Consider the following 57,671-nt stretch of genomic DNA (forward strand, 5'->3'; position numbering starts at 1 on the left):
CCAGTTGACGAACTTCCCAACTTGCTCGATCCAATGCAAGTTGCCCTCCTTGATAACCGACGACAATACGAGCAGGAATCCCCACATAACGCATCAACATGGCAAAACTCGACGCATAATGCTCACAAAAACCCTGTCGAGATTGAAATAAGAATTCATCAATACGATTTCCACCTAATAAACCTGGCGTTAAGGTATATGCAAAATTATTCCTCTTATACCACTGCAAAATATTATGCACGTATCGATCAGGTCGTTGCCCGCTTTTTTGAAACATATCTAAAGCAAATTGACGTGATTTTTTATCGAGTTGCTCTGGAATTTGGGTATTTATTTTTTCCAAAAATTCGGGGTTGGATGCTCCCTGTCCTTGAAGCTGTGCATCACCCAACCAATGCAAAGTAATAGGTTGATTTCGTGTTATGGAACGGATCGGACTAATACCCCAATCCTGCTTTAATTGGTATTGAGGGTCTTTTGGAATGGATTTTTCCAGTCCCATTATCCACATGACGCGCGAATCTGCAGCTAAGTATTGATAATCAAAACCCTGCTTTGTTTTTCTCGAAATCGTATTAGTAAAGACGGGTTGTTGATTCACAAAACTACTGGTCCATGTTCTGCCATCATATTGGTCCAGAACCATTGCCCGCCAATACAGTTCATTACGGGCGGGCAGCTTATTCATATTGCCAATAATGCGAAAAGCCAAACTGCTTGATTGTGATAATTCAGCAATATCACCGGGTGACATGCTGTCACTCATCCCCGTGACACTTTTTTGTTCTGGAATTGGAATATGCCAAAGTGGCGGTAAACGCGGGAAAAAGATAAACAGCAAGATAAAAAAAGGCAAAGCCAAAATCAGAAATTTACCGACATGCTTGGCATCTGTTTTTAATGCCGATGATTGATTTTGTGCCTGTTTAAATTCACTGGTTTGTAAACGATAAAGCCCGATCAGGCAACTAAATAAACATAATACAATGACAATCGCCATCCAGATGGATTGGCTATATAAAAATGAACTCGCCCCGACAAACAAAGCAAAATTAAACAGGATAATCACATCTCGTTTATTCTTGGTTTCTAAAGCCTTGGCAAATAAAAAAGTGGATAGAACAGCAACCCCGGCTTCTATCCCAATAAAACTGTTATAACTAAAATAGATTGTCACTAATGCCAAAATTGTCAGTGCAAATGTCCAAATTTTGGATACTGCTTTTGCCTCATCTTTAAAGCTAAAAAACAAACACAGAAGAATCAAGGCAAAAATTGCACTTAACAGAACAGGATTAAAAAATACTTGCGCAATCAGTAATAATAACAAGGTGATTAAAATCGAGGTTCTAACGTCAGCATGAATCATAATTTAAGCCTGCGCCAAAAGTTTTTTTGCCTGAAGCAACTGCTTTGCCCCCACGCCTATGGTTAATTCAGCCTGAGGTAAAACTACAGCATAGTTACATTGCAGTTGCTCACATTGTTCAATCAACCCCATCATTAAACTCAGTTTTTCTTCATGCTCGGCACTTGGCATATTTGCATAATGGATTTCCACACTAGGTTGATCATTATGCTGCTCAAAGACCTTGATATATAAACCTTGCCCGCGTGCAGCCTGCTTCCAGGATATGGCTTGCAAGCTATCCCCCAATTTGAAATTACGCAGTTCACGAAACTCATCCATATCAGGTTCAAAACTTTGCTGATGCTGTTTATTTTCCGCATTATAAAATGCCGCTTTGGGTGCAACCCATGAATATTCTTTTAAATAAAAATAAGTCCAGGCACGAACCAGTCCAAACGGATATACCGCATAAATCTGCACAGTTGGATAATGAAACTTGCCACGTGTATCGGTAAAAAAAGACAGGGTAATTTTTTGCTTGAGTTCAGCAATCGAGACTTTTTCTAAATGCTGATCGGTTTTAATCCATAAATAACGCAACTGTTTTTGTGGCTGCTGAAAATGGATTTGCAAATCAAGATGATCCCCCACTTGCCCGATCTCGTTCACTGAGATTTCAATACTTAGCTCATGTAATTGTTTAAAGGTTAAATAAAAGCTGATACATAAAATCGCACTGATGAGAAAGCAAAAACCCAAAATCAGGTTATTGGCATAATTGATCCCGGCAATAAACGTAATCAGGATCAATACCACATACAGATAGCCCTGTTGATAGATAAAAATCAGAATGTCTTTTTGCGAGAGCTGTTTGATTTTTTCAAATTGAAAGCGTTTCGCTAACCATTTTTGCCAAGGCTTGCTCAATTTGATCTTCCTTTAGCTAATCTTCACTTGCTGCATCAACTGTAAGGTTTCTGCTTCACTCAATCCAATCCGATGCGAAACCACGGCAACAAACACAGCTTGAACATCATCCGGAGTTACATAGCTGCGCTGCTCAATAAAGGCATGCGCTTGTGCTGCTTTTTTCAAAGCCAATAGACCGCGAGTGGATAAACCATGCCGACTTTTACGGGTCTCGGTAGCCAAATCCAGTAGATAGTCCAACACGACATCGGCAATATGAATCTGGGTTACGCTTTGCTGAATGTCTAAAATTTCTTGCTCGTTAAAAACGTGCTCTAGCATTGCAATTAAGGCATAACGGGAGTTTTGTTGTAATAACAGTTTTTCTGCTGATCGTGAGGGATAGCCGAGTGACAAGCGCATCAGAAACCGATCAAGTTGTGATTCCGGCAAACTATAAGTGCCACTTTGAAACAGCGGGTTCTGCGTCGCAATCACCCAAAAAGGTTGCGGTAATTCATAACGAACTCCATCTACCGTCACCAAGCCTTCTTCCATCGCTTCCAGCAACGCACTCTGGGTTTTGGGGCTACAGCGGTTAATTTCATCTGCTAGTAATATTTGGGTAAAGATTGGACCTTGCTTGAATTCAAACTGATGTTCTTTTTGGTTAAACATATTCACGCCAATCACATCACTGGCGAGCATGTCATTGGTAAACTGAATACGCTGAAACTTCAGCCCTGCAATATGGGATAAGGCACTAGATAAAGTTGTTTTACCGAGTCCTGGCAAATCTTCAAACAACACATGGCCACCAGCTAATAAACTACTTAAAGCCAGTTTGGTCTGATTTTCTTTATCTAAAATGATGCTATTGATTTGATTTAAGAATGCTTGAATTTTGGCAGCATACGATTCAACCCGATCATTCAGTTGTTGTTGCTCATGTGTGAGTTCTTGTTTTTGAACCTTATTTGTACCCCAAATCACAGCTTATTTCCCAATAAAAAACGGTGCATGATTAACATACACCGTTTTTTTATTTTTCCAAACAAATCAAAAGATTTCTGACAAATACCTGCCTAGATTAACAAGGGCATTTTTTCATTCCACCGCCCGCGCTTGGATAACGTACATCCACGCAATGACGGTAAAATGTTTTGGCATCCATTGCGACCAAGTCCGGATGATTCTTTCGCATATGCTCCAGATAAGTCTGATAATCCGGCACACCGACCATCAGGCGAAAGCTTTGCTGTAGACGTTGCCAAATGATCTGAATGGTTTTAATCCCGTTCAACATCAAAAACTTCTTCGGCTGTGCCAACACAGTAAATTTAATGATCTTACCCAAGGCCAGTTTTTGGCGAATTTGATCTTTTAGACTCATTTCGCCTCTCCCGCCACTTCATTTGGACTAATCTCATCACTATAAATAGCTTCTGACTCATGCACACTTGGATTAGGATCTGCCAATGCACGGCGAATCACACCAATGGCAGCAAACACCATCACAATCGCCACAATCATAAAGAAACCGCACAGTACTGCATTAATCTGATTAGAGAATACAATTGTTTGCATTTCAGCGATGTCTTTGGCTGGTTTTAAAATTTCATTACGCGCAATTGCATCAGAGAATCGGTTGGCTTGTGCCAGGAAACCAATTTTTGGATTTTCATGGAAGATTTTTTGCCAACCTGCCGTCATACAGGTAATAAACAAGAAAATGGTTGGAAAAATAGTAATCCAAACATATTTCTCTTTCTTCATTTTGAACAAGATGACAGTACCCAAAATCAGTGCCATTGCAGCCAGCATTTGGTTACCAATACCAAATAAAGGCCACAAGCTATTGATACCGCCAAGTGGGTCAATCACACCTTGATAAACAAAGAAACCCCAACCTGCAACAGCCACGGCGGTTCCCACCAGATTACCAAAGAAATTGTGCGATTGTTTCAACGCAGGAATCACGATACCGACAGTATCCTGAACCATGAAACGGCAAGCACGTGTACCGGCATCTACCGCAGTTAAAATGAATAATGCTTCAAACAGAATTGCGAAGTGATACCAGAACGCCATCATGGAACGGTTGTTAAAAATTTCGGTAATAATGTGTGCCATACCAATCGCAAATGTTGGCGCACCACCAGTACGCGAAAGAATCGAGCTTTCACCGACTTCCTGAGCCAGTAAAGTCAATGCTTCAGGAGTCACCACAAAGCCTAAAGTACGCACCGCTTCAGCAGCACTTTCAACCGTAGTACCTAATACGGCAGCAGGTGCATTAATTGCGAAATAGACGCCTGGCTCAAGAATGGTGGCACAAATCATCGCCATGACAGCAACGAAAGATTCCATCAACATACCACCGTAACCAATTACACGAATATCGACTTCATTTTCAATTAGTTTCGGTGTCGTTCCTGAAGAAACCAGAGCGTGGAAACCTGAAATCGCACCGCAGGCAATGGTAATGAACAAGAATGGGAACATAGAACCTGCAAATACAGGACCTGTACCATCAATGAAATGCGTTACAGCAGGCATTTTCATTTCAGGTAATGCCACCATAATTCCGACTGCAAGACCGGCAATCACGCCAATTTTCAAGAAAGTAGAAAGGTAGTCACGTGGTGCAAGCAGCAACCAAACCGGCAAAACTGAAGCAACAAAACCGTAAGTGATTAAACACCAAGTCAGTTGAGTACCGGAAAGTGTAAAGATCGGTCCCCAATAAGGATCAGCTGCAACATTTCCACCATAAACAATCGCCAGCATCATCAGCACAAAACCAATGATTGAAACCTCGGCAATTTTCCCTGGACGGAGATAACGCATATATACGCCCATGAACAATGCAATTGGAATGGTTGCAGCAATACTGAACACGCCCCATGGACTGTTGGTTAAGGCTTTTACCACCACCAAAGCAAGCACTGCAAGGATAATGATCATGACGCCTAATGCACCCAGCATCACAATCACACCCGCAAAGGAACCCAGCTCCTGCTTCGCCATTTCACCGAGTGAACGACCATCACGACGGGTAGAAATAAACAGCACCAAGAAGTCCTGAACAGCACCCGCGAGAACCACACCCACCAACAACCAGATGGTGCCAGGTAAATAACCCATCTGCGCTGCAAGAATAGGACCGACTAATGGTCCAGCACCTGCAATGGCTGCAAAGTGGTGACCAAACAGGACATACTTATTGGTTGGAACATAATCCAGACCATCGGCTAGGCGATGTGCTGGTGTTAAGCGTCTGGCATTGAGTTCAAAAACTTTATTGGCAATAAATAAACTGTAGAAGCGATAAGCGATGCTATATACACAGATGGCTGCCAGGACAAGCCAGACTGCATTAACATGCTCACCTCTGCTGATTGCAAGTATCCCGAATGACACTGCACCTAAAATCGCGACCAAAAGCCACACTATTTTTGAAGTTATGGTTAACTTCGGTTGAATCGTTTCCATGTAAATCCCTCATATCTAATGCATAAATCAGCGATCATTTTTTATTGTTCGGTATACAGCTGTTTCTTCCTTTGCGACTCTACTCCTCATGACTTACTTTTCATCTAAGACTTTGGCATAAAAAAAGGGATGATTTAAATCATCCCTTTCGATAATAGTCTATTTTTAAACCATTATGCACGTTCTAAATAGTCACCAGTACGGGTATCTACACGAACGCTCTCATCTTGCTGTACGAATAATGGTACACGTACTACAGCACCAGTTTCGAGTTTCGCAGGTTTACCGCCACCACCAGAAGTATCACCACGTACGCCTGGATCAGTTTCAACGATTTTCAACACAACGAAGTTTGGTGCACTTACTGACAATGGAACACCATTGAAAAGCATAATTGTACATTTTTCGTTTGAATCGTCTTTCAACCATTTGGCAGCATCGCCCATCGCAGTTTTGTCAGCTGTGATTTGTTCGAAGCTTACTGGATCCATAAAGTTCCAAAGTTCGCCATCGTTATAAAGGTAATCCATTTCAACTTCAACAATGTCAGCACCTTCCAGTGTTTCATTGGATTTGAATGTTTTTTCTAAAACTTTACCAGTTTTAAGATTACGCAATTTTACGCGGTTGAATGCTTGACCTTTACCAGGTTTCACATATTCATTTTCCATGATTGAACATGGGTTACCATCAAGCATAACCTTTAGGCCTTGCTTAAAGTCATTTGTAGAATAATTGGCCATGAAAGGCTCACTCCAAACTTACTAACTTAAATCTATTAATGCTAGACTAGCATTATTTTTTACATGTGGCATGATAAACTATTTATATCAAGAGCAAAACTGGAAATCTCAACTCAGTGACCTGATTACGGATCCATTAGAGCTTCTAGAGACGCTTCAGCTCTCGCCTGATCAATTATTATCAGGGGCAATCCTGGCTTCTGAACAGTTTAAATTGCGTGTTCCGCGTGCATTCGTCGGAAAAATGAACGTTGCTGATCCTCTGGATCCCCTTCTATTACAAGTTTTACCGCATCATTTAGAACTTGAAGATCATCCCGGGTTTGTGACAGACCCTTTGGGTGAAGAACAAGCCAATCAACAACCCGGTGTACTCCATAAATACAAATCACGCTTTTTACTCACCTTAACCGGTGCTTGTGCAGTGCATTGTCGTTACTGTTTTCGTCGTCATTTTCCTTATCAGGAAAACCTGCCAAAAAACGAAGACTGGCTCAATATTAAAAACTATATCGAAAGCCAACCCGATATTAACGAGGTGATTTTTAGTGGTGGAGACCCGCTTACGCTATCCAATCGAAAATTAAAGCTTTGGATCGATCGCTTGGAATCGCTACCACAAATTAAATTTTTGAGAATTCATTCACGGGTTCCTATCGTAATCCCCAACCGTGTCGATGAAGAGCTGGTTTCTCTATTAAAAAACAGTAGGCTACGAATTATTCTAGTGGTACACTCAAATCACGCGGCTGAGCTTGATGATTTTACTTGCGCTAAACTTTCACTCTTGGTTCAACAACAAATCACCGTGCTCAATCAGGCAGTTTTATTAAATGGGGTCAATAACTCTGCGCAGGTTTTAGTGGATTTAAGTTACCGCTTGTTTGATGCAGGCGTGATGCCATACTATTTACATGTGTTAGATAAAGTAAAAGGTGCGCATCATTTTGACTTAAGTCCTCAGCAAATTAATCTTATATATAAAGATGTTTTAGAGAACCTTCCTGGATATTTGGTTCCTAAACTCGTTAGGGAAATAGCGGGTGAAAAAAATAAAACACCGCTTTTTGGGGTTTCAACTTTTTGAGTTAAATAATAACGATGCTTATGAGTACTTCAGATATCTTCCAAACGCCAACAGAATTAAAGTTGGAACAACTGAGCTTTTGTCCATCTAATGCAAAAGGGCTACAAGAATGGGTATCTAATTTATCCATTCTGCAACTCGGAAATTCTTCAAAAGAACTTTTCAATGCGTTACTGGAAATATCAGAACTTAAATGCCCAGAAATGCTGCGTTTTGATTTAATTCAAATCTTGCACCCAACGATTGATAATGTATTGATCAGCCTGGAAAAACATTTTTTCAATCAAGGTTTGATCACAAACGATCGTAGTGATCAAATTATTGAATTGGCTATGCTTTTGCGTAGCCATTTCGCCAAAATTTATATTGATATTTCAAAACGTTGTAACACCCAATTAAGTCTGCAAAAGTTTTCTATCTTTGCCTTTAATCAAAAGAAAAGTTTACAGACTGCCCGAATTGTTGCGACTTATTACGCATTACAGCAACTGGCATTACTACTGTACCAACAACATTTGTTGTATAGTACACCGTTATTTGGTCAATGGCTGGTCGCACATCAATTGCTCGAATGTGCGATTAATAATAATTTTTATCAAACCAATATCAATCAAATTTTAGATACGCAGCATCAATTACAAACGATTGCGCACGCTTATTCACAGCTTATTTTATTGGATATTTTCAATACGCATCAAATTCGCCCATCAGAAATGCAAGGCTTATATTTATGTAGTTTTGACTGGGCAAAACTGGTTCACATTTTACCGAAAGAAACCACGCTTTCTCGCTATATTGTAGATACCAATAAAGATCATCCACCGGTTTTCAACACCAATCAAGCGAGTCTTTACAAGCCGACCATTTATATTTCAACACAACATTTATTGGATCATCTGTCTGAGACCCAAACTAAAAAGGCGGGTTATTTATCACGTAATGAAAAGCTATTCCTGACGCCGGCATTACACTTTCATATCCATAACCTACTTACAACTAATATTGAACGTCGCCATGAGCGCTACGAATATTCAGCGCAATTGCAGATCTGTTTTAGCCTTTCTGTGGCGCACTTTTACCTCTCTAAAGGTAAAAACTTTCAAGAGACTTTGGATTTAGAAAATAATTATCAGTTCCAAAATGAAAGTAGCTTTATCAACTCCATGAATTCCAATATTCCTGCTGAAACCAATACAGCTAAAGTTCTGGATCGTGAAGCAAAACAAATCTATCCAGCTGATGTGCTGGATATCAGTGTCAATGGTTACCGAATTAAGTGGACCGGTACTACACCTTCAAATTTAAAAACCGGAGAATTTATTTTAATTCAGGAAAATACCAACAGCCCTTGGCGTGGCGGTGTGGTTCGCTGGATTAAACAGTCGACAGAAAAAAGTCTGGAACTTGGGCTTGAAGTATTAGCTCAAGACTTATTCCCCTGCTCAGTCATGGTGAAAACTGAGCGTAATAGCAGTAACTACCAACCTGCTCTTATCGTTCAAACCTCTCAACTCGATAATGTTTCGACCAGTTTAATTGTATCGGGCTCACACATATTTAGAGAAAAACAAACCATTCATTTGCGATTAGGAAAAGAAGAACTAAAAATTTACCTGACCAAAGCACAGCTTATTACTCAAAGTTTTATTCGTTTTGAATTTGAATTACTGAATGATCAGCAAGAAATCCTGATCACAAACTTCATCAACAAACAAATGAATGAAATCAAGAATCACGATTTATGGGAAGCATTGAAGTGAGAAATCCATTATTGTCTAAAAAGTTAAAACGTACCGAAACACGTTTACTCATTATCGATGATAATCAAATACGTTTTAACCAAATTCGTGATCTTTTAACGTCGAGTGAACATATTGTACAGGCAACATTGCTGGATGATTTACAAACTTTTGAAAAACAATTACATCAAAATTGGGATCTGGTCATTTTTGGCCGTGCCTATGACTTAAAATACGAACAAGCCTTAAGTTTAATCCAATTATCAAAACAACCGAACTTGCCGGTTATCCTTCTAAAACCAGAGGATTATCAGGCAGAGCAATATGCGGGTTATATTCATAAAGGCATTTACGACATTTTAAATCTGGATTATCCAGATCGTTTTTATCTTGGCTTACTTCGTGCACTTTCATTCAGTCGTTTAATGCTTACTCAACAACATTTAATGGAGGAATTAGAGTCTGCACAGACCCATGCACAATCTTTAGTACATGATAGCAACAAGGCGGTTGCGCTTATTCAAGAAGGCATTCATATTCAGGCCAATCCTGAGTATTTACAACTCTTTGGGATTAAAAATGAGGAAGACATTGTCGGTCTTCCTTTGCTTGATCTGTTACAACCGAAAGATTTGAACGACTTCAAGTTACGCTTTAAAAAAATTACTCAAGGTCAGTTTGATTTAGGTCGATTAGAAATCGCCACGTTAAATGATCATGTTTCTATTCCGAATCCGCTTAAAATCGAATTTTTACCTGCTACGGATGAAGATGCATTACAAATTACCATCGATATCGAAACTTCAGAAGCGAGCAATGTAGCATCTGGAACAGCTGATAAAAATGTGCAGAAACCAAATACCTATCAGTTAATTAACCGAACTATTACTAAACAGCCTTCTGATATTAATGCACTTGTACTCTTCTCTTTAGCCTCTTGTCCTGAAGCTATTTTTGAAGGTAATTGGGTCACTTCAAAAAACTATTTCAGTCAAATAAAAGAGTTTTTAAAAGAACAAACCCATGCTCCATTATTTAAAGTGTCACCAGGTATTTTAGCCGGTTTATTCCAGGCAGAATCTAAAGCAAAATTAGAATCCAAGCTTATTGGTTTAAGCTCATTAACCAAGCCACAATTATTGACAGTCAATCAATCTAGTTACCCGCTTAATTTAAAAATTGGTTATGTGATATTAGATAGTGAAATTCGTGATGAAAGTCATTTTGAAAAATTTATTAATTCTGCTTACAACACCACTTTACCACAAAATGAGTCGACTCCAGAGCTTAAGTTAGAAACGCATTTAGATATTCCAACTATGGAAATTCAGCGTACAGAAACGAAGCCATTAATTTCTTCACCTGAATCTTCATTAATTAAAGCTTTAGAAAAAAGCTTAGAGCGTGGAGAAATTCATCTTAAATATCAACAACTCTATGACAAACAAGATAGTAACTTATACACTTATGAAGTGACCAGTGGTTTCATTTTTGAAAACGCCTGGAAAGACTTATCAGGTTTAAGAGAGCTAAAAGAAGATCCGGAATTATCGATTAAACTAGATCGCTGGATATTAGTTGAATCATGCAAGCAATTGCATAATTTTATTACCCAATATCCTGAAGCAAAATTGATTGTAAATTTGAATAAAGAAGTGTTATTTCACGATCGAACTTTCCCTGAATTTATTTCCAAACTGATTACGATTGTACGCAGTAAATTAAGCCATCCGCTGATTTTACAATTTTCAGAAGAAGATCTAACTCAGAATCTTTCAGATGCGCAAAAATATATAGCGCAGCTACACCAGTTTGGTGCCAAAATAGCATTACGAGACTTTGGTAATACTATTTATAGTGAATCTGCTTTACGTCAACTGGATATCAACTGCTTAACATTACACCGCACACTGACTGAAATGTTAAATACAGAGCAATCTACTGAGGAATTACAGGAAAAAATCAAAACTTTCCAAGAAATTAAACCTGTTGAAATCATGCTGCGTGAATTAAATGATATGACGCTTTTCGCCAATGCCTGGAATGTTGATGCACGCTTTATTCAAGGGGATTATTTCCAGAAAAAACTGGATCACCTGATTGATGTACAAGACCAATAAGTCTTGTGCACATTTTCTTGCTGCGAAATACATAAATTTCAGGAATAAAAAAAACGGGCATATTGCCCGTTTTTTTTAATTTGACGGTATTAGTCAGGACGTTTGATAGAACGTGACATACCAGCAAAACGTTGTTTGAACTTGTCAATACGACCACCTTGGTCAACATTCTTCTGTTTACCAGTATAGAATGGATGGCAAGCTGAACATACGTCAAGGTAAAGAGTTTCTTTACCAATCGCTGAACGAGTTTCGATTACGTTACCACATGAACAAGTAGCAACTAATGTTTCATATTTTGGGTGAATATCGGCGCGCATCGTCGATTACTCCTAAGTTAAGAAAGGCTTATGCTGTCATCGCAATTGATCACTCTCATGGTTCATGAGGAAAAAAGCTTCTTCAAAAAAAGCGAGACCAACACCATAACAGACCATTCTTTTGGCCCACCGAGACGGATACCGCCAGAGCTAAGCACAACAAGTGGGCGTAATTATACGGCAAAAAATATCAGATAGCGAATTATTCTTTTAACTCATCTACAGCTTTAAATTCATCCAAATTGTGCTTCGACCAATAATTGGCAATTACCCCACAGACCATCAACTGAATCTGATGAAAGATCATAATCGGTAAAACAATCATCCCTAAAGGCTGTCCGATAAATAAGATTTGTGCCATCGGGATACCACTGGCTAAAGTTTTTTTAGAACTGCAAAAAAACATTGCAATTTGATCTTCCCGATTAAACCCCATCCATTTTGGAATATATAAAGCCAACAGCATGATAATAGTTAAAAACACTGAACAAGCCAGAGTCAAAATCAATAGTGTTTCCCAACTCACTACGTCCCACAATCCAGCAACGACTGCCCCGCTAAAAGCACCATAGACCACCATCAAAATAGTGCCCTGATCGAATGCTTTGACGATCTCCGGTAATTTCAACATATACGGATAAACATAAGGACGTAATATTTGCCCCAATATAAAGGGTACCAGCAACAATAATGTAATTTGAAGAATCGAAGATGTTGGGTCAAAGCCATGTTGTGACTGACCTAAAATAAAGAAACTGACCAATACTGGGGTAATAAACATCCCGATAATATTGGAAAATGAAGCACTACATACTGCACTGGCCACATTGCCTTTGGCAACCGACGTAAAAGCAATTGAAGACTGCACGGTTGATGGCAAGAAGCACATGAACAAAAAGCCCCAGTACAACTCCTGCCCCAAAACAGGCAATAAAAGCGGCTTCGCCAACAGCCCTAATAGTGGAAAGAGTGCAAATGTAAAAGCAAATACCACCACATGGAATTTCCAGTGCATGATGCCTTGAACGACCGCTTCTCTGGACAGTTTTGCCCCATGCAAAAAGAATAAAATCGCAATTGCGCCAGAAGTAATCACCCCAAAGATATTTGCAGCAAGACCTGATACTGGAACTATTGTTGCCAAGATCACCATGACAATCAGCAAAATGGTAAAGCGGTCCAATGCCAATAATTTTAACATTGCTACTTCCTGTAATAATTGAAAAAATAAAAAAGCCCAATAAGTGAATTTACCTACCGGTAAAGTTTCATCTTACTGGGCTAAATAAATAAAGCCAGTTTTTCAACTCAATGTTGACTATTTAGTTTATCTATATCACTTTATGATTAGACTTTTTTCATAAACCCTTTTATTTCTCTCATAGGAAGAAAAATAAACAGGATGTCAACACTTATGAAAAGTCTATTAGTTATTACGGGCATCTTTATCTTGCTGAATCAGCTCGATTTTATAACCGTCCGGATCTTCAACAAAAGCGATCACGGTGACGCCGCCTTTCATAGGACCCGCTTCACGGACGACATTACCACCACGCGCTTTAATTTCTTCACACGCTTTATAGGCATCATCTACCGCAATCGCAATATGACCGTAGGCATTGCCCAGTTCATAACTTTCAGTATCCCAGTTATGGGTGAGTTCCAACACAGTATGATTTTCTTCATCACCATAGCCCACAAAGGCTAAAGTGAAACGACCTTCTTCATAATCACGTTTACGAAGCAAAGTCATACCGAGTACTTCAGTATAGAATTTTAAAGATTGTTCTAAATTACCTACACGTAACATGGTATGCAGCATGCGCATATTATTCATCCTTATTAACTATTTATATGTTGATGTTCACGTAATAACTTCGCCACCCACACCACTAAAATTAGAATAGGAATACCAATCAGTGTGGTCATGAGAAAGAAGTTCGGATAACCAATATTACTTACTATAGTACCTGAATAACCGCCTAAAATCTTAGGGGTTAAAGTCATCAGTGAGCTAAAAATCGCGTATTGTACTGCGGTAAATGATACACTGGTCAAGCTCGACAAAAATGCAATAAATGCAGCACCTGCAAGCCCTGATGCCAGGTTGTCAACGATAATGGCAAAATATAACCAAAGTGAACTATAAGGTTTAATCACCTTGCCTGTAATTTCAACTTCGTCAGTGGATTGGGCATTTACGACGGGTAAAGGCTGAACATCAACTTCTAAATCTTTGGCGGTGCTCAAATTCATATTGGTCGTATAGCGATGCTGGGTCGTGGACAAGACTTGATTATTTTCAATCACTCCAGCAACGAGCTGTTTAGAAGCTGAATTGATCAAAACCTCAGCCGGAATTGCCGCACTAAATACGCCTGTTTTATCCAGATTTGCATCAAAAGCTTGACCATCTAAACTTAAGACAATTTTTTGAGATTCAGATAAAGGTTGCCCAAAATACTGTCCACGAATCACCAAACTATTATTTTTCTCATATAAAGCAATGCTATTGTCACTGGTCACAGGCAATATCTGCATGCTAGATTGTTTTGCATCCTGCTTTAAATACGGCAATGTCATGACTGCAATATTTTGCGAACTGTCCTTATATTGGGTAGCAACTTGCAGTTCATCCGCTTGTGCCAATACCTGACTCGGTACTTTGAGTTTCCAGTATCCCACTTCATCGGACTGCACTTTATAATTCTGCTGTCCAACCGTGACATTGACATCATTGATTTGTTGTCCTGATTTTACCAGACCGATAAAAATTAGATTGGTCGAGCTTGCCAACACTGCACCAACAAACATCAACTTCATAATGTTCATGCGCTGTGCCAGCAAACCACCTAAGAAACCACCAACCAGACTGAAAATCACTCCATAAATTTTAACTGCTTCAGCAATTTGCTCTTTGGTGAAATTCAGGTCTTGATAAAATACATTGGAGATTACGCCGGCAATAATGTCGGAAATACGGTAAAAACCAATCAACAGCAACAACACCAATGCCAGTTTTACGCCATAACGTTTAAAGAAATCTGCAATCGGATTGACCCAGGTTTCAAATGCCATTTTCTTGTTGACAGCACCCATTTTCACCAGCAATGAACCCACCAATAACGCAACAGCAGCAGAACCAATAAAACGCAGGGCTTCAAAACAAAACAGCAGGAAAGAATCGGAAATTTCAAATTGTGATTTAATGGCTTCAGTTAAAGTACCAGAGAAAATATAGCTGAGCACAAAACTGATTACGGCCACAAAAAATACCGCCACCAAACGGTAGTAATCGGTACGTTTATAATCTTTATAGACCCGATTCACTTGTGGTTCACGAATCACCAATGTGGTGATAATGCCCACCAGCATCACCGCAGCCATAGCCAAATAGGTAATCTTCCAGGCACTATAAATATAGTTACCTTTCGCAGTACCTAATGATGCAGCCAAAAATAATGCACCAGCACCTGCTACAATCATCCCGATGCGATAACCGGCATTGTAGGTCGAAGCCAGCACCGTCTGCATTTGCGTTTCAGCCAGTTCAATACGGTAAGCATCAATGACAATATCTTGAGTCGCTGCAGAAAAGCCAAGCAACACTGCCCCCACCGCCATCTGGTACAAATAACTTTGTCCGAGTGCCGGATTTGAAAATGCCATAATACAAATGGCACAGATAATCAGTACTTGCGCAATCAGCAACCACGCCCTACGCCGACCGAGTATTTTCGTCAGTACCGGAACAGGTAATTCATCGATTAACGGTGCCCAAACAAACTTGAAGGAATAGCCAAGTGCTGCCCAGCTAAAAAAAGTCACCGCACTTTTATCAATTCCAGCCTCTCCGAGCCATAAAGACAGGCTTGAAAAAATCAGTAATATTGGAATACCTGCGGAGAAACCCAAAAACAGCATAATAAGGGCACGGCGATCAAGAAAGGCGGTAAAGGCCGATTTCCATCCAGTAGATTGTGTGGTCATTAATTTATTATGTTCTGCAAAAACTCAATGTCGCTATTCAAACGCGTAATGCGATAGGTTTCAACAATATTTACGAAATCATTATTTTATTTTATCGATTAAACTGTCATGTCTGCTTGAATTTTTCAAGCAAACCTGTATACCTTTAAATCTCTATCGCAATATTTCGTTTTGGATTTTACAGTGACCCAAAGACTCGAGCAAATGAACTCTTCTTTATCTGCCAATATTATCAGCAACATTGAACAACCGAGCCAAAACATTTTAACTTCAGCATTTGAACAACCAGAAATACAAAGCACTTTAGAAAAAACCAAACTGAAATCTGAACAACTGACGCATATTCCTAATTACGATAAAATTCCTGCATCAACGCGTCGCCTGAAACCCCTGAATAATTTTCTGGGGCAAGATCGCGCACGTGCCTCTGTAGAAGCAGGTATTGCTCTACCTTATTCAGGCTATAACATTTTTGCTGTGGGTACGGCGGGCCTCGGCAAACGCACCATGATTAAGCGTTTATTGCAACAACACGCCAAAACCATGCCGACACCAAACGACTGGGTCTACGTCAATAATTTCAAATTACCGCGTCAACCGATTGCGTTAGAGCTTCCTTCCGGTCAAGCAGCGAAATTTCAAACGCTGTTGCATCAGACCTGGCAAACCATCTTAAAGCAATTAGAACGCCGTTTTACCGCAGAAATTTATCATAACCGTATTGAGCTGATTCGCCAGCAAATTGGGGATGAGCAACAACAAGCGCTGATTGAACTCACCAAAGAAGGTGAAGCGCTGGATCTGAAACTGATTACGCGTCATGAAGAACACTGTTTTGTACCTGTACATTTCATTGATGATTCCCCTCACGAAATGACGCCAGAGGAAATTAATGCGCTAAACAGTAAAGAACGTGCTGAAATTTCAACCAATATGCGTTACATGGACAAAAAACTGGAACGCTTAGGCCTGCATTTGGGCGATTTAGAAGATGATGCACGCGACAAAGTACAAAGCTTGAATCGTGATATTGCAAAACAAGTGGTCATGCCGCGTATCGAGCAAATCCTGAATAAATTTGGTGAAGTAGAAGGCTTAAAAGACTATCTCAAATATTATGCCGAAGACATTATTAACAATGTCGAAATTGTACTTGAGCAAGAAGAAGATGACTTTAGGCCTGGGCTATTTAGCCGTGTGCCGGCACGTTATCAAGCCAATATCATTGTTTCATACAAGCCAAATTCTGGTGCACCGGTGATTTTTGAAGATTTCCCAACGCATTACAATTTATTGGGTCACGTTGAACAACTTACTCAAAATGGCACCATTACCACAGACTTCACCCTGATTCGCCCAGGCACGCTACATAAAGCCAATGGCGGCTTTTTAATGCTCGAAGCGGAGCAACTGCTTGAACAGCCTTATGCATGGCAAGGTTTAAAACGTGCCTTAAAATCAGGACAGCTAAAACTATCTTCGCTGGAACATATGCTGACTTTAACCGGCAGTATTTCGATTGAACCGCAATCTATTCCATTGAATTTAAAAGTTGTTTTACTTGCAGAACCTGAAGTTTATTATGAAATTCTAGAAGTCGAACCAGAACTGGGCAGTGTCTTTAAAATTCGTGCTGACTTTACCGATACATTACAACGTAATGACAGCAATGAGCAGGCATATATGCAGCTGATTGCCGATTATGTGCAAGCAGACAAATTACTCCCTTTTGACCGTTCTGCTTTAGCTGCCTTGCTGACAGATTCAAGTCGTCAGGCAGAAGACCAAAGTTCATTGTCATTACATGCTTTGACTTTGGGTGATTTGATTCGCGAAGCACATCACCATGCGGAAAAATCGGGTGACAAAATCGTTAGCGATAAACATATCAATACAGCGCTCGATCATCGTAAGTACCGCCTCGGTTATTTACGTGAATTATACTGGGAAGATTTGTCTCGTGGAACACAGCTCATTGAGACAAAAGGACATCGTTTAGGACAGATTAATGCCCTCTCTGTGATTCAGTATGCAGATGTTGAATTTGGTTTACCTTCGCGCTTAACCGCTTCGGTTTATCAAGGTGGTGGCGATATTCTGGATATTGAACGCAGTGTGGAACTCGGTGGCTCCCTACATGCCAAAGGCGTATTATTGATGTCGAGTTTCCTCAAAGCGCACTTTGGTCGTGAACAGATTCTACATTTCTCTGCTGCCCTTGCCTTTGAACAAAGCTATGGTCAGGTAGATGGTGACAGTGCAACCGTGGCTGAACTTTCTGCACTCTTATCAGCCATTAGCCAACTGCCAATTGACCAATCCTGGGCAATCACCGGTTCAATGAATCAGCTCGGTCAGGTCCAACCCATTGGCGGTGTAAATGCAAAAATTGAAGGCTTCTTCGATGCTTGTAAATTACAAGGCTTAACAGGAAAACAAGGTGTGATTATTCCACGCCAAAATATGCAACATTTAATGTTGCGACACGATGTCATTGAAGCGGTTGAAAAAGGTCAATTCCATATTCATGCCATTCAGACCATTGATCAAGCTTTAGAAATTCTCATGGCTCGCCCTGTCGGCACCCTAAACAAAAAAGGTCGCTATAGCAAAAATTCAATTTATGCTGCTGTTATGGAGCAACTTGAATATTGGCAGGCCATTGAAGATGGTGAAGCGTTTGAGGAAGAGACCAAGAAAAAGAAAAAAAAGAAGAAAGCCAAGAAAAAGCTGAAAGAGGAAGCAGAAAAACAACCGCTTCCGGCTGATGGGGTTGAACCTAAAAACACCAGCAAGGATAAGTCAGAAGCAGAGTAATCTGCTTCTTTAAAAAGCACCATTAAACCAACTCATTAAAAAAGCGCCACCAGGCGCTTTTTTAATCACTTTACAACTGAATTAAGCTTCAGGTGCTGGGCTGTGCTGTTCTACTAAAGATTTTAATTCACCTTTTTGGAACATATCTAGCATAATATCGCTACCACCAATTAATTCGCCATTAATCCACAATTGCGGGAAAGTAGGCCAATTTGCAATTTGCGGCAAAGTCGCGCGAATATCTTGGTTTTCCAAAATGTTTACATAAGCAAATGGACGACCAATTTGACTGAGTGCTTCTACCGCACGTGCAGAGAAACCACATTGTGGGAATTGCGGCGTACCTTTCATATAAAGAAGTACTGCATGTTTAGCAATTTGGTCACGAATTAACGCTTCAGTGTCGCGTGCTTGTTCAGTCATTGATAAATCCTCAACTAATCTGCCTCGCATTATACCCAAAACTTAACAAAACAGTATGACTAAAGCAATATTTCCATTTTTATTTACATTTGGGCTTTTATTCTGTAGCAGTTTTTGCTTAGATAAACCTTTATTTTCCCACCTAACAGATAAGAGTTAGTCATGAATAACATTACCCTTGCCCCAGTGCAATCTGATCAACCTTCACACTTGATGCCAGTATTTGGCCGTCAGCCGATCAGCTTTGTTCGCGGTCGAGGTTCTTATCTTTATACAGAAGATGGCACTGAATATTTTGATGCACTTACAGGTATTGCGGTATGTGGTCTAGGTCATGCTCATCCTGTTATTGCTGAAGCCATTGCTGATCAAGCGGCAACCCTCATTCACACCAGCAACTTGTTTGAAGTGCCTTGGCAAACTGCTGCAGCACAAAAACTTGCTGAAGTTTCAGGCATGGAAGAAATTTTCTTCTCGAACAGCGGTGCAGAATCCAATGAAGGTGCAATTAAAATTGCCCGTAAATTTGGATCTATGCAAGGCATTGCCAATCCTAAAATTATTGTTGCGGATCGTTCTTTCCATGGTCGTACCATGGCGACCCTTTCAGCAACGGGCAACAAAAAAGTTCAGGAAGGTTTTGGCCCACTGGTTGAAGGTTTTATTCGCGTACCTTTTGGTGATATTGAAGCCATTGAAGAAGCAGCAATTAACCACCCGGACATCGTGGCGATTTTTGTTGAACCGATTCAAGGTGAAGGCGGTGTCAATACTGCACCTCAAGGTTTTAGCTACCTCGAAGAAATCCGTCAAATCTGTAACCAACATAACTGGCTGATGATGCTGGATGAAGTTCAAACCGGTAATGGCCGTACCGGTAAATACTTTGCTTACCAGCATACCAACATTGTTCCAGATGTTTTAACCACTGCAAAAGGTTTGGGTAACGGCTTCCCGATTGGTGCCGTGATGACTCAGGGTCGCGGTGTCGGTATACTGACTGCGGGCAGCCATGGTTCAACTTATAGCGGTACAGCATTGGGTTCACGTGTTGTTTATACGGTGATTGATCTTATTCAGAAAGAAAATCTGGTTGAAAATGCTGCGAAAATGGGCAGCTATATCGTTGAGCAACTGACTCAACAGCTGAGTGGGCAAAACGTGACAGTCCGTGGATTCGGTCTCATGATTGGTATTGAATTACCGAAAGAATGTGGTGAACTGGTTAATATTGCCCGTGATGAATATCATTTAATTATTAATGTGACTGCGGGTTCTGTGGTTCGTCTATTGCCTACTTTAAACATTACCCAAGAACAGGCAGATCAATTGATTGCTCGTCTTGTAAAAATGATTAAAGCCTTTTTAGCTTAATTCTTTAATCGTTCAAAAACGAAAAGCCGCTGATAGCGGCTTTTTTCATACTCATCGGCTTTTATGAAGCTTCTTGATAAATTCTGCCACCGGGTAATTGGCAGAAATATTGTTTTAGTGCCTCTAAACAACGATGAATTTTCATCGGCTGTTGTTCATGTTTTGAAATAATGGCATACAAGGTAAAACTTGGTAATCTCCACTCCGGTAAAACTTCAACCAAAGCGCCATTGATTAAATCTTTTTGTGCATCTAAATATAAAATTCGAGCGATACCGTGTCCTTGCTGACATAATGCTTTGGCAACCAAGACATTATTTGATGTCAATCTCGAACGCATCTCCAAACTAATATCTTCATTGGTCACACCATGCTGGAATGACAAAGATTGATAATTTTTGATCACATTCATTGGAATTAAATCATGATGCTTTAAATCCTCAGGACGTGAAACAGGTGCTGACTGATTCAAATAACTCGGTGAAGCAACCAGAACCTGCTCAACTCTAGCAAGCGGCACCACATGCAAATTATTATCTTCAATTTTTGAACTTATTCGCAACGCAATATCAATACGACCTTCAATCAGGTCAATATATTGATTGTCAGCTTCTACATGAACTGCCAGACCTCGATGAGCAGACATCCAATGTGACAATGCTGGAATGACATGATTTGCAGCTAATTCTGGCGTAGTTGCAATACGTAAATCACCAACAAGATCATCACGCAGCTCATTAATTCGTATTTTCCCGCGCTCTGCGGCAGCGAGCATCTCTTGACAGCTGTGGAAAAAAGCTTGTCCCGCTTCAGTTAAACTCAACTTTCTGGTAGAACGATGTAAAAGTGTAACTTCCATCTCATGTTCTAAAGAACGAATTTGCTGACTTACAGCACTGGTGGTGATCCCTAAATTTCGGGCTGCACCACTGAACGAGTTTTTTTCTACAACACAAGCAAAAACACCCATTGCTCGAAGTTGATCTAACATAAATTTCCCTCTGAACTTATGAGATGCTTTATCTTTCGATAAAGGCAACTCATTGTATTATACGGTGAAATTTAAGTAATGCATTATTTTATTTAATTAATAGGTAATACCTTAGTCGGATCAATAGGCTTGCCATCTAGACGAACCTGAAATTCAAGCATAGTGCGGGTTGTACCGGATGAACCCATTTCCGCAATCTTCTGCCCAGCCGTCACATTTTCTCCACTTTTCACATTCATTTTACTGTTATGTGCATAGGCTGAAATGTAACCGTTAATATGCTTGATCAGAATCAGGTTGCCATATTCTTTTAAGCCATCTGCTGCATAAACCACTTGTCCATCCGCTGCTGCATAAATAGCATCACCCACATTGCCTGTATAGCGAATCCCTTTAATATTATTAGCTAGATTAAAGTTTTGCAGCACTGCACCATTACTTGGTTTGACCCAACGTAACGCAGATGCTTTAGAGGATGCCACAGGTGCAGTTGGAACATTGGCTACAACTGGTGCAGTGGTTTTCGCTGGAGTAGTTGGAAGTTGAACGGTTTGACGTTGGATCGGTGCAGCTTGTGTCACCGCTTGCGTCGTGGTGGTACGACGTGAACCAGAATCTTTTAAACGTAAAGACTGTCCAACATAAATGCGATACGGCGGCGTTATGTCATTCATATCAGCAACGCTGGTATAAGCTAGACCATAACGTGCAGCAATCCCACTTAAAGTATCTCCAGATCGAACGGTATAGTAGTCTGGTGCAGCTGCATAACGGGTGGCATTATGAATTTGTGGTTTTGAAGCACAGCCACTCAAAATGACAGTGGAAATAACAGCTGTAGACAATACAATGGTTTTCAGCAAGGCTGAAGGCACAGCAAATAAGCGATATTGTGACACCACGTGCATTAATCTTCCTCTCTACATACAAATGTATTTATTGATTTGCGCCAAGATTAGCAAAAAAATATATAAAAAATTATTTCAATTCTACATTTTCACAAAGTTATAACACTACTTGCAACTATTTGGAAAACTGTGCATGCAATGTGCTTAAAATGTCATAATTTGTAGCATCCATTTGAATCGGCGTGATGCTGACATAGCCATTTGCTACGGCAAAAAAATCCGAGTCTATTTCAGTCAGGCCTTTTTTAGGCTCCGCGACTGCCTCGCCAGAAAGACCAATCCAATAGACTTGACGACCCCGCGGGTCTACATGACTGGTGATGGGTTTGGATTGACTGCGTCTACCCTGATAGGTAATTTTTGAACCTTGTAATTCTGGTACATCCGGAATATTGACATTAAAGATGTGACGCGGAGGTAAAACAGGCAAACCAGACGCAATAAAATCATGCACCCATTGTGCAGCGACAGCATAATCTTTCGGGTGCTCGTAAGAACGAACATTTTGCCCTGCCATAGAGACTGCAATTGCAGGTTGTTTCATTAGACGCCCTTCAAAAGCGGCACCAACGGTTCCCGAATACAGAACATCATCGCCTAAATTGGCACCACTATTAATACCACTGACCACCAGATCAAATTCAAAATCAAATAGACCATTCATAGACAGATACACACAATCTGCCGGTGTACCATTCACCGCCCAAACATCGGGTGAAATTTGAATGGGACGTAAAGGTCGATCTAAAGTCAAGGCACTGGAGAAACCACTACGCTCGCTTTCAGGTGCAACAATAACAACGCGCCCCAAAGGCGCTAAAGCATGCGCAAGCGCTTGAATACCGGGAGCAAAAACACCATCATCATTGGCAATTAATATATTCACTTAAAAATCTCGTAACGGTTTGAAAAATGACTGGTCAGAACATTTGATTGAATAAGATAAAGAATTATATATATTTAACCCTCGACATCCATTCAAAATGTGTGACTAAAAAATGATTACAACGATCTCATTTCGTAGCTTCTTGGGTTTAGGTTTTGCAGCGTTACTCTCACAAGCTGTTTTAGCCGATGAAGGCTTAACTCAAGCAGAAGCCAATACTATTGTTAAAGAAGACATTGCTTCGACTCAAGTTATGGCTGAAGTATGCCCTGCAATTGTTGGTAAAAATGCAAAATTTGATCACAATATTCATCAGCTCATTCAGTCTTACCTGCAAGACTATTCAGATAAATCGATGACTTACGATAAAATTCAAGCAGATACAGAATATAAGTCTGTTCTTGATGAAGCGCGTCAAGCTGCAAAAGAAACCAGTAAAGATGAACAAAAATCAGTTTGTAATGACGTGGTCAATTACGACGCATAATTCACAACAGATCATCTATCTAGAATACTCAATTTGTCGAGCATTCTATAAATGGGCATGCAGATTATCCAGCTTCATGCCCTATTTTTTATAAAATAAATATAAGTCAAATTTCATTCATTGATTCTTCAATTTTCAACAGCTTCAATACATTTGTGTACTTACAATTACTAAAAATATCGTTAAGCTTATTTATATTGTTATATTTTTAAATAATTTAGGTCTGCTTAAATGAAATCATCCATGTTCAAATCTCTTTCTTTGGGTCTATTGACCACTGCTGTAATGTCACTTTCAGTGACCCACGCAGCGAAACAACAAGATGAAAATATTGAAGTCACACCGATTCAAAAAGTGACCCAACAAGAACTTGCAGCTATTTATGTGCTGTCAGAAGTCTGCCCAAGTCTGGTGAAAGATGATGCGCAGTTTTCGAGAGGATATTCCAAACTTGCGCAGGAATATTTACCTCAGGAAAAAGATGCAGTTTCAGCTTTATCCAAACTGAGTAAAGAGAAAAAATTTAAATCCATTTTAGCTGAAGCACGCAGTGATGCGAAAAAAGCCGGCGACTCAAAAAACAAAGAAATTTGCCAAGAACTGACGACTTATAACAATTAACACAAATTGGTTACAATACTTTTGAAATAAGCCGATTTCCCCATAGAAGTCGGCCTAGCTTTATCCTAGAATGCTAGGCTCTTTGTGCCTTATTCACGTATTGGAACCACCTAGAATGACCAGAAAAAGCGCCCTTGCTGCATTATTACTTTTACCGAGTTTCACATACGCAGCAACTGTCTTATCTGCACCACCAGAACTCAATAATAAATCTTATGTTTTGATGGACTATGAGACGGGGCAAATCCTCGCAGCAAAAAATGAAAATGAAAAATTAGCCCCTGCTTCAATGACCAAGATGATGACCAGTTACATCATCGAACAGAAGTTGTTGAGTGGTGATCTAACGGAAAATGAAAAAGTTCGTATGAACGAATCGGCATGGTGTCGTGGTAGTAGCACGGAATCATGTATGTATGTACCGCTGAACGGTACTGCAACAGCATTGGAAATGCTCCGCGGGATTATCATCCAGTCAGGTAATGATGCTTCTAAAGCCATGGCAGAACATATTGCTGGTAATGAAGGCACTTTTGCTCACATGATGAATGAGGAAGCAAAACGTATCGGCATGACCAATACCAGCTTTATCAATGCAACTGGTATGCCTGCTGAAGGTCACTACTCGACTGCAAAAGATATGGCGACACTTGCACAACATATCATTCATGACAGCTCAAAATATTACCCAATCTACTCTGAAAAAGAATTTACCTTTAACGGCATTAAACAAGGCAACCGTAATGCCTTGCTTTATACCGACCCAAGTGTAGACGGTTTAAAAACGGGTCATACTGAAGAAGCAGGTTACTGTTTAACGACTTCTGCCAAACGTGGTCCACTGCGTTTAATCTCAGTGATTTTTGGTGCGCCAAGCATGAACGAGCGTGCATCTCAAACACGTGAAATTTTGGCTTGGGGTTATGCAAACTTTGAAACCGTTAAAGTTCAACCTGCGAATCAGGTCTTGGCTAAAGCGAAAGTTTGGTATGGTAAAAGCAATGACGTTCAAATTGGCTTAGCTGAAAACTTCAACGTTACCATGCAGAAAGGTCAGGCTAACGCGATCAAAACCCAACTGGTTGTTCAACCTAAACTCACTGCACCGCTTAAAAAAGGTCAAGTGGTTGGTAAATATGTAGCCAGCATTAATGGTAAAGTCATTTCAGAAAAACCACTTGTTGCACTTCAAGACGTTGAAGAAGCAGGTTTCTTTGCAAAAATGATTGACCATATCAAACAATTCTTTAGTAACTTGTTTTAATTAAATTTAAAGTTTTAATTTAGTCTTAAACTAAAGATAAAGCACTCCTACTTCGGTATGGGTGCTTTTTTATTTTATAATGACTGCATACCATTACCACTGAATACGCATGATGAAAAAGAATATTCGCCCTTATTTAGATCACCATCCTAAAATTGATGCCACTTGCTACATTGATGAAATGTCCATGGTGATTGGTGACGTGACTTTGGCTGAAAATGTCTCGGTGTGGCCTTTTGCTGTGATTCGTGGTGATGTGAATCATATTCATATTGGTAAAAACAGTAATGTTCAAGATCATGCGATGTTGCATGTGAGTCATAAAAAAGCCGACAAGCCTGAAGGCTCACCGCTAATTATTGGCGAAGATGTCACCATTGGACATCATGTAAAATTACATGGCTGTACCATTGGTAATCGTGTATTAGTTGGCATCAGCAGCATTGTTTTAGATGACGTAGTGATTGAAGATGATGTGATGATTGGTGCAGGTTCTTTGGTTCCACCACGAAAACGTCTTGAAAGTGGTTATTTATATGTGGGTAGTCCGGTACAAAAAGTCCGTCCGCTTACAGATAAAGAAAAAGAATTTTTGCCTTATTCAGCACGGCATTATGTGAAGGTGGCGGGGAATTATATAGATAATAAACATTACAATCTAAAATAGATAAACCATGAAGCACTATCAAGATACTCAAACAGGTCAAATATACGCATTTGAGGATGATTTCAATCCATTTATCTCAGATAATCGTAATATTCCTAAAACATTAACAGACGTAATTAAGAATAAACCAACTGATACGTCTGTTTGGTATTGGGGAGATTGGATTGAAAAATCAGATGCTCCTTTTGACTATATAGAGCCGATTTCTAGTGTGCCATCATATAACCCTGCTTGGATGGTTCATTTAAGACCTTATTCAGCAATAGTTAACGATAGCAAAAAACAAATAAGTCTCTCATTAGAACAAATTAATGAAAATTCTTATGTTGGAATGGAATTATCAGAAGTAGTAGGAATACTCCCTTTAGGAATTAATGAAGGGTTGGATGCATTGGTAAGCTACGATGGAGCAATAGCAATTCCCCAGTGCAATTCTTTTTCAACAAGATCTGAAGGAATTGCCAAATTAAATGAAATCCTATGTTCCTTATTATTAGGTGGGATACACGCTGAAGTTTTGCATTCACATGAACTGGAGATAGGATCACTATATGAAAAAACCACTCTGTTTTCTTATACTCCATCTCTTCATACTAGATTAAGATTAAATTGGGCATCTATAACTGAACGACTTGAACCTCTAATGTCCCCTAGAGTTTTGAGTTTTGGAAATATAGAAAAATCTTTTTTTGAAGGGCAGGATGTCATTAAATCTCTTACTAGATTTACGCCTTTTTTTCTTATAAATGGTTATACATCTTTAATTAATCAAAACAATAACGATGCGCTTAACAATCTGTGGATAGTTGTAGAGCAACTCACAGAGATTTTATGGATAAATATATATAAAAAACAAAAATTTAAATATCCATTAAGAGTACAAAAATGTCATACTAATCTAAAGGGTGCTATAAATCGAAAATCAATTCATGCTAAACATAAGCTTTTGAGGCTATCTAAAATTATTACAAGGGATACTTATAAAATATTAGATCGTGCACGTGATACTCGTAATGACTTAGCACATAGAGGGCTTCAAGCAGACCGAAAAGTAATAATTGAACTATGGGATACCTTATCGGAACTATTTGAAATTGCTACTTCTCGTGAAAATCTAGGTATCCGAGCATTAAAAGTAGGAGGAGAGATTAATTGGGATATTCCTAGTAGTACTAACTTTAATGAGTGGCAAGAATTAGCCATTTCAATGAAATAGCACTCATTAATAAAATTCAGTTTATCTAAAATTAATTTCTAAACTGACTCACTTAGATCATTTTAAACATTTCTAGCATTTCTAGCATTTCTAGCATTTCTAGCATTTCTAGCATTTCTAGCATTTCTAGCATTTCTAGCATTTCTAGCATTTCTAGCATTTCATGCTTACAATTTAAGCAATGCTCTATAGGATTAATTATTTAAAATTAATAAATTCTTGAGTGATTAAAGAAATCCCCTCCCAACATAGCCACCGCCCCCTAAATTTTGTAGAATAGCCATTTTATTCCTTGGTGCTTTTCAATGACCGCTTGGACTGCTCACGTTACGGTTGCTACTGTCGTCGAAAAAGACGGAAAATTTCTGTTTGTTGAAGAACATACGGAAGGCGTAACACATACCGTGTTCAATCAGCCTGCAGGTCATGTCGAATGTGGCGAAACCATTATCGATGCTGCCATTCGCGAAACCATGGAAGAAACCGGACATACAGTGAGTATTGAATCACTACTTGGTATTTATACCTATACCCCACCGATGTTTCCAGATCGCACCTATTTCCGTTTCTGCTTTTTAGCAAAATCGATTGCGCATGATGAACATGCAACATTAGATACAGGAATCATTGGCGCAGTCTGGATGACTTTGGATGAACTGAAAGAATCGGCACGTGCGCGTAGCCCCTTGGTAATTAAAGCCATTGAAGATGCTCTTTCAGGCAAAAAATACCCTTTATCGCTCATTTACGAGCACCAAAATTCTCCCTTAATTTCAACTTTGGATGCTTAATCCTATGCAACAACGTGTCATCGTCGGTATGTCTGGTGGTGTAGATTCTTCTGTTTCTGCAGCACTTCTTCTTCAACAAGGATATCAAGTTGAAGGACTTTTCATGAAAAACTGGGAAGAAGATGACGGCACGGAATATTGCACGGCAATGGAAGACCTTGCCGATGCGCAAGCCGTTTGCGACAAAATTGGCATCAAACTGCATACCGCCAACTTTGCCATGGAATATTGGGATCGTGTTTTTGAGCATTTTCTGGCGGAATATGCGTCTGGTCGCACACCGAATCCAGATATCTTATGTAATAAAGAAATCAAATTCCGTGCCTTTCTAGACCATGCGATTAATCTGGGTGCAGATTTTATTGCTACTGGTCATTACTGCCGTCGTGGTGAAACCATGACCAATTCGCGCGGTGAAGAATACGCGCCTTTATTACGCGGCTTTGACCAAAACAAAGATCAAACTTATTTCTTACATGCTGTACATGGTCGTGAAATTAACAAGACTTTGTTCCCTGTGGGCGAAATTGAAAAACCGGAAGTTCGTCGTATTGCTGAAGAACTGGGTCTTGCAACAGCGAAGAAAAAAGATTCAACCGGCATTTGCTTTATTGGCGAACGCCGTTTTAATGACTTTTTAAAACAGTATTTACCTGCCCAAGCTGGAAAAATTCTATTAGATACCGGTAAAGAGGTTGGTGAACATCACGGCTTAATGTACTATACGCTCGGTCAACGTGGCGGCATCGGCTTGGGTGGTCTTAAAGGCGAATCTGAAGGTGCATGGTTTGTTCTGTATAAAGATATTGAAAATAACCGCCTCGTCATTGGTCAGGGTCATGAGCATCCACTGATGCAAAGTACTATACTTTGGAGTGAAGCGATTGACTGGGTCGCGGGTGAACAAGAGATTCCAGAGACTGGTTTCCGTTGCACTGCGAAAACGCGTTATCGCCAACCCGATCAAGACTGTGTTATTTATAAAGATGCCGATATGCCAAATGGTGTACGCGTTGAATTTGACGAACCGCAACGTGCGGTGACTCCAGGACAAAGTGTAGTGTTCTACGCAGATGAAGTTTGTTTAGGTGGTGGTGTGATTCATCATACCAATGCGCCAAAACCTGATTTTATTTAAAAGGAAGCGATAGGCATGGCTGAGTTACCCTTTCAACAGCCTCAAACTTTGAATGTACGCCAAAACCGTGCTTTGGCGTTGGCAGCTGTGTTTCAATCGACACAGCTGACCCATATGACCGCCATGTCTGGACAGCAGAGTATTGGTGAAAGCGGTAGCTTCTATCTAGAGCAACTCATTAAAGCCAGCCTGAATATCCGCCCTACCGCCAATGAATCCTGCCAAACCTTAGATTTTTTTAATCAACTTGCCGATATTTCCCTCGGTTTAAAGACTTTAGAAAATAGTATTAACCAACCATTCAACCCATCTCCCAAATCTCGTTTACCTAAATTATCTAGCGCCAAGTTGCCGATGAGCTATGCAATGGCGCTATTACAGTTAGAGAAAAAAGTTTATAGCAATCCAAAATTTGTGGAAATTATTGAAAAGTCACAACAAAAAATATTAAAGCAACTTTCATTTTTTGATAATAATTATTTACATCCCAGTATTATTGCCAATCTTGCTCAAACCTATGTCGAAACTGCAGGACAAATTAATCCGCGCATTATGGTCAAAGGCAACGCCCAAGCGTTTAAAGATACTTCTCATACCAACCGTATTCGCGCTTCCCTGTTTACTGGCCTACAACTGGCGCACTTATGGCGCCAAATGGGTGGCAGTTCATGGGGCATGATTTTCAGTAAGCGCAAGCTGCTTCAAGATATTCAAGATCTTGCCCGTTTACAGTATCAGGTGGTTTAACTGATGCTGCGCGGGCTTTGTTTTACATAGGGATCGTATATGCTGCAAAAATGATTGCGACAATGAATATTTTTTAATGATGCGAGGCATGATTTGTAAAACTTAGTTGTTCTAAGTGAGCAAAGCATAATGAAGTAGCATAAAAAACACTCTTGTCCCGAAGGGTTGAAATTAAAACAATTTCGAACTGCATTACGAAGTTTAAAAATAGTCTCGCTATTCTTTGCATTTCGTGCCTTGTTTGCTCAGTTTTAATTTTCAATGCAACACATTTTTGAAACGTATTCGGCCCCTCAATTCCAAAGTTTAAGGAATCGCTATGAACGCTTTAACCGCACTTTCTCCATTAGATGGACGCTACGCGAGCAAATGTGATGCTCTCCGTCCTTTCCTCTCTGAGTTTGGTTTAATCCATGCTCGTGTGACCGTTGAAGTGCGCTGGTTACAAGCGCTTGCAAACCGTCCTGAAATCACTGAAGTTCCTGCTTTTTCAGCAGCAACTAATGCTGCTCTAGATGCAATTGTGGCTGATTTCTCTGAAGATGATGCAAACCGCATTAAAGACATTGAACGTACCACCAACCACGATGTGAAAGCGGTTGAATACTTTCTTAAAGAAAAAATTGCCCACATTGATGAATTGAAAGATGCCGGTGAATTCATTCACTTTGCATGTACTTCTGAAGACATCAACAACTTGTCTCACGCCTTAATGTTAAAAAATGGTCGTGATGTTCTGGTTGCTTTTATGCAAAGCATTATCGACGCAATTGCAACTTTGGCTGAAACTCACGCTGAACAACCAATGTTGTCTCGTACGCATGGTCAAACTGCAAGCCCAACCACTTTGGGTAAAGAAATGGCAAACGTGGCTTACCGCCTTGCACGCCAAATCAAACAATTTAACCATGTTGAATTGCTCGGTAAAATCAATGGTGCTGTAGGTAACTACAATGCGCATTATTCAGCATATCCAGACATTAACTGGCCTGCACATTCACAAGCTTTTGTTGAATCTTTAGGTTTGGCGTTCAACCCGTACACCACGCAAATCGAACCACATGATTACATGGCGGAACTTTTTGATGCATTACGTCGTTTTAACACGATTTTGATCGACTTTAACCGTGACGTTTGGGGTTATATCTCTTTAGGTTTCTTCAAACAACGTTTGAAAGAAGGTGAAGTTGGTTCTTCGACTATGCCGCACAAAGTCAACCCAATTGACTTCGAAAACTCTGAAGGTAACTTGGGCTTGGCTAATGCTGTATTGGCTCACTTGGGTGAAAAACTTCCGATTTCTCGCTGGCAACGTGACTTAACTGACTCTACTGTTCTTCGTAACATGGGTGTTGGTTTTGCGCAAAGCTTGATTGCTTTTGAAGCTTGCTTAAAAGGTATTGGCAAATTAGAGCTAAACGCTGCGCGTATTGCTGAAGATTTAGACCATGCTCAAGAAGTATTGGCTGAACCAATTCAAACCGTTATGCGTCGTTACAACGTAGAAAAACCATACGAAAAATTAAAAGCCCTGACTCGTGGTCAAGCAATGACTCGCGAAATGATGGTGAACTTCGTCAATGGTAATGAACTTGAAGCTGTTCCTGCGGCGGATCGTGCACGTTTGGCTGAGATGACACCTGCAACGTATACAGGTAATGCAGCTGAGCAAGCGAAACAAATTAAAGAGTTAATCGCTAAAATCTAATTAAATTTTAGTCAGAAAAAGCGAAGCTTCGGCTTCGCTTTTTTATTATAATTCCACTACTTTATAGTCGAAAACAATAAGATGATTGAATACCAACTCACCTTAAAACACTGGCTTGGTTTAGGTTTTATAACCATTGCCATAGTGATCGCAAGTATTCGTCCTTTAGAATTTGAAGCCTATATCCTGCATCAGCTCGGCACAATCTTTATGCTCGCTGCCTTATTGTTTACCCAAAAGAAAATTGGCCTGAGTTTTTACAGTTTTGCGCTCTATCTTATTTTTTTACTGATTCATATTGTGGGAGCACATTACCTATATTCCTATGTGCCCTATAACGAATGGCTAATTCAGCTGTTCAGTTTTGACCTCAATCAATCGATGGGCTGGTCACGCAATATGTATGACCGTTTAGTGCACCTTGCCTGTGGTGTACTGCTCTACCCCGTGCTACTGCGACTGTTTCATGTATGGCTGCCTGAGGCTAAACCCTTCACGCTGTTTTTATTGGTGGTCCAGTTTATCATGGCCACCAGTTTAATTTATGAATGGCTTGAATGGCTGATTGCAATTGGTTTATCGCCTGAAGATGCGGAAAACTACAATGGCCAGCAGGGCGATGTCTGGGATGCACATATGGATATGCTGCTTGCAACACTTGGGGCTGCAAGCTACAGTCTGCTTCACCTGTGCTGGTGTCGGTATAAAAGCCTAGCTAAAGTACCACAACCAGAAAGCGACCAACACGCCCAGTGACAGAATTAAAGTAAACAGGGTGAACCATGAATGCGATTCTGCCCCCCAAAACATACGTTTTGCCAGCCATTTTTTAAGCAGAACACTATTCAGTGTCAGTGCTGCCAAGTGTAGCAAGACACTCGCTAAAAACAGATTGGCGAATAGCTCATGCACTTCTTTTAAACTGTGGCTCTGCGTATAGTCGGTTAAAAATCCTGCCAGCACAGTTAAGGGCAACAGGCAAAAAACACCCAGTATGCTCAGCTGAAACAGGTTGGAACTGGCTGCTTTTAAAAATGATGGGGAAAGCCATTGCTGCGGCTGTGCCCAATAGCGCTGTACAAATGGCTTGATCACATGAAATCGTCGGCTTAGCCCTGAAGGCTGAGTATGAGCCAGTCGAGGTGCAAAAAACTGCCATAAAATTCTTAAGATCAGGCTAATACCGAGTGTATAGCCAAATGCCATATGTACTTGATGCCATTCCTCTGCATCCCCCGTGAGATAAGCCCCAGTAAAGCTCAAAATAATGATGATATGCAAAAATCGAATCAGTAAATCTGTAGAAGATATTGTTGTGTTCTGAGCCATAAAAAACCTTGGTTGACTGTATTTTAGTCGCAGCATAGCAGCTCAAGCTGAGCTGAATATTAAGATACAGTCAAAAAAAATGGCGCTCATTAGAGCGCCATTTTAAAATCAGAAGATCACTTTAAATTAAAGCTTTGGATCACGCAGTTGAATGACATTCGCACTCGCTTTTGACAACGTTTCCATCACTTTATTCATCACTGCAGGCACCAAACCATCTGCCATTTGTGCAGCTTGCAAGCCCAACTTTTCACCTAAAGTTGGTTTACGACGCATATCAAGCACATACACATCATGCTGTGCCAATAAACCCAGCAGATATTCATCTGAGGTTTGCAGTTTATCGACCAAGTTTAATTCAAGCGCATCTTTTCCATACCAATGCTCACCTGTTGCGACTTTTTCAACATTCAGTTGTGGGCGGTATTTTTCAACAAAGTGCTTGAACAACTCATGGGTTTGTTGCAATTCTTCTTCAAATTTCGCTTTACCTTCAGCGGTATTTTCGCCAAACATGGTTACGGTACGTTTAAACTCACCTGCGGTATAAAGCTCAAAATCGATATGCTTGTCTTTCAATAAACGGTTGAAGTTTGGCACTTGAGCAACCACACCAATTGAACCCACAACGGCAAATGGCGCAGAAACAATTTCGTTGGCAATACATGCCATCATATAACCGCCACTTGCTGCAACCTTGTCGACGCAAATCGTCAGGTTAAAACCGGCATCACGCAGACGTACCAGTTGTGCAGCTGCTAGACCGTAGCCATGCACCATACCACCCGGACTTTCCAGGCGAACAACCACACGGTCACGCCCCGCTTTTGCTGTCGCTAAAATAAGCGTAATTTCTTCACGTAAACTTTCTACTGCAGATGCAGCGGTATCACCCTTAAAATCGAGTACATAAATTTTTTGATTATTCTTTTTACGTAACTTGGCTTCTTTTGAAAGCTGTTGAGTGAGTTGCAAGAGTTCAAATTTAGATGCTGTGGCTTGCGCAATTTTTTTACGTTGTTCATTTACGCGCGCATTTAAATGGCTGATTCGAATTTCAGCCGGTAATTTGGGGTTATGGAATAACATATAAAATGATTTCTCTAATTGTATCTTCTGTTGTCTTTAACATGAGGTCAAAACATTGAAAATTCAATATGAATTTTATAAATCATCCAATTGCAGAGATTCTTTTCCTTTAAGAACTTTATACAGCAAGACATTTTCTTAGCATAAAAACACATGCCTAAAGATAATCATCGAATAAAAAATAAAGATTAAATAATGACTAGTTGAACAAGTTGCATTTCGTTTTTAGACAAAAATATTTGATCAAAAAATTGATGATTCAATAAAAAAAAGAGCCTTTCGGCTCTTTTTCAATACAGTCATTTGATTAACCAAAACGACCAGTAATATAAGCTTCAGTCAACTGATGATCTGGCTGAGTGAAGACTTTTTCAGTCGAGTTCACTTCAATCAAATCCCCTAGATGGAAGTAAGCGGTACGGTCAGAAACACGCGCAGCCTGTTGCATCGAATGCGTCACAATGGCAATGGTATATTGCGTAGAAAGCTCTGAAATGAGTTCTTCGATTTTTGCCGTTGCAATTGGATCCAGTGCTGAACATGGTTCGTCCATCAAAATCACTTCTGGGCTCACCGCGATAGTACGTGCAATACATAAACGCTGTTGCTGACCACCTGAAAGACCTGTGCCCGGTTGGTTTAAACGGTCTTTGACTTCATCCCAAAGACCAGCTTTGTGCAAGCTGTTTTCAACAATTTCTTCAAGATCGTATTTGTCACGTGCCAAACCGTGAAGTTTTGGACCATAAGCCACGTTATCAAAAATTGATTTCGGGAAAGGATTTGGTTTTTGGAACACCATGCCGACTTGAGCACGAAGTAATACCACGTCCAGGTTTGGATCATAGATATCCTGATTATCCAGCATCACTTTACCCGTCACGCGACACGAATCAATGGTGTCATTCATACGGTTTAAAGTACGTAGAAAAGTCGATTTACCACAACCGGATGGACCAATAAAAGCAATCACTTCATTTTCGTAGATATTGATATCAATACCTTTAATGGCTTCTGCTTGATCATAGTAAACGTGGACATCCGAAGTGCTTATTTTAACATTGGATGTTTGGTTTTCTTTTTTAGCCGAAGGATGGGTATCAAATTGCGAAACAAATGAAGTGCCTTGACGTTTGTTATCTACTTCGGGTGAGGTAAATTGTTTCTGATCTTGATTCACGGATTCATCCTGCTCTAAGGAATTTGTTTTTGACATCGCTGTTACAGTATTCATATATTGCCCTTTCCTACCAGCGTACTTCAAATTTCTTACGTAACCAGATTGCCAGACTATTTAAGCCCACCATCAGTGCAAGTAAGACAATAATTGCAGCAGCAGTACGTCCTTCGAAGAAATTACGTAATTCATTGCCCTGCCATAAGAAAATTTGTACCGGTAGTGCTGTTGATTGATCGAGTGGTGAAGCCGGAATACTCGCAACAAAGGCACTCATACCAATCAGGAGTAGCGGTGCTGTTTCACCTAAGGCTTGTGCCACACCAATAATCGCACCGGTTAAGATACCCGGTATTGCAAGTGGCAATACATGGTGAAATACCGTTTGTACACGAGAAGCACCCAAGCCCAATGCCGCCTGACGAATCGATGGCGGTACAGCTTTAAGCGATGCACGCGTGGTGATAATCACAGTCGGCAATGTCATCAGACTGAGTACCAGACCACCGACCAAAGGCGCAGAAATCGGTAACTGCATCCAGCCAATAAAAATAGCAGCACCCAACAGACCAAATACGATGGATGGTACGGCTGCAAGGTTATTGATATTTACTTCCACGACATCGGTAATGAAATTTTTCGGTGCAAATTCTTCCAGATAAATGGCAGATGCCACACCAATTGGAATCGAGATAAAAATCACGATCAGCATCATGAACAATGAGCCCATGAATGCGCCGGCCAAACCAGAAGTTGCAGGAGAACTACGCGAGTCTGGATTGGTAAAAATATTGGTATTAAAGGTATTTTCAAGCACACCTTTGGCTTTTAAATCATCGGCGAGCTGGCGAATTTCCGGGCTTAATTGCTGCTGGTCATCAGGTAATGAACGATCAATATTTCCTGCTAACCATACATCGACATTGGCATCAGCCAAAATATTTAAATCTTTCTTTTGACCAACCAATGCTGGATCTGCAAGTACCATATCACGTACACGGTAGGCTTCCGAGCTGGTATATAGGCTTGCAAGCTCATCGCGTTTAGACGCAATACTTGGGTCTTTTGCAATTAATCCGTTCACGATTAAAGCATCCCAATCAACCATCCCCATTTCAGTTTGCCAAGCGATAAAGCGCTCTTGAAAATGGGCAGGAGATTCACCTGCTTTTTTGACAGGCTTCGCGCCCACATTAATTATAGTCGGATCAAAATAGACCGGAACCGTCATACTGGTTTGCCAAAATGCCGGTAAGCCCTTTGCCAGAATACTTCCGAATAGCAGTACCACAAAAAACAGACCGGTAATGACTGCAGAGAAGCCGAATATGCGGAACATTTTTTCTTTGCGATGACGCTTTGCCAAAGAACTACTAATTCTTTGTTTACGTTTTTCGCGCAATTCAGCAGAAACGCGTGGATCACGCGCCTGATCCATGGAAGATGTATTAGAAGTACTCATTCGTATTGCTCGCGATATTTACGCACGATATACAGTGCAACGATGTTCAAACCTAAAGTAATCACAAACAAGGTTAAACCCAATGCAAATGCCACCAATGCTTGTGGGCTGGCAAAGTCGGTATCACCTGTAAGTTGATTGACGATAGTAATGGTCACGGTTGAAATCGCTTCCAACGGATTGGCATGCAGTAATGGACTATTCCCTGCCGCCAGAACCACGATCATGGTTTCCCCAATGGCACGAGAGGCTGCAAGTAAAAATGCACCAATAATGCCCGGCAAGGCTGCAGGTAACACTACCTGACGAATGGTTTCCGACTTGGTTGCACCGAGTCCCAAAGAACCATCACGTAGCGAGCGAGGCACCTGGGTAATAATGTCATCTGAAAGCGAAGATACAAACGGGATAATCATAATCCCCATCACGAAACCTGCGGTTAAGGCACTGGTGGCATTAATCTCTAGCCCAATGCTTGCTCCAAGCATTTTAAAGAATGGGCCAATAATCATTAATGCAAACACACCATAAACGATGGTCGGGATGCCGGCTAGAACTTCAATCGCCGGTTTTGCCCAAGAGCGAAAACCAGAGGATGCATATTCAGCCAAATAGATTGCAATCATCAAACCGACTGGCACTGCGACTAATAAAGCGATACCGCTGACCATCAGCGTGCCCCAAAGCAGCGGCAACAAGCCATAACTTCCTTCGGCATTTCCTGATGTACTAAAACCCGGATTCCATTCTGTACCAAAGAAGAAATCAAGTGGACTGACGAAGTTAAAGAAGCGCATAGCTTCACTAAACATCGACATCACAATACCGATGGTGGTTAAAATTGCTACACCAGAACATAAGGCTAAAGCGATATTAATGGTTTTTTCGACCTGGTTACGTGCACGATATTGTTGCGCTACACGTTTTTTTGCCAAAACCAGACCCGCTAAAGCGGCACAGATCACCACGGCCAATTTAGCAAAAGAACTAATGTTTTCAATTCTTGATAACTGTTGTGCTGCGGCAATTTCATAGGCTGCGGCTTTATCACTAACCCCAAAACCAGAGGCAATGGCCTGAACACGGTCAATCACAACTTCCATGCCAGATTGATCTAATGTTGCTGCAATATTTGCAGGTATATTATTTAAAATCACATGTCGTAAAATATTCGGTTCGACAATATTCCAAACCAGTAAAATTAAAAAAGCAGGGATACCACACCATAAAGCCACCAACGCACCGTAATATCCAGGTCGAGAGTGCAACTTCGCAGAGTTATTTCCCTTACCTGCCAGGCTACGGCTTTTAGATAACCCGATTTGATAGGCTACGGCAATCAATGCCAATAACACACCTATGAGTAGCAGATTCATGTATTCTCCGGCATTTTTTCAATTTTCATGCTTTGAAAAAACCTTGTCTATGCAAAAAAGCTGATGCTAGAAATTATCTAGCACCAGCTCGTTCATTTCTAATTACTTAACTGCTTTACCAGCTTTTAAAGCTGCAAGAATTTTTGCGCGTTCTTTATCAGACATTGAAATCAGACCCGCTTTTTCCAGCTTAGAACCTTTACCTGAAACTTTCTTACTTAAGAAGTATTCAGAATATTGTTGTAAACCTTTGATTGATTTAAGGTGCTCACCTTTCACGTAGAAGTACAATGGACGTGATACTGGGTAAGAACCATTCAGAATCGTTTTTTCTGATGGCACAACATTGTTTACTGTCGCTACACGTAATTTGTCACGGTTTTGATCATAGAAACCTAGACCAAATACACCTACCGCACTTGGAGAAGTTTTTAAACGTGCCAGTGTTTCAGTATAGTCGCCTGCAATTTCAATCACTTTGCCGTCTTTACGGAAAGTAGAACATGCTTTCTTCTGTGCATCTTTATCTAAATTTTTGAAATATGCGTAAGATTCACAACCTGCTTCAACCATTTTTTCTTGGAACACTTCACGTGTACCGTGGTTAGATGCTGGAATTACCAATGTAATTGGTTCATTTGGAAGTGCTTTATCAATTTGGTTCCAACGTGTATACGGGTTTGCAACCAATTTACCATTTGAAGGTAATTCTGCTGCAAGCGCTGCAAATACATGTTGTGGGCGTAATTTATAAGACGCTTTCTTTGAATTAGATGCAAATACAATACCGTCATAACCCACTTTAATTTCAATCACTTGATTCACGCCTGCTTTTTTACATGCAGCTAATTCAGAATCTTTAATTTTACGAGATGCATTGGCGATGTCGATGGTGTTATCACCCACGCCTTGACAGAATTGCTTCAAACCGCCAGATGTACCACCAGAACCTACAACAGGTGTTTTAAACTGTGGAAAAGTGTTACCAAATTCTTCTGCTACAATACTTGCGTAAGGTAGAACAGTTGAAGAACCAGCGATCTGGATGGTGTCACGAGCTGCATTTGCTGTGGTTGCTACAGCTGCCCCTGAAACTACTAAAGCAAGTGCGATGTGATTTAAGCGCATTCTCTTCTCTCTTCATTAGATGCAATTTTGAAGTACGCTACTTTTTTATAAAGTTTTGTACTTTTTCGATAGCTGCATTTTGATTTTATAATATGACAAAGAAGTTACAGCTATGTGACGTTTTAATGATAATTGGAAAAGCTTTTTTTTTATAATTATAAATTTATATAAATCAATAAATAACATCACATTTAATCGGATGATTTTTTTATTTTTGCAGCATTACAATTGTAATAATTCATTTACTGTCATCAAAAATCATTGCTTATTATTCAAGCATTGATTTATGTGTCTCATCATTTTGGTCAATTTACTTCATATCTATTTTATTTTTTGAACTTAAAAAGAGTGTCTGATTAAATTTTTACTGACAAAAAAGAAGTCTTAAAAACCTCTTTTAATAACACCCTGACCTTAGTCGATTGCTGCTGCCCATAGCCCTTACCTAAATGAAACCATGACGACTTATGTTCATTTCCCTTATTTGATTTTCAAAATTGCCTCACTGTTCTAATTTTTGCAATCACCGATCAAGTTAATTGAAATTTCATAGAATGGGGCGCTGTTTTATATTCAAACTCAAGATCAAGAAAAAAAAAGATTCCGTTATGAATAGTAAAAATATTGCCACTTTTAATCCTGATTTACCCGTACATATGACATTTCAGGAACATGACTGGCATTTATTGGCCCAACATTGGTATCCGATTGCCCTTGCCCGTGATATCTCTGATCAGCCGTTGGGAACCATGTTGCTGGATATGCCACTGGTGATTTATAAAATGAATGGTGAGTTAATTGTTGCCAAAGATGCCTGCCCTCACCGGGGTGTTCCTTTAAGCTTGGGGAAAAATGATGGTCAAGGCATAGTCTGTCGTTATCATGGTTTACGATTTGGTAGTAAGGGTCAATGCAACCGTATTCCAGCACATCCTCAACACAAGATTTCAGATCGCTTTAATCTAAAAACTTATGCTGCAGTGGAACGTTATGGTTTGATTTGGTGTTCGCTGACTGCGGCAAAAAATGCTGAACCCCATATTCCAATCATGCCCTTTTGGGATGATGCTGAATACCAGCAACTGGTTTGCCCCCAAGTAGACATTAACTGCTTTGCAGGAAGACAGCTCGAAGGCTTTATTGATGTGGCTCATTTTGCCTGGGTGCATCCAGATACTTTTGGCGATCCGGATAATGTAGAAGTTCCAGACTATACAACGACTGAAACCGATTATGGCTTTTCTGCAGATTATATCAGTGGTGTTGGACGTTATCCGATTGGACTAGATCAACGTGGTCAGCAAGATTTCAAATGGCTCAGACATTTTGAAATCAGCTTACCCTTTACCGCAACTTTAACCATTCATTTTCCCAACAATGCACGACAAGTCATTATGAATGCAGCATCTCCAATGACAGCGCGTTCGACGCGGCTATTTGCACCGATTTGCCGTAATTATGACAAAGACTTACCGGTTGAAGATGCTTACGAGTTTAATTTAAAAATTTTTGAGGAAGATCGACTTATTGTTGAAAATCAGAAACCTGAATATCTACCTTTAGATTTATCATTAGAAGCGCATTTCCCAGCAGATCGCAGTTCGAGTATGTATCGAAAACTACTGAGGGAAATGGGATTTAGTCCGCTCTTTGCAGCATAGATTTCTACGAGTATCAATCTTAAAATGATTTCAAAAAGAAGTTCTTTCAGTGCAACAAGGGATTTTTGCTACTTTCCATCCTTGAAAAGCAAGGCACCATCCAAGTAACTCAATTTAAAATTTTATTTACAATATGAGACTGTGCCGTTGCATGAATTCCTTAAATAGAGCCAAAAATCACACCCACAATAAGAAAAGGAGATCAATTGATCTCCTTTTCTCTAATACAATAAACCACTACATCGATTAGTCGATGGCAGGTTTATATGTACCGGCTTGAATTGGACCTTTGATACGATCAGCTTCTTCTAGCACTAAGCGTAAAAGATTCTTCACGTTATCTAAAGTTGCAATAGGGCTGAGTGTAGTCATCTTCAATGATTGAACATCACCCACTTTAGTTACCCCAATATTTGCTTCACCACGTGCAAACAATTCATCTGCAACGTTCTGATTTAGTGTATCCAGCAATTCTGTTGGGTAGCCTTCAGGAATCACACGGAACAATACAGAAGCAAATTGTGGATCAACCAGCATCTCTAAACCAGCAGTTGCATTGATGTAGTCAGCCACTTCGCGGGTCAACTTCACACCATGATCGATCATGGAACCATAAAGCTCTTCACCGAGTGCCTCAACCGTCATCCACAATTTCAACGCATCAAAACGACGGGTTGTTTGTAATGATTTAGACACCAAGTTTGGAACGCCATGTTCTTCATCATAAGCAGAGTTTAAGTACTCAGCTTCATAATGCATGAAACGGTAGTTCGCTTCGTCTTTGAGCAAGAACGCGCCACAAGAAATGGTTTGGAAATAATGCTTATGGAAATCAAGTGTCACAGAATCAGACAACTCGATACCATCCAGCATTGTACGGAACTCATTCGAAAGAATCAGTGCCCCACCCCATGCTGCGTCGATGTGCATCCACGCGCCATACTTGTTGGTGATGTCACGAATCGCTTTTAATGGATCGATAGCACCGGCATCGGTTGTACCTGCAGTCGCAACCACACATGCAACGATTTTGCCTTCTGCTTGTAGTTTCGCCATGATTTGCTCGAGAGCAACAACATCCATCTGTGCATTTTCGTTCACAGGAACAGCCACTACAGACTGGAAGCCCATACCCATCATCGCCATGTTCTTTTGCACAGAGAAATGCGCATTTTCAGAACAAATCACTTTAACGTTACGCATCGCGTCAGCAGGGATACCCTCACGCTGAACAGACCACGGATTACCGTTTTCGTCTTTCCAGTTTTTCGCGATACATGCATCACGAGCCAGTAGTACACCCATCAAGTTCGATTGCGTACCGCCAGAGGTAAATACACCTGCCTGACCTGCACCATAACCGACTTTTTGACGAAGCCAGTCAATGAGCTGAACTTCCATCAATGAACCGGCAGGGCTTTGATCCCATGAGTCCATAGACTGGTTGGTTGCATTAATCAACACTTCTGCAATTTGGCTCGCGACCATGGTCGGGCAATGCAAATGCGCAAGTGAATTCGGATGATGTACTTTCAAGCTTTTATTTAAGAAAAGCTCAACCATACGTTCAAGAGATTTGTGCAAGCCCATCCCTTCTTTTGAAGGATGAAATGCAATTGCACTGCGTAGCTCTTTAATGCTGCCGCCAGTGTACATTTTGTCGTTTTGCAACCATGCTGAAACGGCTTTTACCGCTTCGTCCATTGCTGACTGATAGTCAGCAATGGAACCTGCATCATTGCAGAATAACGCTTTACGGTGTTCTGCAAAATCTACCATGTATTATGCGCCTCGAGTAGCAATAAGCGCTTCAGCAATTGCTTTCTTAAAGCGAGCAATCGCTTCAACACATTCGTCATGCGTGATGATGAGTGGGCAAAGTAAACGAATCACTGTACCGTTACGACCACCTTTTTCGAGCAACAATTTGTTGTCGAAACATGCAGCTTGAATCGCAGCAGCCAATTGAGAATCACCTGGTAATGAACCCATGTGATCTGCTTGTTGGCGTTCATCCACGATTTCAACACCAATCATCAAACCACGGCCACGTACGTTACCGATACATGGGAATTCAACTGCTAATTTTTTCAATTCAGCTTGTAAGAAGTCACCACGTTCTTGTGCATTTTGCGCAAGATTTTGTTCTTTAATGGTTTTGATCGTTGCAAGACCAGTACCCATCGCCAATTGGTTACCACGGAAAGTTCCTGTGTGACCAGCAGGCTGCCAAGCATCAAACTTACGTTTAATACCCAGTACTGCAAGCGGTAAACTACCACCCACTGCTTTTGACATCACAACAACGTCAGGTTCAATTCCTGCATGTTCAAAGGCAAACATTTTGCCAGAACGTGCGAAACCGGCTTGAACTTCATCAAGAATAAGTACGATGTTGTGTTTTTCAGTCACTTCACGGATTTTCTTCAACCATTTGGTTGGCGCGGTAACCACACCACCTTCACCTTGAATTGCTTCAAGAATCACGGCTGCTGGCTTGGTTACACCACTTTCTACATCTTCAATAAAGTTTTCAAAGAAGTAAGTTAAAGCATCTACACCTACTTCACCGCCAAGACCCAATGGGCAACGGTATTCATGCGGATACGGCATAAACTGTACGCCTGGCATTAAGCCATTTACCGCATTTTTAGCAGACAAGTTACCTGTCATGGCTAAAGCGCCATGCGTCATCCCATGATAGCCACCAGAGAAGCTGATCACAGTACTACGACCTGTATAGGTTTTTGCTAATTTAATTGCTGCTTCTGTACCATCTGCACCAGACGGACCACAGAACTGTAGACAATACTCTTCTTTACCACCAGGTAATTGCTCAAGTAGTGCTTCAGTAAAAGCATCTTTTAAAGGCGTTGTTAAATCTAAAGTATGTAATGGCAAGCCACTTGCTAAAGTGTCTTGAATACTTTGGATGACCGCAGGGTGATTATGGCCTAAAGCCAATGTCCCTGCCCCAGCTAAACAATCGAGGTACTCAGTACCTTCAACATCAGTAACCCAGCAGCCTAAGGCTTTTGCTATCGCTAACGGTAATTTACGTGGATAGCTACGAACATTGGATTCCATCTGGCTTTGGCGAGTCAAATAGTATTCGTTAGTAGACTTAGGGGCAGGATTTACAGAAGAAACGCTCATATCGAATTACCATCTCTGATATGGGTTAAAAGAAATAAGTCGGGTGACTTGCGGTCTTTTGACTCGGTGCTTTATAGTTCTAGTTAGACTTCAATTTATTTGTCATAACTAGAGGGCGGATGATACCGAATTTTTCTAAAAAATAAACAACTTTCGGCACTTTATCCGTCCTAATTCATCAAAAAAAATATCAAGCTAATCTAGAGGTTGAATTATCATCTTACATTGTGACAGGGGAAAGAAAACCGCATTTTCTTATGCTTTTATTGGTAAAGTCGTGTAATAAAGTAAAACTTCTTTCAAATTAAGTTATAAGTGTATAATTTATCTTAAATTTCATAAATAAAAATAAAGGGTATTTTTTGAGCTTGTTTTTACAATCCCACCACAAACTCTACTAAAATTCACCATAAACACACTTTAATATCATCAATATAGATTCAAATTTCACTTACAAAAATAGGTCAAAAAAATGCGTTATTTAACTCTCTCCACTCTGGTTTTAGCCTCTACTTTCAGTGCAACTGCCTTTGCTCAACAAAATGAACAACTTAATTACAACGTCGTCAATGTACAAGCAGAAGCCGCACGCCAAGTGTCAAATGATGAAATGCATGCGGTTTTATACATTGAAAAAAGCAATAAACAACCTGCAGAACTTGCGTCACAAATCACGAAATTAATGAATCAAGCTATGGCTTTAGCCAGAAAATATCCACAGGTTAAAGTAGAAACTGGTTCTCAAACTACTTATCCAATTTATGACAATGACAGCCGCAAGTTGAAAGAATGGCGTGGTCGTGCAGAAATTCAGATTGAAAGTACTGACTTTAAAGCCGCGAGCCAATTGATCGGCGAACTTCAACAAAACTTCCAGACTCAATCGATTAACTTTAACGTTTCAGATGCGCAACGTAAAAAAGTTGAGAATGAGCTGATGGTAGAGGCTTCAAAAAACTTTCAGCAACGTGCACAAATGCTCAGCCAAGCCTGGAATAAATCGGGTTATAACCTGGTTAATCTCAATTTGAATACCAATGGTCAGTACCCACAACCGGTCATGATGCGTGCCAACATGGCGAAATTTTCAGGTGCTGAAGCTGTCGATGCTCAAGACGTAGCAGCGGGTGAATCTAAAATTACCGTGAACGCCAATGGGTCGATTCAGTTTAAATAAGGCTTTATAGCTTTTTCTCCTTTTGAACAAGAGACCAGTTATTCTAAAAATTATTTATTTTCTTAAGGGAAGCTCCTTCTGCTTTTAGAAGATAAGAATCCTCAGAATATATTCTGAGTTAGCAAGAAAGAGGACTTCCCTTTTTTAAATTTTAGAAAATTTACACATAAAAAATCCCGCTCTTAAGCGGGATTTTTTAATACCTAAATTCTTAGTATATCGCCATATGATTGCGATGAATCATTTCTAAAGAACGTGCTTCACCTAAAACCTGATGAACTTTATCCGAAGACAAACCCTTCACAATTTCAGCTGAGCGCGAACTAAAGTTGACACGCCCCACAGCAACACGACCACCATGTGAATCGACACATTCAACCACATCACCACGTTCAAAATGACCTTCCACTGCTCTTACCCCAACAGGCAATAAACTGCGATGGTTTTCTTTAATGGCTTTCACTGCGCCATCGTCCAAGACTAAACGCCCTGCAGTTTGCAGATGCGCAGCCAACCATTGCTGATGTGCAGTAATACGGTCATTATCCGTAATAAACAATGTTCCAAGCAACTCACCAGACATTAAACGCGCAAGCACATTGTCGCTTTCGCCACTGGCGATTAGGGTTGGACAACCTGATTTCGCTGCCAAGCGTGCCGCACGAACTTTGGTCAACATACCGCCACGACCAAATTTTCCGCCACCACCGGCCATATCAAACAGACTTTCATCCAAAGCACGAACCGTATGGAACAGTTTTGCATTTGGATTAGAACGTGGGTCAGAATCAAACATGCCTTGCTGATCGGTTAAAATAATCAACAAATCTGCATGAACCTGACCTGCGACCATAGCAGCCAAGGTGTCGTTATCACCAAAGCGAATTTCGTCAGTCGATACCGTGTCATTTTCATTAATAACAGGAATCACATGCCAGTCAATTAAATGCTGCAAAGCATCGCAAGAGTTCAAATAACGACGACGGTCTGCCAGGTCATCATGAGTCAATAAAACTTGAGCCGTTTGAATAGAATGATTTTCTAATACACTCGACCAGGTTTGAATCAAGCCCATTTGGCCAATAGCAGCACATGCCTGAAGACTCGGTAAATCAGTGGGTCGATTCGACAATTTCATCCGAACCATACCTTCAGCCACAGCACCTGAAGACACCAGAATGATCTCGTGTCCTGCATTGTGTAGATCCGCAATTTGTTTCGCCCAATGCGAAATTGCATCCAAATCTAAACCTTGCCCATTTGCCGTGAGTAAAGATGATCCGATTTTAACAACGATTCGTTTACAACCCTTGAGCTGACGTTGCCCATCTACCACTTCTATCATCTTGTCCTCAGTACTCTATCCTAAGAGCTTAACGTACGTAAAACACTTCCATTTCGCCATCATCACCGTCGTTATCATCTTCATCATCATCTTCCGCCAATAGACCGGCAAGACGTTGTTGACGACGCATTTCACGATAAGCTTCTTTCGCTGCGATGGTTTGTTCACGTGTCTCAGCTTCAAGCTGATCACGGAATGCTTTCATTTCTGCTGCGTATTCAGGATCTTCAACTTCGCGTTCACGTTGTTGTTCAATTTGATCCATCAGGTAATAAACAACTTCTTTGGTTCCTTCCGACATTAAGCCAGAAGTTTGGAATACCGGACCTTCCCACTTCATTTCTTCCAGAAGATGTTTACACCATTCTTCTTTGGTGTCCTGATCGAGTTGATCAACTTTATTCAGCACTAACACGACTGGCAATTTAGCAAGGGTTGGAGAGAATTTTTTCAACTCATTCAAAATTGCCTTGGCATTGTGCACCGGGTCTGAACCGTCAATCGGTTGTACATCAACAATGTGCAACAGAATACGGGTACGGGCCAAATGTTTAAGGAAACGAATACCCAGACCTGCACCTTCAGAGGCACCTTCAATCAATCCAGGAATATCGGCCATCACAAATGAACGGTGACGGTCGGCATCAACTACACCCAGGTTTGGAACCATAGTGGTAAATGGATAATCTGCAACTTTAGGTTTAGCTGCTGATACTGCACGAATAAAGGTCGATTTACCGGCATTCGGCATACCGAGCAAGCCAACATCCGCAAGAACTTTAAGCTCTAAACGAATTTCACGGTATTCACCTTTGGTACCTGTTGTGCACTTACGTGGTGAACGGTTAGTCGATGATTTAAAGTGAGTATTACCCAAACCACCTTCACCGCCCGCTGCAACCATCACACGTTGACCATCAGCCACTAAATCGCCGATGATATCGCCTGATTCTGTATCTACAATGGTTGTTCCTACTGGAACTTTTAATATGGTGTCTTCACCGCCACGACCTGAACAGTTTGCACCACGACCATTCTTGGCGCGTTCTGCACGGAATCTACGGGTATAACGATAATCTACAAGTGTGCTTGTGTCGTTATCGGCTTCAACATAGATGTTACCGCCACGTCCACCATCACCACCATCTGGACCACCAAATGGTACGAATTTTTCACGGCGAAAACTGGCTACGCCATTGCCACCGTCGCCAGCCTCTACGGTAATGACTGCTTCATCAACAAAGCGCATGCTGCCAATCCTCTAAATACTTTAAAACCGCATATTCTGCCATATTTTACAAAATTTCTCGAATAGTATTATTCAGCATTACATGATTTTTAGTATTGTTAAGATGAATTTGGCTTGAACTGAAGTCATATTGCTTGACTTGGCTCAATGATCCAGTCATAAAATTTAAAATAACCACCTACTTAGCTAAGTAAACCTACTTTTGGGTTAAATTTCACTTACTTTATATTTTAATCCTTCAAATAAACTTGAATCTAAAATTCACGCTTATAAATTTCAAAAAATAACTAAAAATAATGCAGGAATATTTTCACTTAAATGATTTACTTAAATCGATTGCCTCTCCTGCTAGGATTCAATTTTTACATTTTGTGAAATATCAAATTACAGTTTAAGTTTTCAAAAATTTTAATTAAAAATAAAGCCATTTTTCTCATTTTGTGAAGCTTCATTTTTAAAGTTATCGCAATTAGTTAACACTTTTAAATAAAGCCCCTTCACTTAGATATCTCATAAAGCATTTAAATGACTCACTGCTATTATTTAGCAACACGTTGTTTATTTTCTAAAATTTCAGGTAAATTTCGTTCAATCCAACCAATGAGTATTGTCATTTTTTCAGCTGCCTGCGCACCCAGAATAGTTAGCTGATATTCAACTTTAGGCGGTACAACCGGATAAACCGTACGAATCAGAAAACCATCTTTTTCCAATACTTTTAAGGTTTGCGCCAGCATTTTTTCACTCACCCCTTCTATGCGCTGTTTTAACTCGCTAAAACGATGCACACCATCACTTAAACAGCGTAAAACTAACACAGACCATTTGGTGGTTAAGTGTTCCAATATTTCACGTGAAGGGCATTGATTAGATAAAACTTGTCCAAGTAAATGACTGGTTGCGTAGGTGCTCATCCATGTTCTCCAATTTTATTCTTAACTTACTTTTATATATATACTTACCTTAAGCAAGCCACTATAACAAGATACGTTGTTCACATATATAAAACCATCAATTTACCGCTTTTTTAGAATAAAAATTATGAGACATAAGACTTAAAAGAAGGCTTGGTTAACAAAAAATGTAATTATTTTAAAATGATTGAGTGAATCAAATTTCATAAAGTAAACTCAAAACCGCCTCTATCTAGATCACAAAGTCTCCTAATGACTATTTGAAAGAAAAATCATATTTTTTTCAAAAGCGAATGGAGTTAATTTAATTGAGAAAACTTAGGTAACAGCTCAATTTTTAACTTTAGAAAACAAAAAAAGAGCCTCAAATGAGACTCTTTTTTACTACTTTACAAATTATGCATTTGTTTCAGCAGGAACTTTTGGATAGCTTACGCCACACATTTGTTCAGCAATACGTAATACCTGGCAGCTATAACCCACTTCGTTATCGTACCAAACATACGCTGTTAAACGATTACCTGAAGTGATTGTTGCTTGCGCATCAAATACACCTGCAGTACGTGAACCGATAAAGTCAGAAGATACAACTTCAGTAGAATTTGTATAACCAATTTGACCTTGAAGGCTTGAGTTGATTGAGATTTGACGAATGTATTCATTCACCTCTTCACGATCAACTTCTTTCTCAAGTGTTAAGTTAAGAATAGCAAGTGATACGTTTGGAGTCGGAACACGTACCGAGTTACCAGTCAACTTGCCTTTAAGTGCAGGAAGTGCTTTAGCAACTGCTTTCGCAGCACCAGTTTCAGTAATTACCATGTTCAAAGTCGCAGCACGACCACGGCGATCTGCCTTGTGGTAGTTGTCGATCAAGTTTTGGTCATTTGTGAAAGAGTGAACAGTTTCAACGTGACCATTAAGCACTTTGTATTTGTCATCTAACACTTTTAATACTGGCGTAATTGCATTTGTTGTGCAGCTAGCAGCAGAAATGATTTTGTCTTCATCTAAAATGTCAGTATGGTTTACGCCATACACCACATTTTTCATTTCGCCTTTACTTGGAGCAGTCAATACAACACGCGCAACACCTGGGCATTTCAAGTGTTCAGCAAGACCTTCAGCATCACGCCATTTACCTGTGTTATCAATCACCAAAGCGTTATTGATACCAAAAGCTGTGTAATCCACTTCGCTTGGGCTTGAAGCGTAAATGACTTTAATGAAGTTACCATTAGCAATGATTGCTTCGTTTTCTTCATCTACAGAAATTGTGCCTGCAAATGGACCGTGAATTGAGTCACGACGAAGTAAAGAGGCACGTTTTTCCAAATCACCATCAGATGATTTACGAACAACGATTGCTTTAAGGCTTAAACCACGACCAAGACCTGATTGACCAATGATCAAGCGGGCAAGGATACGACCGATACGACCGAAACCGTAAAGAACCACATCTTTAGGTTCAACAGTTGCAGGATTGCCTTCTAAAGATTTAACAGCATCTGCAACAAATGCATCGATGTCGCCGCCTTTTTCTTTAAATTCAACCGCAAGTTTACCTAGATCGATTTCAGCAGAACCAATTTTCTCAACTTTAGCCAATGCTTCTAGAATGGGGAAAGTGTTAACCGCAGAAAGTTCAACATCCATCACACGGGTACGACGGTGTGCTTTTAAAATCTGGATTACTGAACGGTTAACTAAAGAACGACCAAATACCGAAGTCACGATATTTTTTTCACGATACAACTGACCAATTAAGGCAATCATATGCTCCGCGATTTCTTCACGGTTTTTCCAGCGACCTTGGTGATCTGCATGTAGGGCGATGATAGTCTCTTTGCTCACAGATACGTCCTCTAATTAATTGTATATCTAGGCATGAATTTCAAAACCCGGCAATTGTAAAGGAATTGTCCGGAAGTTTGAATCAAAAGCTGATTTTGTCTGGCACATTTTGCTATATATTCATTATAAATTGACAAAATAGTTGTAATTATTTTTATGATTTTCATATCGAAAGCTATAGACCACCACATTTCAGACCAAAATAATAAATTAGGTTCAAATGTTGCTTTATCAGACAAAACTCAAAAGCAGAGACCGTTTACTTTAAGCGATCTTGATAATTTTCCAGATTTTGTGCTAATGACTTTTGCTTCCGCTGTCGCTTGACCAAATGAATTGAACCTTCGACGATCAGAAGTAACACTGCCAACCAAATTGGAATATAAGTCAACCATTCTGCCAATTCCACCCTTTCACCTAAAGCAATGGATGCAAAAGCCAGTAAAACAGGCTCTAAATAGCTTAACAATCCAAATATAACAAAAGGCAAATAACGACTTGCCAGAATATAACTTCCCAGTCCCAAAGCACTTAAAAAGCCTAATCCCAAAACAGCCCAGATTAAGTGCTGAAATTGCCCAATTAAAGCAAAAGAGTCACTATAGACAGTTGCTAAATAAATAGCGACCGGAAGGATTAAAAATAAATCCCACCAGAAACCACCCAAGTGGTCGGTTTTAAAAGCACGTCTTAAAAAGAAATAGATCGGATAGGCAACGGCAACATATACCGTTTCCCAAGCAATACTACCAATGCGCCATAGCTCATGCCCAACCCCGACACTAGCAAAAATCACTGCAGCAATTTGCCATTTGGACAGTTTTTCTTTGTAAAGTACACAACCAATGAGCACCATCACCAACGGTAATAAGAAATAGCCCAAAGAGACTTCCAAACCACGCCCATTAATCGGTCCCCACAAGAACAACCAAAGCTGTGTGGTACATAATACTGAACTGACAATCAGCCAGATCAAAAAAGTCGGTTGCTTAAAAATCCGTTTAAATATTTCTGCGATATGTTTTAAATCACCGCTCCACCACATAAATAAAGTGAGAAATGGTAGTGTGGCTAACATACGCCAGGCAAATGTCTGTTCGCTATCTAAAGGTTTTAAGAATTGAGTATAGAAATATAAAACCCCAAAAGTGACCGATGCCAATACAGACAAAGCTACGCCTTTATACATCTTTCATCTCTGGATTGATCTCGTCGGCATTATAAACATTTCACACCCAGAAAACTTGATCATTCACCCTTCAAATTGACCATATAATAAAAAAACCATGCCGAAGCATGGTTTGATCAATCAATCTTTTAAGATTACTTTTGGGTTTGTTTAGTATGAATCACATCACTAATGTCATAACCTATCGATTGGGCATAATCCAGATATTCTTTTACTACAGCTTGATTCGGTTGTGCTGAACGAGACAGTACCCACAGATATCTGCGACGTGGCTCACCGACCAATACCGTTTGATAAGCATCGTCAATTTTTAGAACCCAATAATCTCCACGTCCTACCGGTAACCAGCGAACAGATTCCGGCAAAAAGCTGACTTTCAACTTGGTATTAAATGGCGCATTTTGAATAAACGCCTCACCGACAGACTCATTTAATTGTCCATCTTTAGTATAGCAACGGTTATCTACCCCAATATTGCCATTTTCATTTAAGGTATAAATAGCAGATACATCACGATCACACTTATTTTGGAAGTACATTGGCTTACGGGCAACTTCATACCAAACACCGAGATATTTATCCAATTCAATTTTTTCAACAGTGTGTAAGGTCTTGTTTTTTGCATAAGCCATGGTGGCCATACCCAAGCCAATGAGCACGACTCCACCGACAGCAATCTTAGCCAGTTTAATGCCGGCTTTAGGAAGATCATTCGTTGTCATAAAGCTACCTTTCCAGTCAAAATTTAAGATTTATAAAAATGAATATCCATTTAAAAATAACCATTCCAACTGAGTGATACTGTAGTGTTATGTAATGATTTTGCTGTAAAAAATTACTTATCGAGCTAACTTAGCATCTGTGCTTTTAAACGGACAATTTCATCACGCAGTCGTGCCGCCTGTTCAAACTGCAATTCTTTTGATGCTTTTAACATCTCTTTTTCCAGTTTGGACATATGCTTGGCCAGCAACTTAGGATCGGCCAGAATATGACGGTCATCCGCACTTAAAGCACGTGCTTGATCCGAGATTTTTTCATCAATTTGATCATCAGTCAGTACTTCACCGGTATCAATATCTTTATTGTTTTGACGTTTTGTACTGCGCGGTGTAATCCCATGCAGCGTATTAAACTCGATTTGTTTAGCACGACGTCGATCCGTTTCATCAATCGCTTTTCGCATGGAATCGGTGATGCGGTCAGCATAAAGAATCGCTTTACCTTTTACATTACGTGCTGCACGACCAATGGTCTGAATCAGTGAGCGTTCAGAGCGCAAAAAACCCTCTTTGTCAGCATCCAGAATCGCGACCAAAGATACTTCTGGCATGTCCAGACCTTCACGTAACAGGTTAATGCCGACCAGCACATCATGCACACCAGAACGTAAGTCATGAATAATCTTCACCCGCTCTACCGTATCGATATCTGAATGCAAATAAGCGACTTTCACCCCATATTCTTTTAAATATGAAGTTAAATCTTCTGCCATACGCTTGGTGAGTGTGGTGACCAAAACACGTTCATCCAAATCTTTACGCAGATTGATTTCTGAAAGTACATCATCGACTTGGGTCAAAACTGGACGAATTTCAATTTCAGGATCGACCAAACCGGTTGGACGAACCACCTGCTCGGCAATTTGCTCGGATTTTTCCAGCTCATATTTTGCCGGGGTTGCGCTGACATAAATCGTGGTCGGAATAATGCGCTCCCACTCCTCAAATTGCATCGGGCGGTTATCCAGTGCACTCGGTAAACGGAAACCATAATTGACCAGATTTTCTTTACGCGAGCGGTCACCCTTATACATCGCGCCAATTTGCGGAACCGTCACATGCGATTCATCAATAATCAGTAAAGCATCGTCAGGGATATAATCGAATAAGGTCGGAGGGGCTTCACCCGATGGACGACCAGACAAATGCCGTGAATAGTTTTCAATTCCGTTGGTATAACCCAACTGCTGCATCATTTCCAAATCATAACGGGTACGCTGTTCGATGCGTTGAGCTTCAAGTAATTTATCATGCTCGCGAAAGAAGACTAAACGCTCTTTCAATTCTTCACGAATGGTGCCGATGGCGCGCTGCAAGTTGTCTTTTGGAGTGACATAATGACTTTTAGGATAAATCGTGACACGCGGTACTTTACGCACCATTTTCCCGGTTAATGGATCAAACCAGCGGATGGAATCAACTTCATCATCAAACAGTTCGATACGAATTGCATCTTGATCCGATTCGGCCGGGAAAATATCCATAATTTCACCGCGAATACGATAGGTACCGCGTAAGAATTCAAGTTCATTACGGGTATATTGCATCTCGACCAGACGACGAATAATGTCGTCTCGACTGATTCGATCGCCCTGTACAATATGCAGCAACATGCTCATATAGGCATTCGGATCACCCAAACCATAAATTGCAGAAACCGAAGCCACAATAATGGCATCGCGACGTTCTAATAATGCGCGTGTTGCTGAAAGGCGCATCTGATCAATATGATCATTAATGGCAGAATCTTTTTCGATAAAGGTATCGGAAGATGGAACATAGGCTTCTGGCTGATAGTAGTCGTAATAACTGACAAAATATTCAACCGCATTATTTGGAAAAAATGACTTAAATTCGCCATACAGCTGTGCAGCCAAGGTTTTGTTGTGCGCCATGACAATGGTTGGACGTTGAGTCTGAGCAATCACATTGGCCATGGTATAGGTTTTCCCCGAACCCGTTACCCCTAATAGCAACTGATCGTGATAGCCTTTTTCAATACCACTGACCAGTTTTTCAATGGCTTGTGGCTGATCACCAGCGGGTTGATAGCTGGTCACTAATTCAAAAGGTTGCTGACTATCCTGCATAGTATCCATCTTCAACGACATAACCTTCATAGTATGAGGGTTAAAAACCAACATGCAACATCAGCACCCCCTATATTTCTGTATTTTGCTAATTCAGTAGATTTCGTTCAGGTTGATCTTCTTATTTCAGTGCTTTCATCAAATCACATCAGATCAGCTAAAATCTTTGTAAAGCCTCTTTTTCTTGCAAAACTATCTTTATCCTTATCAAAGACGCTAACTTTTATTCTAATTTTAAAAATCCTGATCTTTCACTTGACCATCTGCCATTTCAATTGCAACATGAATGAAAGACCATCACGATTGTATTCGCCTATGTCATATCACTATCACGATGAAAATATTGTAAAAAGCTTACCTGAAGATACTGTGTTTGTTTTTGGCAGCAATATGGCAGGACAGCATGCAGGTGGAGCTGCACGTACTGCGCTTGAGCACTTTGGTGCGATGACAGGTGTCGGTCGCGGTTGGTCCGGTCAAAGTTATGCCATTCCGACCATGAATGAGCATTTGCAACAAATGCCCTTGTCGCAAATTCAGCACTATATTGATGATTTCAAGATTTATACCAAAAATCATCCCAAGATGACCTATTTCATCACCTCAATTGGTTGTGGGATTGCAGGCTATAAAACCGAAGAAATTGCGCCCATGTTTAAAGGCATTTCACATAATGTGATTTTCCCAAGTTCGTTCCGTCCTTTTGTAGAAAGAGCCTTACCCAAGCTGACCCGACACTTCTTAAGAACTGTTTTTAACGATGATGTGATTTTTTCAACCCGTGATGATGACGTTGTTACCGGTCTGGATTTATCTGAAAATGAAAAGAGTGCCGCAAGAATTATTTTAAATACGCAAATCTACCCAACCGATAGCAATGGACGTGATCGTAGTTTTGAAATTTCAGATATTTTACACGTTCTAAATGGCAAAATATTTGAATGGCAAAGTAACTCTGAAGGCCCGATGATGTTTGGCGGCGTGATTTTAGCTTTGCTTGAACTGTACAATATTAATGAAAAAGATTTTATTGATGTGTGGCAAGGTGAACGGGAAATTCCTGCACCTAAACCTGAAAATAAAGCCCGCAGAAAAAACCGCTAATTTTTAATTCCAGCGAATAAAAGCCAATTTCTGAATTGGCTTTTTTTAGTTATGCTGAATTGTAATTCGTGACATAACCACCATTAAGCAAAAATATTATTTTACTTATCACATTATTTCCAAATTATTTTTTTCACTCTATACTGCATTCTTAAACTTAAATAAAAAATAAGAGCTGCTTGAATGGAAATGCTGGACTCCCCCTTTTTCGAACTATCCCCCATTGCAATGTGGCTTGAAGACTATAGTGAAGTTAAAAAACAATTTGACCTGTGGCGTGAACAGGGTGTTCAGGATCTGTTAGATTTTCTACAACAAGATCAATCCCGAATACTTGAATGTGCAAGAAAAATTAAATTATTAAAAGTAAATTCTAAAACCCTGGAACTGTATCAAGCCAAGGACTTTGAACATTTACATCAAAATCTTGATCTAGTCTTTAAAGAAGACATGAGCAAAACCCATGTTAAGGAACTGCTGGCCTTATGGAATGGCGAAACCCAGTTTTCCAATTCCGCGGTGAACTACACCCTGACCGGTGAACGTCTCGATATCCAGCTCAAAGGCATTGTACTGCCGCAACATGAACACGATTTATCATTGCTGTTAATTACGACTGAAGATATTACTTCCTATACCGAAGCCTGCCGTCTTGAAGAAAAAAGCCGACATCTCGCGGAAGCCCGATTTATTTATTCACCGACCTCACTTTGGGTGGAAGATTTTAGCCGGATCAAAATTAAATTAGATCAATTACGTGATTTAGGTATTGAAGACTTCAGCACTTTTTTAGATGTGCATAATGATTTCGTGCATGAGTGCATCAAAGAGATTTTGATTATTGATGTCAATCAGGCAACACTGGAATTATTTGGCGCACCGAATAAAGAGGTTTTGTTTAAAAACATGCATAAAGTTTTTGCTCAGGAAATGACTCAAACCTTTCGAGAGCAATTAATCGAGCTTTGGAATGGCAATATTCATCATCAGCGTGAAGCCGTGAATTATGCGCTAGATGGCAGCATCCGCCACGTACTGCTGCAATTTACGGTCTTCCCCGATTACCTGGATAATTGGGGAATGGTTCAGGTTGCACTCACGGATATCACCGCGCGTAAGAAAGCTGAAAAGTATCTGGAATATTTAGGCAAGCACGACGTGCTGACCAAGCTGTATAACCGTTCTTTTTATACAACAGAATTAAATCGGTTACAACGCAATAGGCAGCGCCCTGTGTCCTGTATTTTTATGGATATGAATGGATTAAAAGAACTCAATGATCAGTTAGGTCATGATGCGGGTGATAGTTTATTACAACGTATGGGCAACGTATTAAACCAGGTGGTTCAGCAAACCCTGTATTCTGCCTGCCGGATTGGTGGCGATGAGTTTGTCATCTTGTTGCCGGGTGCTGATGAAGCAGCGCTACAAAACTGTTTGCAAAGCCTGGAAGAACTTTTATTGGTGGATAACCAATTTTATTCCAATCAACCGATTAGCCTGTCCATTGGTTATGCGACCAATCATCTCGATGAACGCATGGAAGATATGCTAAAACGAGCTGACATGGCCATGTATCAGGACAAAAGAAATTATTATCTTAAGCACAATAGAAAAAAACCAATACTTAGTGATCTTTAATCCCGCAAAGTGTAATGCCCAAATAAAAAAGCCATGGTTTTTGCCATGGCTTTTTTGAAAGCTTAACGCTTACCCATCGAACGGCGTGTGCCACGAGGCGGCATCCAGGTGCGATCAGCATAGCGCTGCGGACGCGGACGTAATTCCTCTAACACT

49 protein-coding genes (2 of these 49 cut by a window edge) are annotated in these 57,671 nt (G+C 40.3%); 19 read left to right on the forward strand and 30 right to left on the reverse strand.

All coding sequences use genetic code 11. The annotated features are described in order from the left end of the window. The 6 genes from E0409_RS01215 to efp all read right to left on the reverse strand — a co-directional run. Positions 1-1,369 carry the 5' portion of a transglutaminase TgpA family protein gene (locus E0409_RS01215; RefSeq protein ID WP_131286780.1) on the reverse strand. The gene continues 644 nt to the left of window position 1, outside the view, so the window shows 1,369 of its 2,013 coding nt (coding positions 1-1,369); its start codon is at positions 1,367-1,369; the stop codon falls past the left edge of the window. A 3-nt stretch (positions 1,370-1,372) separates the two neighbouring features. Beyond that, positions 1,373-2,278 carry a DUF58 domain-containing protein gene (locus E0409_RS01220; protein WP_131286782.1) on the reverse strand — a complete coding sequence of 302 codons (906 nt, stop codon included), beginning with the start codon at positions 2,276-2,278 and terminating at the stop codon, positions 1,373-1,375. 12 nt (positions 2,279-2,290) lie between these two features. After that, the gene (locus E0409_RS01225; RefSeq protein ID WP_252151759.1) at positions 2,291-3,196 is read right to left on the reverse strand and encodes an AAA family ATPase; all 906 of its coding nucleotides are present in this window, start codon (positions 3,194-3,196) and stop codon (positions 2,291-2,293) included. Positions 3,197-3,350: 154 nt separating this feature from the next. Then, the gene (locus E0409_RS01230) at positions 3,351-3,653 is read right to left on the reverse strand and encodes a YbdD/YjiX family protein (protein ID WP_131286784.1); all 303 of its coding nucleotides are present in this window, start codon (positions 3,651-3,653) and stop codon (positions 3,351-3,353) included. After that, positions 3,650-5,755, reverse strand: coding sequence for a carbon starvation CstA family protein (locus tag E0409_RS01235; protein ID WP_131286786.1), 2,106 nt, complete (start codon positions 5,753-5,755; stop codon positions 3,650-3,652). The genes E0409_RS01230 and E0409_RS01235 overlap by 4 nt, the downstream gene beginning before the upstream one ends. 173 nt (positions 5,756-5,928) lie before the next feature. Continuing rightward, positions 5,929-6,498: an elongation factor P gene (efp, locus tag E0409_RS01240; protein ID WP_131286788.1), complete on the reverse strand. Its 570-nt coding sequence runs from the start codon at positions 6,496-6,498 to the stop codon at positions 5,929-5,931. Positions 6,499-6,568: 70 nt separating this feature from the next. Between efp and epmB the strand changes: the two genes are divergently transcribed. The 3 genes from epmB to E0409_RS01255 are packed head-to-tail and all read left to right on the forward strand — an operon-like array spanning position 6,569 to position 11,444. Continuing rightward, complete coding sequence (epmB, locus tag E0409_RS01245; protein WP_131286790.1) at positions 6,569-7,585, forward strand: EF-P beta-lysylation protein EpmB; 1,017 nt, start codon at positions 6,569-6,571, stop codon at positions 7,583-7,585. 14 nt (positions 7,586-7,599) lie between these two features. Continuing rightward, a complete protein-coding gene (locus E0409_RS01250) occupies positions 7,600-9,345 on the forward strand; it encodes a cyclic-di-GMP receptor FimW-related protein (protein WP_131286793.1) in 1,746 nt (581 codons plus the stop codon). After that, the gene (locus E0409_RS01255; RefSeq protein ID WP_131286795.1) at positions 9,327-11,444 is read left to right on the forward strand and encodes an EAL domain-containing protein; all 2,118 of its coding nucleotides are present in this window, start codon (positions 9,327-9,329) and stop codon (positions 11,442-11,444) included. Before E0409_RS01250 ends, E0409_RS01255 begins: the two co-directional genes overlap by 19 nt. Positions 11,445-11,533: 89 nt before the next feature. Here E0409_RS01255 and rpmE read toward each other — a convergent pair whose 3' ends face one another. From rpmE to E0409_RS01275, 4 genes are all read right to left on the reverse strand, one after another. After that, positions 11,534-11,764 (reverse strand): 50S ribosomal protein L31, encoded by a 231-nt coding sequence (gene rpmE, locus E0409_RS01260; protein WP_067725111.1) that lies wholly within the window; start codon positions 11,762-11,764, stop codon positions 11,534-11,536. 202 nt (positions 11,765-11,966) lie between these two features. Next, positions 11,967-12,965, reverse strand: coding sequence for a bile acid:sodium symporter family protein (locus tag E0409_RS01265; protein WP_131286797.1), 999 nt, complete (start codon positions 12,963-12,965; stop codon positions 11,967-11,969). A gap of 225 nt (positions 12,966-13,190) precedes the next feature. Continuing rightward, entirely contained in the window at positions 13,191-13,592 is a 402-nt protein-coding gene (gene gloA, locus E0409_RS01270) for a lactoylglutathione lyase (RefSeq protein WP_131286799.1), read from the reverse strand. Between the two features lie 14 nt (positions 13,593-13,606). After that, positions 13,607-15,754 (reverse strand): AmpG family muropeptide MFS transporter, encoded by a 2,148-nt coding sequence (locus tag E0409_RS01275; RefSeq protein WP_131286801.1) that lies wholly within the window; start codon positions 15,752-15,754, stop codon positions 13,607-13,609. Positions 15,755-15,958: 204 nt separating this feature from the next. Between E0409_RS01275 and E0409_RS01280 the strand changes: the two genes are divergently transcribed. Next, entirely contained in the window at positions 15,959-18,571 is a 2,613-nt protein-coding gene (locus E0409_RS01280; RefSeq protein WP_502699777.1) for a Lon protease family protein, read from the forward strand. 81 nt (positions 18,572-18,652) lie between these two features. On the opposite strand, the gene grxD is transcribed toward E0409_RS01280, so the two are convergent. Then, a complete protein-coding gene (grxD, locus tag E0409_RS01285; protein WP_067725102.1) occupies positions 18,653-18,994 on the reverse strand; it encodes a Grx4 family monothiol glutaredoxin in 342 nt (113 codons plus the stop codon). Between the two features lie 162 nt (positions 18,995-19,156). Between grxD and E0409_RS01290 the strand changes: the two genes are divergently transcribed. Beyond that, a complete protein-coding gene (locus E0409_RS01290; protein WP_131286805.1) occupies positions 19,157-20,368 on the forward strand; it encodes an aspartate aminotransferase family protein in 1,212 nt (403 codons plus the stop codon). Between the two features lie 61 nt (positions 20,369-20,429). Here the strand turns inward: E0409_RS01290 and E0409_RS01295 are convergent, their stop codons facing one another. The 3 genes from E0409_RS01295 to surE all read right to left on the reverse strand — a co-directional run bounded on the left by E0409_RS01295 (position 20,430) and on the right by surE (position 23,153). Beyond that, complete coding sequence (locus E0409_RS01295; protein ID WP_131286807.1) at positions 20,430-21,359, reverse strand: LysR family transcriptional regulator; 930 nt, start codon at positions 21,357-21,359, stop codon at positions 20,430-20,432. Positions 21,360-21,451: 92 nt separating this feature from the next. Further along, complete coding sequence (locus tag E0409_RS01300; protein WP_131286809.1) at positions 21,452-22,267, reverse strand: peptidoglycan DD-metalloendopeptidase family protein; 816 nt, start codon at positions 22,265-22,267, stop codon at positions 21,452-21,454. A 115-nt stretch (positions 22,268-22,382) separates the two neighbouring features. Continuing rightward, a complete protein-coding gene (gene surE, locus E0409_RS01305) occupies positions 22,383-23,153 on the reverse strand; it encodes a 5'/3'-nucleotidase SurE (protein WP_131286811.1) in 771 nt (256 codons plus the stop codon). A gap of 112 nt (positions 23,154-23,265) precedes the next feature. On the opposite strand from surE, the gene E0409_RS01310 reads away from it, so the two are divergent. The 10 genes from E0409_RS01310 (at position 23,266) to E0409_RS01355 (ending at position 32,548) form a co-directional block, all read left to right on the forward strand. Next, positions 23,266-23,640 (forward strand): MCR_0457 family protein, encoded by a 375-nt coding sequence (locus E0409_RS01310; RefSeq protein ID WP_131286813.1) that lies wholly within the window; start codon positions 23,266-23,268, stop codon positions 23,638-23,640. Positions 23,641-23,871: 231 nt separating this feature from the next. Then, positions 23,872-24,261, forward strand: a complete 390-nt coding sequence (locus E0409_RS01315; RefSeq protein ID WP_131286815.1) for an MCR_0457 family protein — start codon at positions 23,872-23,874, stop codon at positions 24,259-24,261. Positions 24,262-24,376: 115 nt separating this feature from the next. Beyond that, positions 24,377-25,525: a D-alanyl-D-alanine carboxypeptidase PBP5/6 gene (dacC, locus tag E0409_RS01320; protein ID WP_131286817.1), complete on the forward strand. Its 1,149-nt coding sequence runs from the start codon at positions 24,377-24,379 to the stop codon at positions 25,523-25,525. A 112-nt stretch (positions 25,526-25,637) separates the two neighbouring features. Beyond that, positions 25,638-26,192: a gamma carbonic anhydrase family protein gene (locus E0409_RS01325; protein ID WP_131287016.1), complete on the forward strand. Its 555-nt coding sequence runs from the start codon at positions 25,638-25,640 to the stop codon at positions 26,190-26,192. A gap of 7 nt (positions 26,193-26,199) precedes the next feature. Further along, positions 26,200-27,408, forward strand: coding sequence for a hypothetical protein (locus E0409_RS01330; protein WP_131286819.1), 1,209 nt, complete (start codon positions 26,200-26,202; stop codon positions 27,406-27,408). Positions 27,409-27,713: 305 nt separating this feature from the next. Continuing rightward, a complete protein-coding gene (locus E0409_RS01335) occupies positions 27,714-28,199 on the forward strand; it encodes an NUDIX hydrolase (RefSeq protein WP_131286821.1) in 486 nt (161 codons plus the stop codon). A 4-nt stretch (positions 28,200-28,203) separates the two neighbouring features. After that, complete coding sequence (gene mnmA, locus E0409_RS01340) at positions 28,204-29,337, forward strand: tRNA 2-thiouridine(34) synthase MnmA (RefSeq protein WP_131286823.1); 1,134 nt, start codon at positions 28,204-28,206, stop codon at positions 29,335-29,337. A gap of 15 nt (positions 29,338-29,352) precedes the next feature. After that, positions 29,353-30,084 (forward strand): high frequency lysogenization protein HflD, encoded by a 732-nt coding sequence (hflD, locus tag E0409_RS01345; protein ID WP_131286826.1) that lies wholly within the window; start codon positions 29,353-29,355, stop codon positions 30,082-30,084. A 319-nt stretch (positions 30,085-30,403) separates the two neighbouring features. Continuing rightward, the gene (purB, locus tag E0409_RS01350) at positions 30,404-31,792 is read left to right on the forward strand and encodes an adenylosuccinate lyase (RefSeq protein WP_131286828.1); all 1,389 of its coding nucleotides are present in this window, start codon (positions 30,404-30,406) and stop codon (positions 31,790-31,792) included. 81 nt (positions 31,793-31,873) lie between these two features. Further along, positions 31,874-32,548 carry a DUF2238 domain-containing protein gene (locus E0409_RS01355; RefSeq protein ID WP_131286829.1) on the forward strand — a complete coding sequence of 225 codons (675 nt, stop codon included), beginning with the start codon at positions 31,874-31,876 and terminating at the stop codon, positions 32,546-32,548. Here E0409_RS01355 and E0409_RS01360 read toward each other — a convergent pair. From E0409_RS01360 to E0409_RS01385, 6 genes are all read right to left on the reverse strand, one after another. After that, positions 32,504-33,121 carry a cytochrome b/b6 domain-containing protein gene (locus E0409_RS01360; RefSeq protein WP_131286831.1) on the reverse strand — a complete coding sequence of 206 codons (618 nt, stop codon included), beginning with the start codon at positions 33,119-33,121 and terminating at the stop codon, positions 32,504-32,506. The genes E0409_RS01355 and E0409_RS01360 overlap by 45 nt on opposite strands. A gap of 126 nt (positions 33,122-33,247) precedes the next feature. Then, positions 33,248-34,210, reverse strand: coding sequence for a protease SohB (gene sohB / locus E0409_RS01365; protein WP_131286833.1), 963 nt, complete (start codon positions 34,208-34,210; stop codon positions 33,248-33,250). 307 nt (positions 34,211-34,517) lie between these two features. Next, positions 34,518-35,444 carry a phosphate ABC transporter ATP-binding protein PstB gene (gene pstB, locus E0409_RS01370; protein ID WP_131286835.1) on the reverse strand — a complete coding sequence of 309 codons (927 nt, stop codon included), beginning with the start codon at positions 35,442-35,444 and terminating at the stop codon, positions 34,518-34,520. Between the two features lie 13 nt (positions 35,445-35,457). After that, on the reverse strand, positions 35,458-36,849 hold the full coding sequence (pstA, locus tag E0409_RS01375) for a phosphate ABC transporter permease PstA (RefSeq protein ID WP_131286837.1): 1,392 nt from the start codon (positions 36,847-36,849) through the stop codon (positions 35,458-35,460). Further along, complete coding sequence (gene pstC / locus E0409_RS01380) at positions 36,846-38,225, reverse strand: phosphate ABC transporter permease subunit PstC (RefSeq protein ID WP_131286839.1); 1,380 nt, start codon at positions 38,223-38,225, stop codon at positions 36,846-36,848. The genes pstA and pstC overlap by 4 nt, the downstream gene beginning before the upstream one ends. Before the next feature lie 102 nt (positions 38,226-38,327). Then, entirely contained in the window at positions 38,328-39,353 is a 1,026-nt protein-coding gene (locus tag E0409_RS01385; RefSeq protein ID WP_131286841.1) for a substrate-binding domain-containing protein, read from the reverse strand. Positions 39,354-39,961: 608 nt separating this feature from the next. On the opposite strand from E0409_RS01385, the gene E0409_RS01390 reads away from it, so the two are divergent. Next, entirely contained in the window at positions 39,962-41,014 is a 1,053-nt protein-coding gene (locus tag E0409_RS01390; protein WP_131286843.1) for a Rieske 2Fe-2S domain-containing protein, read from the forward strand. 246 nt (positions 41,015-41,260) lie between these two features. On the opposite strand, the gene E0409_RS01395 is transcribed toward E0409_RS01390, so the two are convergent. Next, positions 41,261-42,793: a pyridoxal phosphate-dependent decarboxylase family protein gene (locus tag E0409_RS01395; RefSeq protein WP_131286845.1), complete on the reverse strand. Its 1,533-nt coding sequence runs from the start codon at positions 42,791-42,793 to the stop codon at positions 41,261-41,263. A 3-nt stretch (positions 42,794-42,796) separates the two neighbouring features. Further along, complete coding sequence (locus E0409_RS01400) at positions 42,797-44,170, reverse strand: diaminobutyrate--2-oxoglutarate transaminase (RefSeq protein WP_131286847.1); 1,374 nt, start codon at positions 44,168-44,170, stop codon at positions 42,797-42,799. Positions 44,171-44,642: 472 nt separating this feature from the next. Here E0409_RS01400 and E0409_RS01405 point away from each other — a divergent pair, with 472 nt between their 5' ends. Further along, the gene (locus E0409_RS01405; protein WP_131286849.1) at positions 44,643-45,347 is read left to right on the forward strand and encodes an SIMPL domain-containing protein; all 705 of its coding nucleotides are present in this window, start codon (positions 44,643-44,645) and stop codon (positions 45,345-45,347) included. A gap of 211 nt (positions 45,348-45,558) precedes the next feature. Here E0409_RS01405 and proB read toward each other — a convergent pair whose 3' ends face one another. The 7 genes from proB to uvrB all read right to left on the reverse strand — a co-directional run bounded on the left by proB (position 45,559) and on the right by uvrB (position 54,770). Further along, positions 45,559-46,692: a glutamate 5-kinase gene (proB, locus tag E0409_RS01410; RefSeq protein WP_131286851.1), complete on the reverse strand. Its 1,134-nt coding sequence runs from the start codon at positions 46,690-46,692 to the stop codon at positions 45,559-45,561. 28 nt (positions 46,693-46,720) lie between these two features. Further along, the gene (gene cgtA, locus E0409_RS01415; RefSeq protein ID WP_131286853.1) at positions 46,721-47,941 is read right to left on the reverse strand and encodes an Obg family GTPase CgtA; all 1,221 of its coding nucleotides are present in this window, start codon (positions 47,939-47,941) and stop codon (positions 46,721-46,723) included. Between the two features lie 539 nt (positions 47,942-48,480). Beyond that, on the reverse strand, positions 48,481-48,855 hold the full coding sequence (locus E0409_RS01420; protein ID WP_131286855.1) for a winged helix-turn-helix transcriptional regulator: 375 nt from the start codon (positions 48,853-48,855) through the stop codon (positions 48,481-48,483). Positions 48,856-49,251: 396 nt separating this feature from the next. After that, positions 49,252-50,709, reverse strand: coding sequence for a glyceraldehyde-3-phosphate dehydrogenase (locus E0409_RS01425; protein WP_131286857.1), 1,458 nt, complete (start codon positions 50,707-50,709; stop codon positions 49,252-49,254). Between the two features lie 259 nt (positions 50,710-50,968). Beyond that, a complete protein-coding gene (gene rarD / locus E0409_RS01430) occupies positions 50,969-51,898 on the reverse strand; it encodes an EamA family transporter RarD (RefSeq protein WP_131286859.1) in 930 nt (309 codons plus the stop codon). A 134-nt stretch (positions 51,899-52,032) separates the two neighbouring features. After that, the gene (locus tag E0409_RS01435) at positions 52,033-52,620 is read right to left on the reverse strand and encodes a lipocalin family protein (RefSeq protein ID WP_131286861.1); all 588 of its coding nucleotides are present in this window, start codon (positions 52,618-52,620) and stop codon (positions 52,033-52,035) included. Positions 52,621-52,745: 125 nt separating this feature from the next. Further along, positions 52,746-54,770 (reverse strand): excinuclease ABC subunit UvrB, encoded by a 2,025-nt coding sequence (gene uvrB, locus E0409_RS01440; RefSeq protein ID WP_131287018.1) that lies wholly within the window; start codon positions 54,768-54,770, stop codon positions 52,746-52,748. Positions 54,771-55,085: 315 nt separating this feature from the next. Here uvrB and E0409_RS01445 point away from each other — a divergent pair, with 315 nt between their 5' ends. After that, positions 55,086-55,874, forward strand: coding sequence for an A1S_2505 family phage non-structural protein (locus tag E0409_RS01445; RefSeq protein WP_131286863.1), 789 nt, complete (start codon positions 55,086-55,088; stop codon positions 55,872-55,874). Positions 55,875-56,057: 183 nt separating this feature from the next. Then, positions 56,058-57,515: a sensor domain-containing diguanylate cyclase gene (locus tag E0409_RS01450; RefSeq protein ID WP_131286865.1), complete on the forward strand. Its 1,458-nt coding sequence runs from the start codon at positions 56,058-56,060 to the stop codon at positions 57,513-57,515. Between the two features lie 62 nt (positions 57,516-57,577). Here E0409_RS01450 and E0409_RS01455 read toward each other — a convergent pair whose 3' ends face one another. Next, positions 57,578-57,671, reverse strand: the 3' portion of a protein-coding gene (locus tag E0409_RS01455; RefSeq protein ID WP_131286867.1) for a hypothetical protein. 86 nt of this gene lie beyond the right edge of the window; the window shows 94 of its 180 coding nt (coding positions 87-180); its start codon lies off the right edge, out of view; its stop codon occupies positions 57,578-57,580.

Origin of the sequence: Acinetobacter sp. ANC 4862 (assembly GCF_004336635.1) — a bacterium.
Lineage (GTDB): Bacteria > Pseudomonadota > Gammaproteobacteria > Pseudomonadales > Moraxellaceae > Acinetobacter.

Bases quoted from the DNA above. Each gene is read 5' to 3' on its own strand.
- E0409_RS01325 (WP_131287016.1), top strand. From the start codon at position 25,638: ATGAAAAAGAATATTCGCCCTTATTTAGATCACCATCCTAAAATTGAT.
- dacC (WP_131286817.1), top strand. From the start codon at position 24,377: ATGACCAGAAAAAGCGCCCTTGCTGCATTATTACTTTTACCGAGTTTC.
- pstB (WP_131286835.1), bottom strand. From the start codon at position 35,444: ATGAATACTGTAACAGCGATGTCAAAAACAAATTCCTTAGAGCAGGAT.
- E0409_RS01395 (WP_131286845.1), bottom strand. From the start codon at position 42,793: ATGGTAGATTTTGCAGAACACCGTAAAGCGTTATTCTGCAATGATGCA.
- purB (WP_131286828.1), top strand. From the start codon at position 30,404: ATGAACGCTTTAACCGCACTTTCTCCATTAGATGGACGCTACGCGAGC.
- E0409_RS01330 (WP_131286819.1), top strand. From the start codon at position 26,200: ATGAAGCACTATCAAGATACTCAAACAGGTCAAATATACGCATTTGAG.
- gloA (WP_131286799.1), bottom strand. From the start codon at position 13,592: ATGCGCATGCTGCATACCATGTTACGTGTAGGTAATTTAGAACAATCT.
- E0409_RS01265 (WP_131286797.1), bottom strand. From the start codon at position 12,965: ATGTTAAAATTATTGGCATTGGACCGCTTTACCATTTTGCTGATTGTC.
- efp (WP_131286788.1), bottom strand. From the start codon at position 6,498: ATGGCCAATTATTCTACAAATGACTTTAAGCAAGGCCTAAAGGTTATG.
- E0409_RS01390 (WP_131286843.1), top strand. From the start codon at position 39,962: ATGAATAGTAAAAATATTGCCACTTTTAATCCTGATTTACCCGTACAT.
- proB (WP_131286851.1), bottom strand. From the start codon at position 46,692: ATGATAGAAGTGGTAGATGGGCAACGTCAGCTCAAGGGTTGTAAACGA.
- E0409_RS01450 (WP_131286865.1), top strand. From the start codon at position 56,058: ATGGAAATGCTGGACTCCCCCTTTTTCGAACTATCCCCCATTGCAATG.
- E0409_RS01250 (WP_131286793.1), top strand. From the start codon at position 7,600: ATGCTTATGAGTACTTCAGATATCTTCCAAACGCCAACAGAATTAAAG.
- E0409_RS01255 (WP_131286795.1), top strand. From the start codon at position 9,327: ATGGGAAGCATTGAAGTGAGAAATCCATTATTGTCTAAAAAGTTAAAA.
- E0409_RS01360 (WP_131286831.1), bottom strand. From the start codon at position 33,121: ATGGCTCAGAACACAACAATATCTTCTACAGATTTACTGATTCGATTT.
- E0409_RS01230 (WP_131286784.1), bottom strand. From the start codon at position 3,653: ATGAGTCTAAAAGATCAAATTCGCCAAAAACTGGCCTTGGGTAAGATC.
- E0409_RS01435 (WP_131286861.1), bottom strand. From the start codon at position 52,620: ATGACAACGAATGATCTTCCTAAAGCCGGCATTAAACTGGCTAAGATT.
- E0409_RS01385 (WP_131286841.1), bottom strand. From the start codon at position 39,353: ATGCGCTTAAATCACATCGCACTTGCTTTAGTAGTTTCAGGGGCAGCT.
- uvrB (WP_131287018.1), bottom strand. From the start codon at position 54,770: ATGCAGGATAGTCAGCAACCTTTTGAATTAGTGACCAGCTATCAACCC.
- rarD (WP_131286859.1), bottom strand. From the start codon at position 51,898: ATGTATAAAGGCGTAGCTTTGTCTGTATTGGCATCGGTCACTTTTGGG.
- mnmA (WP_131286823.1), top strand. From the start codon at position 28,204: ATGCAACAACGTGTCATCGTCGGTATGTCTGGTGGTGTAGATTCTTCT.
- epmB (WP_131286790.1), top strand. From the start codon at position 6,569: ATGATAAACTATTTATATCAAGAGCAAAACTGGAAATCTCAACTCAGT.
- E0409_RS01280 (WP_502699777.1), top strand. From the start codon at position 15,959: ATGAACTCTTCTTTATCTGCCAATATTATCAGCAACATTGAACAACCG.
- E0409_RS01335 (WP_131286821.1), top strand. From the start codon at position 27,714: ATGACCGCTTGGACTGCTCACGTTACGGTTGCTACTGTCGTCGAAAAA.
- E0409_RS01355 (WP_131286829.1), top strand. From the start codon at position 31,874: ATGATTGAATACCAACTCACCTTAAAACACTGGCTTGGTTTAGGTTTT.
- E0409_RS01420 (WP_131286855.1), bottom strand. From the start codon at position 48,855: ATGAGCACCTACGCAACCAGTCATTTACTTGGACAAGTTTTATCTAAT.
- E0409_RS01300 (WP_131286809.1), bottom strand. From the start codon at position 22,267: ATGCACGTGGTGTCACAATATCGCTTATTTGCTGTGCCTTCAGCCTTG.
- E0409_RS01235 (WP_131286786.1), bottom strand. From the start codon at position 5,755: ATGGAAACGATTCAACCGAAGTTAACCATAACTTCAAAAATAGTGTGG.
- grxD (WP_067725102.1), bottom strand. From the start codon at position 18,994: ATGACTGAACAAGCACGCGACACTGAAGCGTTAATTCGTGACCAAATT.
- cgtA (WP_131286853.1), bottom strand. From the start codon at position 47,941: ATGCGCTTTGTTGATGAAGCAGTCATTACCGTAGAGGCTGGCGACGGT.
- E0409_RS01275 (WP_131286801.1), bottom strand. From the start codon at position 15,754: ATGACCACACAATCTACTGGATGGAAATCGGCCTTTACCGCCTTTCTT.
- E0409_RS01295 (WP_131286807.1), bottom strand. From the start codon at position 21,359: ATGTTAGATCAACTTCGAGCAATGGGTGTTTTTGCTTGTGTTGTAGAA.
- rpmE (WP_067725111.1), bottom strand. From the start codon at position 11,764: ATGCGCGCCGATATTCACCCAAAATATGAAACATTAGTTGCTACTTGT.
- E0409_RS01400 (WP_131286847.1), bottom strand. From the start codon at position 44,170: ATGAGCGTTTCTTCTGTAAATCCTGCCCCTAAGTCTACTAACGAATAC.
- hflD (WP_131286826.1), top strand. From the start codon at position 29,353: ATGGCTGAGTTACCCTTTCAACAGCCTCAAACTTTGAATGTACGCCAA.
- pstA (WP_131286837.1), bottom strand. From the start codon at position 36,849: ATGAGTACTTCTAATACATCTTCCATGGATCAGGCGCGTGATCCACGC.
- E0409_RS01310 (WP_131286813.1), top strand. From the start codon at position 23,266: ATGATTACAACGATCTCATTTCGTAGCTTCTTGGGTTTAGGTTTTGCA.
- sohB (WP_131286833.1), bottom strand. From the start codon at position 34,210: ATGTTATTCCATAACCCCAAATTACCGGCTGAAATTCGAATCAGCCAT.
- E0409_RS01445 (WP_131286863.1), top strand. From the start codon at position 55,086: ATGTCATATCACTATCACGATGAAAATATTGTAAAAAGCTTACCTGAA.
- E0409_RS01290 (WP_131286805.1), top strand. From the start codon at position 19,157: ATGAATAACATTACCCTTGCCCCAGTGCAATCTGATCAACCTTCACAC.
- E0409_RS01405 (WP_131286849.1), top strand. From the start codon at position 44,643: ATGCGTTATTTAACTCTCTCCACTCTGGTTTTAGCCTCTACTTTCAGT.
- pstC (WP_131286839.1), bottom strand. From the start codon at position 38,225: ATGAATCTGCTACTCATAGGTGTGTTATTGGCATTGATTGCCGTAGCC.
- E0409_RS01315 (WP_131286815.1), top strand. From the start codon at position 23,872: ATGAAATCATCCATGTTCAAATCTCTTTCTTTGGGTCTATTGACCACT.